The sequence below is a fragment of the Microtetraspora malaysiensis genome (assembly GCF_001528665.1).
In the GTDB taxonomy this organism is placed as follows: domain Bacteria; phylum Actinomycetota; class Actinomycetes; order Streptosporangiales; family Streptosporangiaceae; genus Microtetraspora_A; species Microtetraspora_A malaysiensis.
In genome coordinates this window covers 456,169-512,580 of sequence record NZ_BBYJ01000006.1, presented here as the reverse complement: position 1 = coordinate 512,580, position 56,412 = coordinate 456,169, and the positions used below count along the sequence as shown (strand labels likewise).

Sequence of the window (56,412 nt, the reverse complement as noted above, 5' to 3'; positions counted from 1 at the left end):
CGGGCAGCGTCGCCATGTGCGCGGCGATGTCACGGACCTTGCTGTTGCGGAAGGCGATCAACGCCGCCATGGACTCGTACATCTGCTCGCCGGCCACGTCGTCCACGAAGTAGGTCACCGGAACGCCGAAGAACTTCGCAATCGCGGTGAGATGGCGGAGAGACGGCTCCTCGGTGACATCCCTCTCGATCTTGGAGAGCGAGGCGGCGCTGAGCGTCACCTCGCCGCGCGACGCCGCACGAATGCCGGCGGAGATCTCCTGAAGGCTGTAGGGCCTGCCGCCCTCCTTCAATTTCGTCTCACGCAGCCGGACGAGTTTCTGCCCGTACGTGGGGCGCGACACAGGGTGCCTCCAGCATGACATCGGCGCGCATCGAACATGTTGCGCGCCTTTGCTCCAAAGGTTGACAAACAGATCATCCCATTGGCAAGGTCTTGCCGATCATCCGTTAACTCAGCTTCGGGCCTCATCGACCGAAAGCGCGCCCCGGTTAACGACCTGGTGCCGGAGGGCGTGCCGCACGGCCACGCCAAGTCGATTGGACGCCGGAGTTGCCCGATCACGAAACAGCGGACATTCCGCAATGCGATCACCGCCATTCCGGCCGGCCGGATCGCGATCACCCCGCGTTCGCCGACGCCTGCCGCTCCGCGGAGCGGTTCATACGGCATTGGTCGCGCGCGGACTGCCCTCTCGGCCAGCCGGCACGCGACGGAACCGCGGGCTGAGATGCATCGCGGTCGCCTTGCGCCGGGAAATCGAGGCGTGCCGTCCCGCGCGACCGGGCAGGCGTAAAGGAGACGGCCCCCCACACGAGGACGGCGACATGAAGAAGCTCATCAACGATGTCGGCTCCGTGGTCACCGACGCCTTGCGGGGCGTCGCGGCGGCGCACCCCTCGCTCAAGGTGGACGTCGAGCACAAAATCATCTTCAGGGGGGACGCGCCCCGGCCGGGCAAGGTCGGACTAGTCTCCGGAGGCGGCTCGGGCCACGAGCCGCTGCACGGCGGCTACGTCGGATACGGCATGCTCGACGCCGCCTGTCCCGGCGAGATCTTCACCTCGCCTGTCCCCGACCAGATCGTCCGGGCGACGACCGGCGTGGACGGCGGCGCCGGCGTGCTGCACATCGTGAAGAACTACACCGGCGACGTGCTCAACTTCGAGATGGCGGCCGAGCTCAGCGGCGACGAGGGCGTGGAGGTGACCCGGGTCCTGGTCGACGACGACGTGGCCGTGCGGGACTCGCTCTACACGGCCGGCCGCAGGGGCACCGGCGCCGCCGTCTTCGTGGAGAAGATCGCCGGTGCGCTGGCGGAGGCCGGGGCCCCGCTGGCCGAGGTGGCCCGAGCCGGCAGGGAGGTGAACGACCGCAGCCGCTCCTTCGGCGTCGCGCTGAGCGCCTGCACCACCCCCGCCGCCGGGAGGCCCACGTTCGAGCTGGGCGAGACGGAGATCGAGCTGGGCATCGGCATCCACGGCGAGCCGGGCCGCACCCGCGCCGCGCTCCGGGAGGCGCGCGAGCTCGTCCGCATCGCGATGGACGCGATCGACGATGACCTCCCGCTCTCCGGTGAGACCCTGGTCATGGTCAACGGGATGGGCGGCACGCCGCTCATGGAGCTGTACATCGTCTTCGCCGAGGTGGCCGCATACCTGGAGGAGAGGGGCGCGACCGCCGCGCGCCGCCTGGTCGGCAACCACGTCACCAGCCTCGACATGCAGGGCTTCTCGGTGACCACGTGCGCGCTGACCGACGAGCTCACCCGGCTGTGGGACGCTCCGGTGGAGACACCGGCGCTGCGCTGGGGCCGCTGACCGACACCCGACCCTCAGGAGTCCCCCTTGGACACGCGGTTCTTCGTCATCTGGATGGAGGAGATCACGGCCGCCGTACGGGCCGGTCGCGACCATCTCACCCGGCTGGACGCCGCCATCGGCGACGCCGACCACGGGACCAACCTCGACCGGGGCTTCGCCGCCGTCGCCGAGGCGCTGGCCGCCCGCCCGCCGGATACGCCGGGCGGCGTGCTCGTCCTAGCCGGGTCCACGCTGATCCGCAAGGTCGGCGGAGCCTCCGGCCCCCTGTACGGCACCGCCTTCCGTGAGATGGGCAAGGCGCTCGGCGACGCCGCCGACGTGTCGGCCGCCGATCTCGCGTCCGCGTTGGAGGCGGGGGTCGCGGGCGTACGCAGGCTGGGCGGCGCGGAGGAGGGCGACAAGACGATGGTGGACGCGCTGGCCCCGGCCGCGCGGGCGATGGCGCGCGGCGTGGGCGGGGGCGGCGATCCGGAGGTGGCGTTCGCGGCGGCCGCGGCGGCGGCCGAGGAGGGCGCGAAGGCGACGGTCCCGCTCGTGGCGCGCAAGGGGCGGGCCAGCTATCTCGGGGCACGCAGCACCGGGCACGAGGACCCGGGGGCGGCTTCGACGGCGCTCATCGTCGGCGCGCTCAGGGCCGTCGCGGCCCGCCGCTCGCCGCGCCCGAAGAGCCGCCCCTGAACGGGAGAGCACGACCGTGGGGCAGACCCACGGGAACGCGGAAGGAGCGCACAGGAGACTGCGATGGTGGGCATCGTTCTCATTTCACACAGCCACGGTCTGGCCTCGGAGGCGGCCGAGCTGGCCAGGAGCGTCTGCGGCGTGGACGTGCCGGTGGCGGCGGCGGGAGGCGCGGACGACGGCGGGGTCGGCACGAGCGTGGACAAGGTCGCGGCGGCCGTCGACGAGGTGGACCAGGGGGACGGCGTGGTCCTGATCCCGGATCTCGGCAGCTCGGTGCTGACCGCGCGGCTCCTGGAGAGCCCCGGTTCCGTGGTGATCGCGGACGTGCCGTTCGTCGAGGGGGCCATCTCGGCGGCGGTCGCGGCCGCGGGCGGCGCCTCGCTTGAGGGCGTGCTCGCCGCCGCGGCCGAGGCCCGTTCCTTCCGAAAGCTGTGACCCCGGGCCTACCGGCCCCCGCCGCGAGCGGTTTCAACGGGCGGACCATGCCTCCGCGCGGTCACCGGCCGGGCACATTCGGCGTGGAGCCGGCTCAGCCGACCTTCTCGGCGACAACCACCGCGATCTTGGCCGCGGTGTCCTCACCGACGTCACCCGAGGTCACGACGAGGGCCGAGACGTCCCCCTTGCTCGCGACGCAGACCGTCGCGGCATCCGTGCCACGGGCGCACTGGGCGCCGTTGACGTTCTTCGGCTCTGCCCCACCACCGGCGGCGGAGAGCATCGAGGACCCGGTGATGTCGAAGGCCTCGCCCTTGCCCGCGAGGGCCATGGCGAACCCACTGCCCTCCTCCGCGACGTAGCAGTACGAACCGATCTTGCCGTCCCCGGAAACGTCGTTCATGGCGCCCCCTCCGAGGCTGCACGCGAACCCGGTCACGCCACCCTTGCTGAGTTTGAGACCGTCGATCGTCTGCGGCAGCTTGTCGGATCCGGGCGACCCCTGACCCGCGACGTCGTTGACCTTCTTCGCCAAGAACAGGCCACCGGCGACGGCGCCACCGATAACCAGGACCGCGATGACTCCGGCCACCGCGAGCGCGATCAGGCAGCCCCTGGACAGGCCGCTTTTCGGCCTCGCCGCCGGTGGCGGCCCCCAGGCGGGCTGGGCAGGCCCCGGCTGGCCCGGCTGTTGACCCCAGGCGGGCTGGGCAGGACCCGGCTGGCCCGGCTGCTGTCCCCAGATGGGCTGGGCAGGTCCCGGCTGCTGACCCCAGGCAGGAGGCGGACCGCTGTCCGGACCGTCCGACCGACCTGTCGGTTGCTCGCTCATCCGTCTCTCCGCCTTTCGCGTAAAGGAAAGGCCGCCCCCTCGGCACGGCCGAGTATGGCAAGACGCCCGCACGGTGAGCAATATCGCCGATCCCCGCTGCGAGCTGACCGAGCTGACCGGGCTGGCCTGGCGTCCCGGACGCGGGGCTCCCGCCGGGCCCCGCCAGGCCCCGTCGTGGACAGCCGGGACCCGGGCGGTCCCCTCGGCGCGGACCTGGGGCGGACCTGGCGCGGATCAGCCGACCGCGCGGCGGCCGGGCACCGTACCCCCGAGCCCGCCGAGCCCGCCGAGCCCGCCGAGGCAAGGGTTACGCCTGGTAGACGCCTCGTGCGCTCATTTCCACTGGAAGTACACGAACAGCCGGCCGTGGTTCTTCGCGTCCTTGTCGATGCGGTGATAGAGCGCCTTGATCTCTTTCTGCTCCAGGAACCGCAGCACCTTCTTCTTGAGCTGGCCCGATCCCTTTCCGGGGATGATCTCTACCTGTGTCGCCTTGATCCGTACCGCCTCCTGGATCACTCCGTGCAGCGCCCGGTCGATCTCGCGGCTGTTGTTGTAGATGTCATGGAGATCAAGTTTGAGCTTCACGAGATCGAGTGTACGACTTGGCAACTTCCACCCAAGGAGCCACATAAAGTCGGCATAAATAGTGATCTATACCTATTTTTGATCTCTAGTTAGACTCCCAGTCAGGCCCAGCCGCCTTGCGGGGCGGCTGGCCGCTTGTCGCCCGAGGGGGAGGGTCGTGCGCCTTCCCGCGCGTTCAGGGCGGCGGTGCACGACACCCACCTCACGGGCGGCGATCAGCGCAGCGCCCTCATGGGAGGTGTTCGTGCCAAGGAAGACTTCGTCCACCTACTTACGCCTGGCCGCCGTCGCGAGCGGTCTCACACTCGTCGCGGCCACGGTTCCCGCGGCGTCCGCGACGGCGGATCCCACCCCCGACCCCACCGGATCCTGGTCGGCCACCGCGCTCACCGCGGGTGATCACGTCCAGGGGGCCAAGTCGCCGAGCGGGCGGCTGGCCAAGAGCGACGCGCAACTGCTGACGTCGCGCTCGTCGGCGCCGGTGAGCGTCGTCGTGAAGCTGGACTACGACTCGCTCGCCGCGTACCAGGGTGACCTGCCGGGCCTGCCCGGCACCAGCCCGTCGGTCACCGGAAAGTCCCTCGATCTCAAGAGCGCCGACGCGGCCAAGTACGGCAAGCACATCGAGGAGGTCGAGAACGCCTTCCTCGGCGAGCTGTCCAAGAAGATCCCCGACGCCAAGGTGGGCCAGCGGCTCCGCACTGTGTACGGCGGCGTGGCCCTCACCCTGCCCGGCGAGAAGGCCGCCGAGCTGGTGAAGCTCCCCGGGGTCGCGGCGGTGCAGCAGGACAGGCTGGAGCAGCCGCTCACCGACTCCAGCGCCTCGTTCATGGGCGCCGACGCGATATACAACCGGCTCGGCGGGACGAAATCGTCCGGCAAGGGCGTGATCGTCGGCATCCTCGACTCGGGCGTCTGGCCCGAGCACCCGTCGTTCGCCGACCCGGGCAACCTGCCCGCTCCCCCGCCCAAGGCCGACGGCACCCCGCGTACCTGCTCCTTCGGGGACAACCCGCTGACCCCGACAGCGGACGTCTTCGTCTGCAACAACAAGCTGATCTCCGGCCAGCCCTTCCTCGCGACGTACAACGCGCAGGTGGGCGGCGAGGTCTACCCCGACAGCGCCCGTGACTCCAACGGCCACGGGACGCACACCGCCACCACCTCGGCCGGCGGCCCGGTCGAGCACGCGGACCCGCTCGGCATCGACCGCGGCGCGATCCACGGTGTGGCGCCCGCCGCCCACGTCGCGGCGTACAAGGTGTGCGGCGCCGAGGGCTGCTACCAGTCCGACTCCGCGGCCGCGGTGGCCCAGGCGATCGCGGACGGCGTCCGCGTGATCAACTTCTCGATCTCCGGCGGGTCGGACCCCTACAGCGACGCGGTCGAGCTGGCGTTCCTCGACGCGTACGCGGCGGGCGTCTTCGTGTCCGCCTCGGCCGGGAACTCCGGCCCGGGCGCGAACACGACCGACCACCGCAGCCCGTGGGTCACGACGGTGGCCGCCTCGACCCAGTCGCGCACCTTCCAGTCGACGATCACCCTCGCCGGCGACGGCGCGACCGCCACGATCAAGGGCGCGTCGATCACGTCGGGCGCGGGGACGCCGCTGCCGATCGTGCTCGCCTCGGCCCCGCCGTACAGCGACGCGCTGTGCGTGCGGACGCCTCCGGCCGGGCTGTTCACCGGAAAGATCGTCGCCTGTGAGCGGGGGCCGAACCGGGTGCTCAAGGGCGCCGCGGTCAAGAAGGGCGGCGCCGCGGGGATGATCCTTTACAACTCCTCGCCGCTCGACGTGATGACGGACAACCACTGGGTGCCCACCGTTCACATCGACAAGCCGGAGACCGACGCGCTGCTCGCCTTCGTCGCCGCCCACGCGGGCGCGACGGCGACCTTCACGCAGGGCGAGAAGGCGACGTGGCAGGGCGACGCCATGACCACGTTCTCCTCGCGCGGCCCCGGCGGCGACTTCCTCAAGCCGGACGTGACCGCGCCCGGCCTGCACATCCTCGCCGGCAACACCCCGACACCGGAATCAGAGCTTGAAGGTCCGCCCGGCAACCTGTACCAGGTCATCGCCGGCACATCGATGTCGTCGCCGCACGTGGCGGGCGCCGGGGCGCTGATGGCGGCCCTGCACCCGGGCTGGACGCCCGGCCAGATCAAGTCGGCGCTGGAGACGACGGCCACGACGAAGGTCACCAAGCAGGACCGGACCACGCCCGCCGACCCGTTCGACTACGGCGGCGGCCGGGTCGACCTGTCCAAGGCCGCCGACACCGGGCTGACCCTTGACGAGACCGCGGCCAACTACGCGGCCTCGGCGACCGACCCGATGGGCCGGATCGACCTCAACCTGCCCTCGGTGAACGCGCCGATCATGCCCGGTGTGATCACCGCGAAGCGCACGCTCGTCAACACGACGAACAAGACGGTCGTCTACCGCGCGAGCGGCAGCACGGTCAGCGGGGCGAGCATCACGGTGTCCCCGTCGGTGTTCAACGTCAAGCCCGGCAAGAGCGCCACGATCACCATCGTCATCGCCGCGCCGGACCTGCCCGAGGGGCAGTACTTCGGCCAGGTGGACCTCAAGCAGGTCAACGGCGACCGGGCGCAGCACCTGCCGGTCGCGTTCTACCGTCAGCAGGGCGCGGTGCCGATCGACCAGACCTGCGCGCCCGACACGATCGTGAAGAACACCGGCGTCTCCACCTGCACCGTGTCCGTACAGAACAACACCCTGCAGAACACCGAGGTCACCGCGGTCAGCACGCTCAGCACGAAGCTGAAGGTCACAGGGGCCACCGGCGCGACCCTGACCGGGAACCGCGTCGTCACGGCGAAGACCACCCTCGCGGGGCGGCAGCCCGACCGGCCGGGCATCGCTCCGGGGGCCAACCCGGCGGGCGGCTGGCTCCCGCTGGCGAGCCTCGGCCTCACGCCGACGCCGATCGGCGACGAGGAGGCGATCAACTTCACCGTCCCGGCCTTCGTCTACGCCGGCAAGACGTACACGCGGATCGGGGTCGTCTCGAACGGCTACACCGTCGCGGGCGGCACGACCGGTTCGGCGGACATCGCGTACGCTCCGCAGACGCTGCCCGACCCGACCCCGCCCAACAACGTGCTCGCGCCGTACTGGACCGACCTGGACGGCCGCGGGGCGCCGGGCGTGTACGCGGGGACGCTGACGGACGGCGTCCACCGCTGGCTGGTCATCGAGTGGCAGGTCCGCCTGTACGGGGACAGCGCCGTACGGGTCTTCCAGCAGTGGATCGGGGTCAACGGCACCGAGGACATCAGCTTCGCCTACAACCCGGCCGCGCGTCCGCCCTACCCGGGTGACGACTACGGCCTGACCGTCGGCGCGGAGAACGCCGACGGCACGGCGGGCGGCCAGATCACCGGCGCGCCCACCAGCGACTACCGGATCACCAGCACGCCGGGCGCGCCCGGCGGGGCCCTGACCTACTCGTTCACGGTCACGGGCTCGTCCGCCGGCACCGGCGAGGTGACGACGGCGACCTCGACCCCGCAGGTACGCGGCGTCACCGTGGAGGTGGACAAGATCACCGTCAAATGAGGTGTCTCGCGGTCCGGCCGCCCGGCCGGACCGCGAGACCGGACCCGGATCCCGTCCGGCGAGACGAGGAGGGGCCCGGCGCGCGCCGGGCCCCTCCCCTTTCCGATCGGGCCGGGTCAGCCGCGGATGTAGCCGACCAGGGCCTCGTTCTCCGTCTCCAGATCGTCGATGGAGCTTTTGACGACGTCGCCGATGCTGACGATGCCGGCGAGCCGCCCCTCGCGGACGACCGGGACGTGCCGGACGCGGTGGTTCGTCATGGTGCGGCGGAGCTCGTCCACGTTCGCCTCGGGGGTGCAGGTGTGGACCTCGGTCGTCATGATCGCGGACACGGGGAGGTCGAAGACCGCGGCGCCGCGGTCGGCCAGCCGGCGGACGACGTCGCGTTCGGAGACGATGCCGGTGATGGCCAGGCCGTCCTCCGAGACGACCACCGCCCCGATGTTCCGCTCCGCCAGGACGGCCAGCAGTTCGGTGACCGTGGCGTCCGGCGGCACGGTCACCACGTCCGTACCCTTGCGCCGCAGAACAGTTCTGATCAGCATCGGCACCACCTCGGCTCCGGCCCGGCATGTTTTCCCTGACCATTGCCCTCGACACCCTCCCCCTATGCGCGTTGCGGATCAGTGACGCCCGGCCGCGGCGGGACCGAGCCCCCGCCGGAGAGCGGTCCGGTCTCGATGGAGGACAATCGGGTGACCAGCGCCCAAGCAGTAATGTGTGAAATACCACCATTGCCCGCCACCCGGAGACAACGATGACGGACAAGCTCAACACCGGAAGCCACGACCTTCCGATCACCGAGGCCCTCGCGGAGTTCATGGCGACCGGCTGGGCCGACACCAGCCGGACCGACGCGCATCCGCTGCCCCTCGCCGCGTACACCGCCAAGCGGCGGGTCGCGCTCGCCTCGCGCTTTCCCGGGGAGCGGCTGGTCATCCCCTCCGGGACGCTCAAGGTCCGCAGCAACGACGACGACTACCGGTTCCGGGCGCACAGCGCGTTCACGTACCTGACGGGGGCTCAGGAGCCGGACAACGTGCTGGTGGTCGAGCCGTCCGGCGCGGCGCGCCTCTTCATGCGGCCGCGCTCGCCCCGCTCCGCGGGGCAGGAGTTCTACCGCGACCGCCGGTACGGCGAGTTCTGGGTGGGCCGCCGCCCCGACCTCGCCGAGGCCGAGGAGCTCCACCAGATCGAGTGCGTCCACATCGACCGCCTGCCCGACGCGCTCTCCGGGCCCGCACGGGTGCTGCGCGGCGTGGACGGCTCGATCGACGCCCTGGTGTCGCCCGGGGAGGGCGACGGCGAGTTCGCCACGTTCCTGGCGGAGATGCGGCTCGTCAAGGACGAGTGGGAGGTCGCGGAGCTGCAGCATGCGGTGGACGCCACCGCCCGCGGCTTCGAGGACGTGGTCCGGGCGCTGCCCGCGGCGATCGCCCACCCGCGCGGCGAGCGGTACATCGAAGGGATCTTCGGGCTGCGCTCCCGGTTGGAGGGCAACGCGGTCGGCTACCAGTCGATCGTGGCCTCGGGCGCGCACGCCTGCGTGCTGCACTGGATCCGCAACGACGGGCGGTTGAACCCCGACGAGCTGCTGCTCCTGGACGCGGGCGTGGAGAGCGACAACCTCTACACCGCCGACATCACCCGCACGCTGCCGCTGTCCGGCCGGTTCAGCCCGCTGCAGCGGCAGGTGTACGACCTCGTCCTGGCGGCGCAGGACGCGGCGATCGCGACCCTGCGTCCGGGCGCCCGGTTCCGCGAGTTCCACCTGACCGCGATGCGGGTGATCGCCGAGGGCCTGCACGACTGGGGCGTGCTGTCCAACCCCGACCTGGAGAGCGGCCTCTACCGCCGCTACACCCTCTGCAGCAGCGGGCACATGCTCGGCCTGGACGTCCACGACTGCGCGGGGGCGCGGGCCGGCACCTACCTCGACGGCGTGCTGGAGGAGGGCCAGGTGCTCACCGTCGAGCCCGGCCTCTACCTGCAGCCCGACGACCTCACGCTGCCGCCCGAGCTGCGCGGCATCGGCGTGCGCATCGAGGACGACCTGGTCATCACCGCGGACGGGGCGCGTCTCATGTCGGCGGGCCTGCCCAGGCGCGCGGACGAGATCGAGGCGTGGATGGCCGGGCTGCTCGGCTGACCCCCGGCCCGGCCGAACAGGACGCCCGCGATTTACGCGTTGGTCACCATGCTCGAATAAGGTGAGGCCGTGCGCTCCCCCCTGATCTTCGCCGGCCACACCGACGAGGTCCTCGACATGGTCGGGGGGACGCTCACGGACGCCGAGCGGGCCCGCGCCGACCGCTTCAACCGCGAGCAGGACCGGCTCGACTTCGTCGCCGCCCACCTTCTCGTACGGCACTGCGCGGCCGAGTTCCTCGGCACCCGCGCCTGCCTGCTCACGCTGGTGCAGCGCTGCGAGCAGTGCGGCGGGCCGCACGGCCGGCCGGAGTTCGCGGAGGAACCGGACCTGTCCGTGAGCATGTCCCACACCAGGGGGTATGTGTGCGCCGCGGTGGGGCACGGCCGGGTCGGCGTGGACGCCGAGCACGCCACGGAGGGTCCGGCCGACCAGAGCCTGGCCGCCGTCGCGCTCAGCCCGGCCGAGGCCCACCTGGTGGGACGGGACAACCGCAAGCTCATCCGGCAGTGGGTGCGCAAGGAGGCCCTGGTGAAGCGGGGCGAGCTCACCCTCGACCAGCTGCGGGAGACCGACCTGTCCGGCCTGCCGTTCGACGACGACGCCGCCACCCTGGAGTGGGAGGGCAGGCACCTGCTCGAGTGGACGGCGGGCAGCGTCATCGCGGGCGCGATCACCGACAGCCCCGGCCGGCTGCGGCTCCTCGGCGGCCGGGCCGCAGCCCGGGTGTGACCCGACCCCTCGGGTCGTGCCGCGTGCGCCCTCGCCGCGGGACACGGGGCGGCATGATCTTATGCTGGTCGGCATGGACGACCCTCGCTGGCTCACCCCTCAGGAGCAGCGGGCCTGGCGCACGCACCTGACCGTTCACCGGCTGCTGTCCCACCAGCTCGACCGCGAGCTCCACGAGGCCGGTCTGTCGCTGAACGACTACGAGATCCTGGTCAACCTCTCGGAGAGCCCCGGGCGCCGGATGCGCATGAGCGACCTCGCCGACGCCACCGTGCAGTCGCGCAGCAGGCTCTCCCACCAGATATCCCGCATGGAGGCGGCCGGGCTGGTAACGAGGGAGCACTGCGAGGACGACCGGCGCGGCACGTTCGCCGTGCTCACCACCCTGGGCTGGGAGACCATCCAGCGGGTCGCGCTGAACCACGTGGCGGGCGTGCGCCACCACTTCATCGACCGGCTCACCGCCGACCAAGTCACCGCCCTTGAGACGATCTACGCCCCGATCGTGGCCCACCTCCAGCGGGTCCGCTCCGGAAAGGCCTCCTGACCGTCGCCGCCCGGCGACCTGGGTACGCCAGCGTTGGCCGTATGCCGGATATGCCGGCCGCAGTCGGGCATGGTGCCAAACCGATACGTCGCGACCCCGCGCCGGGCGCGGCCCCGATCGCTACGATCCGCGTGTGACAAGACTCCTGACACGACGCCTGGCAGGCACCGTCTGGCTCGTCCTCGCCGTCCTCCTGGTGCCGGCCTGCGGCGGGTCGGCGGAGGCCGGCCTGCCCGCCGGGCCCGACCTGATGAAGAAGGCCGCCACGGCGATGGCGGCGGTCGAGACGGTCGCGTTCACCATCGAGACCGAGGGCAATCCGTCCGTGACGGTCAAGCACGCCGAGGGCAGCCTCACCAAGGAGGGCGACGCGAAGGGCACCCTCCAGATCGACATCATGGGCTCACTCCAGGAGCTGGAGTTCGTCCTGCTCGGGGACGCGGTCCACTTCAAGGGCCCGACCGGCGGCTTCCAGCGGATGACCCGCGAGGAGCTCGCCGCGCTCTACGACCCCTCCGCGGTGCTGACCGGGCTGCCCGCGCTGCTGTCCGGCGCCGTCGACGCGCGGACCGAGGCCGTCGAGAAGGTCGCGGGCACGGACGCCTACCGCGTCCCGGTCACGCTCTCCCAGCAGATCCTGGCCAAGCTGATCCCCGGCATCGCGCAGGGCGTCAACGGCACCGTCTGGCTCGACAAGGCCACCGGACGGCTGCTCAAGATGGACCTCCCGCTCACCGGAGGCAAGGTCGTCGTGAACCTCTCCGACTACGACGCGCCGGTGACGATCACGCCGCCGGCGTCCTGACCGCATGACCGCCTCCCCCTCGCCGGACGCCATGCCCGCCGCCGCCCCCGCGCCCGCCGCCCGCAGGATCGCGCTCGGCGTCGGCGGCACCGCCGTACTGCTCGCCGCGCTCGACGCGTACGTCGTGGTCACCGTGCTCATCGACGTCGCCAGGGACGCCGGGGTCCCGCTGAACCACCTGGAGCGGGCCACGCCGATCGTGACGGGGTTCCTGCTCGGCTACGTCGCCGCGATGCCGCTGCTCGGCGGGCTGTCCGACCGGTACGGCAGGCGTCCCCTCATCCACGCCTGCCTGGCCGGGTTCGCCGCCGGCTCGCTGGTCACCGCGCTGGCCGGGGACGTGCCCATGCTGGTCGTGGGCCGCGCGCTCCAGGGCGTCGCGGGCGGCGCGCTACTCCCGATCACGATGGCGCTCATCGGCGACCTGTGGGAGGAGCGCTCCCGCCCCGCGGCGCTGGGCGCGGTGGGCGCCGCGCAGGAGCTCGGCAGCGTCCTCGGCCCCCTGTACGGCGTGGCCCTCGCCTCCCTGATCCCCGCCGGTACGGCCTGGCTGGGCCTGCCGACCGGCGGGTGGCGGCTCATCTTCTGGGTCAACATCCCGCTGGCCGCCCTCGCCGCGGTGGCCGTCCAGCGCGGCGTTCCCGGCGGGCGGGCGCCGTACGGCGGAGCCAGGGTCGACGTCATCGGCGGCCTGCTCCTCGCCGCGGCCCTCGGGCTGCTCGTCGCCGGCCTGTACAACCCCTCGCCAGACAGCGGCGTGCTCCCGCCGTGGGGCGTGCCGTGCGTGGTGGCCGGGCTGGTCGCGGCTGTGGCGTTCGCCGTCTGGGAGGCCCGCTCGCCGGTCCGGCTGCTCGACCTGTCGGGGACGGCGCGGCGACCGGTGATCGCGACTCTCGGCGTGAGTTTCCTCGCCGGCGCCGCGTTGCTGGTCACGCTGGTGGACGTGCAGTTCACCGCGCAGACCCTGCTCGGCCTGGACACGGTGGGCGGCGCGCTCGTCCTGACCCGGTTCCTCGTCGCGCTGGCCGTGGCCGCGCTGCTCGGCGGCCTGCTGGCGGGGAGGTTCGGCGAGCGCGCGGTCGCCGCGTGCGGCCTGGCCGTCGCTTCCGTCGGCTATGTGCGGATCTCCCAGTGGCCGCTGGATCTCGCCTCGGCGGGCTCGCGCATGGACGTCGACCTGGTCGTCGCGGGGCTCGGGCTCGGCCTGGTCGTCGCGCCGGTGTCCTCCGCGGTGCTGCGGGCCGTACCGGCCGCGCGGCACGGCGTCGCCTCGGCGGCGGTCGTGGTGGCCCGGATGATGGGCATGCTGCTGGGGGTGGCCGCGCTGTCCGCGTGGGGCTTCCACCGGTTCCAGTCGCTCACCGCCCACCTCGACACGCCGCTCCCGATCGGGGTGGAAGCCGCCGAGTACGCCCGGAGGCTCGCCGAGTACACGGCCAAGGTGCACTCGGCGCTGCACGCGGAGTACACCGAGATCTTCCTGATCACCGCGGTGCTGTGCGCCGCGGGCGCACTGTGGGCCCTGCTCCTCCCCCGCCGGGCCGCCAGGCGGCCGTAGCCGGCCCCGGACGATCCCGGGACGGCCCGGAATCCCTCCCGGGCCGGAGGGACGTCGCACCCGTGCGGACGGGACACGGCGCAGCGCAGGATGAGCGCGATCGCCCCGTCCGCACGAACCCCCGGGGCCCCGTTCCACTCATCCGAGGAGCCCCATGCGCAAGGTCTACTACGGCTGCACGGTGATCCAGTTGGTCACCGTGCTCGTCCTCTTCTACCTCGTCACGTTCGGCGCGTTCGAGCGGCCGGCGCCGCTGCCGGGATCGGCCGGCGCGTTGATCGATTACCACATCATCGTCGGCGAGCTGGTCATCCCGCTGCTGTCGCTGCTGACCACGATCGTCGCGGCGATCGCCCGGGCCGGCGCCCGGCTGGTCACCCTGTCGATCACGCCGTTCGCGCTGGTCGCGATCCAGCTCTTCGTCGTCTTCTCACTCGCCGAGATGGCCGGACACACCGACGAACGGAGCACCACGGGCGGGCTGATCGTCCTCGGGTTCCACTCCCTCGTGGGGGTCGCCGTCCTCGGCGTCACCGCCGTCCTGGTCCACCGGGCGCGGGCGCTCGCAAGGGGAGCCGTCGCCGCCACGCCCGCGGCCGCACGCGCCTGACGGCGGCTCAGGAGCGCAGGTAGGCCAGCACCGCCAGGACACGGCGGTGCTGGTCGGTGTCCTCGGCGTACAGGCCGAGCTTCTGGAAGATGCCGCGCACGTGCTTCTCGACCGCGCCCTCGGTGACCACGAGCTGGCGGCTGATCGCCGGGTTGGACCTGCCCTCCGCCATCAGGCCGAGCACCTCGCGCTCACGCGGGGTGAGCGAGGCCAGGGGGTCGTCCCTGCGGCGGCGCACCATGAGCTGGGAGACCACCTGCGGGTCGAAGACGGTGCCGCCCCCGGCGACCCGGCGCAGCCCCTCCATGAACTCCTCGACGTCGACGACCCGGTCCTTCAGCAGGTAGCCGACCGCGCCCCGGGCGTCGGCCAGCAGGTCGTCGGCGTAGGAGACCTCGACGTACTGGGAGAGGATCAGCACCGGCGTGCCGGGCACCTTCTGCCGGACCTCGACGGCGGCCCGCAGCCCCTCGTCGGTGAAGGACGGCGGCATCCGCACGTCCACGACGGAGACGTCCGGCCGCAGCTCGACGACGGCCCGCACGAGATCCTCGCCCGAGCCGACCGCCGCCACCACCTCGCAGCCGAACTCCTCGAGGAGGCGGACCAGGCCCGCCCGGATCAGGACGGCGTCATCCGCCACGACTACGCGCACGGCACCTCCGCGACGATCATCGTCGGCCCACCGGCCGGCGAGTTTACGGTCAGTTCACCCTCGACCACGCGGACCCGGTCGGCCAGCCCGGCCAGGCCGTGCCCCTTGGCGACGTGCGCGCCGCCGACCCCGTCGTCGCCGATGGTGAGCAGCAGCGAGTCCCCGACCCTCATGAGGGACACCGCGCAGGTGGTGGCCCGGCTGTGCTTGGCCACGTTGGTGAGCGCCTCGGCGGTCAGGAAGTACACGGTGTTCTCCACCAGCGCCGGGAAACGCTCCTCGACCTGCACGTCCAGCTCCACCGGTACGGTGCACCGGCTGGCCAGGGCGGCCAGCGCGGGGGCCAGCCCCCGGTCGGCGAGGATCGGCGGGGCGATGCCGCGGGAGAGCGCCCGCAGCTCGTCGAGGGTGTCCCGGGTCGCGGTGATCGCCTGGCCGATGGTCTCGTGCGCCGCGGACGCGTCCCGCTGCAGCTCCCGCTGCGCCCGGGACAGCTCCATCGCCAGGTGCACCAGGCGCTGCTGCGGCCCGTCGTGGATGTCGCGCTCCAGCCGGCGCAGCGCGTCCGCCTCCGCGTGAACGGCCGCGTTGCGGCCCTCGGTCAGCCCCTCGATGCGCTCCTGCAGCTCCGCCACCCCGCTCAGCAGCGTCCGGCCCAGCGACGCCTGCAGTACGGCACAGCCCCGCATGACCGGGGCGAGGGTGATCGCGAAGATGAGCCCGATGATGATGTAGAAGACGCTGTCGGTGACGTATCCCGTCCCGAGCCCGAGCAGTTCGGGGAGCTGATGGTTGCCCGGGATGTTGGAGGTGATCCCGCCGTAGAGGGGGTACAGCAGGCCGACAAGCGCCAACGCCCACCAGACGATGGTCAGGACGAACGTCCCGATCGCCACGGGGAAGATCAGGAGCGCGTGCAGCGCGTCCAGCCAGGACTGCCCGCTCAGGACCGGATTGGCCGTACGGCGCAGCCAGCCGGCGCCCGCGGGCGCCTCCGGGTAACGCGGCCGGGACACCGGCTTTCCGAGCACGCCGCTGATCCGCACCCGCTCGATGTCACCGAAGGTGCGGACCCCGAGCAGGGTGGCGGCGAGCACCGGGATGCCGAGCAGCGTCACCGCCGTCCCCAGGCCGGCCGAGATTCCGACGATGAGCACGCAGAAAACGGCGACCGCGAGGGGGAAACCGATCAGCAGGTAGGCGGTGTCGGCGGTGAGCCGGCGCAGAGTACGTCGCATGTCAATCAAACTAGGATTTTCCGGACCGGCGGACGAGCCTGCCCACCGGCGTCCGGTTGGTAGGGCCAGCCCTACCAACCGGCTCGGCGCCCCCGCCGGTGTCGGCGGCGGGGCGCACCGAAGGGGTCACTTGCCCTTGCGCTTCTCCCGGATCTTCATCGTGACCTCGATCGGAGACCCGGCGAAGCCGAACTCCTCGCGGATCCGGCGCTCGATGAACCGGCGGTAGGTCTCCTCCAGGAAGCCGGAGGTGAACAGCACGAACTTCGGCGGCTCGCTGGACGCCTGGGTCGCGAACAGGATCTTGGGCTGCTTGCCGCCGCGCACCGGGGGCGGCGTCGCCTGCACCAGCTCGGTGAGGAACTGGTTGAGCCGCGCGGTGGGCACCCGCGTCCCCCAGGAGTCGAGGGCGCGCTCGATGGCCGGGGTCAGCTTCTCGACGTGCCGGCCCGTCTTCGCGGAGATGTTGACCCGCAGCGCCCACGGCGTGCGGACGAGCTGCCGGTCGATCTCCTTCTCCAGGTAGTAGCGCCGGTCCTCGTCGACCAGGTCCCACTTGTTGAACGCGACGACCATGCAGCGGCCGGACTCGATCACCAGGCTGATGATGCGCAGGTCCTGCTCGGTCAGCGTGTCAGAGGCGTCGATCAGCACGACCGCGACCTCCGACCGCTCCAGGGCGGCCCGCGTGCGCATCGCCGCGTAGAAGTCGGCGCCCTTGAGCTCGCGGTCGCGGCGGCGGATGCCGGCCGTGTCGACGAAGCGGTACGTCCGGCCGCCCAGCTCGACCAGTTCGTCCACCGGGTCGCGGGTCGTGCCGGCCATCGGGTCCACGAGGACCCGCTCCTCGCCCGCCACCTTGTTCAGCAGGGACGACTTGCCGACGTTGGGCTTGCCCAGCAGGGCGACCCGGCGCGGGCCGCTCTGCGCGCCGAACGTCTGCGGCGGCGTCTCGGGCAGCGCGTCGAGCACCACGTCGAGCAGGTCGCCGCTGGACCGGCCGTGCAGCGCCGACACCGGTTGCGGCTCGCCCAGGCCGAGCGACCACAGCCCGGCCGCCTCCAGCTCCATGAGCTGGTTGTCCACCTTGTTGGCGGCCAGCACGACGGGCTTGCCGGCCCGCCGCAGCACGGCGCCGACCGCCTCGTCGGAGTCGGTCACGCCGACACTGGCGTCCACCACGAACAGGATCACGTCGGCCAGCTCGGCCGCGATCTGCGCCTGCTCGGCGATGCGGAGCGCCATGCCCGTGGCGTCCGGGTCCCAGCCGCCCGTGTCGACCAGGGTGAACCGGCGCCCCCGCCAGGTCGCCTCATAGGTGACCCGGTCCCGGGTGACACCCGGCACATCCTCGACGACCGCCTCGCGGCGGCCGATGATCCGGTTGACCAGCGTGGACTTGCCCACGTTGGGCCGGCCGACCACGGCCACGACCGGCAGCGGCCCGGTGTCGGGCGCCTCCTCGGCCTCGTCTGCGGCGAGATCGGCGAGCTCGGCCTCGATCCAGCCGGCCTCGTCTCCGTATTCCCCCGTCACGTCCCTGCTCATCGCTTCCTCTCCCGATCCGGAGAGGATCAGGTTCGCTTCGTGCCCTCCTGCCCGTCAGGGCCGGGGATCCCGGCCCTTTCGGCGATCAGGCTCGTTCCTTGACCAGTCGCAGCACCTCGGCGATCACCTCGTCGAGGTCCAGCGGCGTCGTGTCCAGTTCGACGGCGTCCGCCGCCTTGGCCAGCGGGTCCGCCCGCCGGGTTGAGTCCAGTCTGTCCCGCCGCGCCATCTCGACCTTCTGCGCCGCCACCGTGGTGCCGTTCAGCTCGGCCGTGCGGCGGGCGGCGCGGGCCTCGGCGCTGGCGGTCAGGAAGACCTTGACCGCGGCGTCCGGGGCCACCACCGTGCCGATGTCGCGCCCCTCCACGACAATGCCGCCGGAGGCGAGCGCCCCGGCGATGATCTCGCGCTGCAGCGCGACCAGCCGGGCGCGCACCTCGGGGACGGCGCTCACCGCGGAGACCGCCCCGGTGACCGCGGCCTCGCGGATCGGACCGTTCACGTCGACGCCGTCCACCGTGACGCCCGGGGCGTCCGGGTCGGTGCTCATGACCAGCCGCGGGTCGCCCGCCCGGCCCGCCATCGCGTCCGCGTCCGCCAGGTCGACCCCCTGCTGGAGCATCCACCAGGTGACCGCGCGGTACATCGCGCCGGTGTCGAGGTAACGCAGCCCCAGCGCCCGCGCGACGCCGCGCGACGCGCTCGACTTACCCGACCCGGAAGGCCCGTCCATCGCGACGACCAGACCCGACACGATCGCTCCTCTGCCTCAAGAGCGCGTCAAGATGCACTCTGCCGTTGTCCGCCCCCGAGAGTACCGGCACTCGCCGATCCCCCGCGCATCGGCGGCGAGCGCCGACGATCACGGGACGGCCACGGCGCCAGAAGCCGGCCCCGCGTCAGGGCACCTGCCAGCCGCGGGCGCGCAGCGCCTTGGCCAGCCCGGCCGCCGCCTCCGGCTGGACGTACAGCTCGGCGGCGCCGAGAGGCAGCCCCGGCGCGTGCTCCAGCCGGATGTCCTCGATGTTGACCCCGGTCTCACCCGCGGCCTGCACCAGCCGGGCCAGCTCGCCCGGCCGGTCGCCGATCACGACCTGGACGACCGTATAAGTACGGGCCGGGCCGCCGTGCTTGCCGGGGATCCGCCCGGTGCCCACCACGCCGCGGGTCAGCAGGTCGGTCACCTCGGAGACGGCCGTGCCCTCCCCCGCGTGGCCGCGCAGCGAGCGCGCGGCGGCGGCGAGGTCGGCCGCCACGCGTTCGAGCACCTCGGCCACCGGTACGGCGTTGCCGGACAGGATGCCGGTCCACAGCCCGGGGTCGCCCGCCGCGATGCGGGTGACGTCGCGCACGCCCTGCCCGGACAGCCCGAGCGCCGTCTCCGACGCCTCGGCCAGCCGCGCCGCCACGGCCGCCGCGGTCACGTGCGGGGCGTGGGAGATGACGGCCACCGCCCGGTCGTGCTCGGCGGCGTTCACCGTGACGGCGTTCCCGCCGCACAGCGCCACCAGCTCCCGCACGGTCCGTACGGCGGCCGCCGACGTGCCGGAATTGGGGCACAGCGCCCAGGGACGGCCCAGGAACAGGTCGGCCCGGGCGGCGGCGGGTCCCGACCGCTCACGCCCGGCCAGCGGATGGCCCGGCACGAACGTGGCCAGGTCGCACCCGAGCTCCTCCGCCTCGCTCACCGGGAGCGCCTTGACGCTCGCCACGTCGGTGTAGCAGCGGGCGGCGCCGTTCTTCTGCAGGTCGAGCAGTTGCGCGGCGACGAACTGGGGCGGCACGGCGATGACCGCGAGGTCGGCGGTGACGCCGGGCGTCCACTCCTCACCCGCGCCAAGCTCCCGCGCCAGCCGTACGGCGGCGGGGTCGCGGTCGGCGAGGTAGACCCGCACGTCGCGCTCGCGCAGCGCCAGCGCGACGGAGGTGCCGATCAAACCGGTGCCGACAACGACAACGCTGCCGATCGTGCCGTCCTGGATGGGAGTCATGATGCTGCCCTACCGTGCCGTGTCGTGAGGGCCCCGGCTCGCGGGAGGCCCTCCAATCCCTGTCGCCAGGCTCCGTCGTACCCGAGGCGTTCCGTGCCGCCCTCTCCGGCTGCGATACCTGGCCCAACTTATGGTGCTCGCTTCACCCGAGCGGCGTGCCCGCCTCCCGGGGGCCCGGGCCGGCCTCGTCGGCTCCGCCGGGCGATCTACTGGGCGATGTCGACCCTGAGGGCGACCGCGCCCCGGAGATAGACGTGCTGGATCTCCTGCCGCGGCCGGTCGGTGGCCACGTGGGCCATCAACCGGACCACGCGCGGCAGGGCGCCCGGCACGTCGATCTCGCTCGCGCACAGCAGCGGCACGTCGTGGAAGCCCAGCTTCCGCGCGGCCAGCGCGGGGAACTCCGCCGTCAGGTCCGGCGTGGCCGTGAAGATCACGCTGATGACGTCGTCGGTGGTGAGCTTGTTGCGCGCCATCACCTCGGTCACCAGCTCGGTCGTCCCGGCCAGGATCGACTCGCGATCGTTGCCGTCGACCTGGATGGCTCCCCGGATCGCCCGCACCATGTCATCCCCTTCTCGTTCCACCGCGCTCCCGCTCCGCCGCTCTTTCCGCCGCTCGGGGGCGCCGCCGTCTGTCGTCCGGTCAGGCTACAGGCCGACCGCCGCGTAGAGGTCGCCGACCTCCTGCAGGGTGAGCGCGCGGACCGTGCCCGGCTTCAGCCGGCCCAGCTTGACCGGGCCGAACTCGATGCGGGCCAGGTCGAGCACCCGGTGGCCGGTCTCCTCCAGCAGGCGGCGGACGATGTGCTTGCGCCCCTCGTGCAGGACCACCTCGACCAGCGCCTGCTGGCCGTGCTCCTGAATGATGTGGAACTCGTCCACCTTGGCCAGGCCGTCCTCCAGCTCGATGCCCTTGCGCAGCACCCGGTGCAGGTCGCGCGGGATCGGACCCGGAACCTTCGCCCAGTACTTCTTCTTCACGCCGTAGCTGGGGTGGGTGAGCCGGTGGGCGAGCTCGCCGTCGTTGGTGAACAGCAGCAGGCCCTCGGTCTCGGTGTCCAGCCGGCCGACGTGGAAGAGACGCGGGGCGAGATCCTGCACGAAGTCCTGCAGGCACGGCCGTCCCTCGGGGTCCTCCATCGTGCTCACCACGCCGATCGGCTTGTTGAGCGCGAAGTAGACGAGGTCGGACGCGGTCGGGATGCGCTTGCCGTCCACGTGGATGACCTGCTTGGACGGATCGACCCGCGCGCCGAAGCGGCGGACGACCTGCCCGTCGACGGTGACGCGGCCGTCGCCGATCATCTCCTCGCAGGCGCGGCGGCTGGCCACGCCCGCCTGGGCGAGGACCTTCTGCAGCCGGTCGCCGCCGGGCACCTCGGTGGTGTCGCGCTCGTCGGTGTAGCCGGGCTCGTAGAAGTCCGGGTCCCGGAGCGGCTGCCGGGCGCTCTTGAACGGGTTCCCGCCCGCGGCGGCCCCGCGGCCGCCGGGCCGCCCAGCCGCCGGCTTGGCCCGGAAGTCGGGGCGCCCGCCCTCGCGCAGCTCACGGCGCGAGCTGTCCTTGCCGAAGCGGCCGCGGGAGCCGCCCCGCTCCCCGCCGCCGGTCCGGCCGATGGTCTGCACGTCGTCGCGGCGCTCACGGCGGTCGCGGCGCTCGCCCTCGGGGCGGCCGTACCGCCCGCGCGATCCGGACGGGCGACCGTCGCGCTCGCGGTCGTCGCGCCGGACGTCCCGCGGCTCACGGTCGCGGACGTCCCGGTCGCGGCTGTCCCGGTCACGGGCGTCACGCCGGCCGAAGTCGCGGTCACGTGAACCACGATCGCGGTCGCGGTCCCGGAAGTCACGGTCGCGATCGCGGGAGTCGCGGGAGTCGCGGGAGTCGCGGGAGTCGCGAGAATCCCGATCGCGGACGTCACGGTCACGGTCGCCGGCCGACCGGCCGAACCGCCCCGCGCGGAAGGAGTCCCGCTCGCCCCGGCCGGCCCCGGCGGGGCCGCGGTCGCGGGAGAACCCGCGGGAGTCGTCGCGCTCGCCGCCCCGACCGGGCTGGCGGTCGCCCGCGCGGAAGGACCCGCCGCGGTCGTCGTCGTTCCGGCGCTCACGGTCGCCGTATCTGTCAGAACGGGGTGCCTGGGAACGGAACCCGCCACCGCGTCCGGCGCGGAACCCGCCCTGGGATCCGCCTCGCGTGCTGCCGTCGCGCCCGCCGGTGCTCCGGCTCCGACCGCGTCCATCACCGGACGGGGTACGCCTGCTGTCCACTACTTCTGCTCCTCTAGGGTTTCCACATCGTCGGGGAGGAAGGGGGCGAGCTCCGGCAGTTCGCCGAGGTCCCGCAGGCCCAACCTCTCCAGGAAGTAACTCGTTGTCCGGTAGAGCACGGCCTGGCTCTCCGGATCGGTGCCGGCCTCCTCCACGAGGCCGCGCGCCACCAGGGTGCGCATGACCCCGTCGCTGTTGACGCCGCGGACCGCCGCCACCCTGGCCCGGCTGACCGGCTGGCGGTAGGCGACCACGGCTAGGGTCTCCAGCGCGGCCTGCGTCAGCCGCGCCTGCTGGCCGTCCCGGACGAAGCGCTCCACCACGGGGGCGTAATCGGCCCGAGTGTAGAAGCGCCAGCCTCCGCCGACCTCCCGCAGGTCGAAACCCCGCCCGGCCGCGGTGTATTCCGCGGCGAGATCGCGCAGGACGGCCGCGACCTCTACGGTCGGGCGCTCCAGGACCTGCGCAAGCGTCACCTCGGCGACCGGCTCGTCCACGACGAGGAGGATGGCCTCGATCGCCGATCGGAGGGGGCCTGGCTCGGCCGGAGCCGTCGCGTCCTCGACGCGCTCGGACTCACTCGGACTCATCGTCGGCCCTCTTGCCCTCTTCGTAGTCGTCGCCGACGGTCACGTCCCCGTCGGCGGCGCCGGTCCAGGTCACGTAGAGCTCGCCGAGGGGCTCCAGCTGCTCGAAGGAGACAGCGGCCTCCCTGAACAGCTCCAGGACGGCCAGGAAACGCGCGACGACCTCGTACGTGCCCGCGCAGTCGGCGGTCAGCGACCGGAAGGTGGCCGTGCGGGCCAGCCTGAGCCGCTCGACAAGGATAGCGGCCTGTTCGCGGACGCTGGCGAGCGGTTGGTACATGTGGGTCACGGAAACCGACGGCGGAGTCTTCGGCGTGAAGACCTTGACGGCGATCTTGGCCAGCCGTTCCGGGCCGATGCCGAGGATCAGCTCGGGCAGCAGGCTGGCGAACCGCTGCTCCATCGGGACGATCCGGGGGAAGCGCAGCGCCTCCTCGGCCATCCGGGCCGAGAAGATCTTCGCGACCTCCTTGTACGCCCGGTACTGCAGAAGCCGGGCGAACAGCAGGTCACGCGCCTCCAGCAGGGCGAGGTCCTCCTCGTCCTCGACCTCGCCGGTGGGCAGCAGCCGGGCGGCCTTGAGGTCCAGGAGGGTCGCCGCGACGAGCAGGAAGTGGCTCGTCTGGTCGAGGTCCCACTCCGGCCCCCGGGAGCGGATGTAGGAGATGAACTCGTCCGTGACCTTGTGCAGGGACACCTCGGTGATGTCCAGCTTGTGCTTGGAGATCAGCCCGAGCAGCAGGTCGAAGGGGCCCTCGAAGACGTCCAGATGCACCTGGAACGCGGTTGCGGGCTGCTCGGTCACGTCGCCCATTGTCCCGTACGGCGTCGCTCCCCGGGGACGGATCGGCCCGCCGGGCCGGGGTTTCGGGACGGGGTCAGACGCGGGCGGGCCAGCGCGCGAGCAGCTCGCGCGCCAGCTCCCGGTACGCGGTGGCGCCCATGGAGCCGGGGTCGAACTGGGTGATCGGCTCGCCCGCCAGGGTCGCATCCGGGAAGCGGACGGTGCGGTTGATGACGGTGTGGAAGACCTTGTCACCGAAGCCCTGCATGATCGTCTGGAGCACTTCCCGGGCGTGCAGCGTGCGCGGGTCGTACATGGTGGCGAGCAGGCCGTCGATCTCCAGGTTCTTGTTGAGCCGCTCCTGGACCTTGCCGATGGACTCCATCAGCAGGGCGACGCCGCGCAGCGCGAAGAACTCGCACTCCAGCGGGATCATCACGCTGTGCGCGCAGGTCAGCGCGTTGACGGTGAGCAGGCCGAGCGACGGCTGGCAGTCGATCAGGCAGATGTCGTAGTGCGGCAGCAGCGGCTCGAGCGACCGCTGCAGGGCGTACTCCCTGGCGACCTCGTTGACGAGCCTGATCTCCGCGCCGGACAGGAAGATGTTGCTCGGCAACAGGTCCATGCCCTCGACCGTGGTGTTGAGCAGGACGTCCTCGGTGGTGACGTCGGGCTCCTCCATGAGCAGGTCGTAGATCGTCGCCTCGAGCGGTCGCGGGTCGATGCCGAGGCCGACCGACAGAGCGCCCTGCGGGTCGAAGTCGACGAGGAGGACCCGCTGTCCGACCTCGGCGAGCGCGGCGCCCAGGTTGATCGTGGTGGTGGTCTTGCCGACACCACCCTTCTGGTTCACCATCGCGACGATGCGCGCCGGGCCGTGGGTCTCCGGCGGACTGGGCGTGGGGAAGACCGGACGCACCCGGCCGGTGGGTCCGATCTCACGGCCGGGGGGTCCCGCGGTCCACGTCGCATCGGTGGTCGCAGTCACCTTGATGAACCTCCCTGACGGTCACGAACTCGACCGAATTTAAAGGCTTGGCACGTATGCGGCAAGGCGCCGCGCCCTTGGACGCGATATTCGGCCGCATTTCAGCGCAGGGCACGCGGGTGGGCGGCCGCGTAGACCTCGCGGAGCTTGTCGACCGTGACCAAGGTGTACACCTGGGTGGTGGTCACCGAGGCGTGCCCGAGCAACTCCTGCACCACCCTAACGTCAGCCCCTCCGTCAAGGAGATGGGTTGCGAACGAATGTCGCAACATATGCGGTGAAACGCCGGAAAGACCGGCGCGCTCGGCGGCCTGTTGCAGGACCTCCCAGGCTCCCTGGCGGGTCAACCGGCCACCCCTGGCGTTCAGGAACAGGCCCGAGGTCCCCCGGCCGTGCGCGGCGATCTGAGGCCGCGCCCTGACGATGTACGCGTCGAGCGCCTGGCGGGCGAACCGCCCGAGAGGGACGATCCGGGTGCGCCCCCCTTTGCCGCGCAGCCGGACCTGGTCCTCCGCCCCGACGCCGAGCGACACGTCGTCCACGGCGAGGCCGACCGCCTCGGAGATGCGCGCGCCGGTGCCGTACAGCACCTCCAGGAGGGCGCGGTTGCGGAGGGCGAGCGGCGAGTCCTCGGGGCCGGAGGCGGCGATGAGCCGCTCCACCTCGGCGACCGTGATCGCCTTGGGCAGCCTGCGGAGCTGGCGCGGCGGGCGGACCTCGTGCGCCGGGTCGTGGCCGGCCACCCCCTCACGCAGCGCGAAGCGGTGCAGGCCGCGCACGGCGGACACGGCCCGCGCGGCCGAGCTGGCGACCAGCGCGGGGTGCTCGTCGTCGCCCTCCCGCAGCGCTGCCAGGAAGGCGACGACGTCGGACTCGCCCACGTCGGCGAACGTGTCGAGCCCACGCGACCGGAGATGGTCCACGTAACGCCGCAGGTCACGCCGATAGGAGGCGAGCGTGTTGGCGGCCAGGCCCCGCTCCACCGCCAGATGGGCGAGGTAGCTGGACAGCACGGCCTCCGTCTCGCTCAGGACGTCCCCCTACGGACTCAGGCCTCCGGCGCGTCGGCGGGGCGGAGCCCCTTGAACCCGTCGGCGGAGGCGGCGTACGCGGCGAGGATACCGGCGATGGCGGGGGAATTGTGGATCATTCCCGTCATCGCCTTCTCCACCGCCTCCCCCAGGGGAACCCACTCCACCGGCATGCCGATCTCCTCGTGCCGGTGGACGTAGTCGTTCTCCTCCTCGGGGATCGGCGACAGGTCGCGGGCGAGGAAGATCCGGATGCGCTCGTCGCACATGCCGGGCGAGGTGTAGATGTCGACCAGCGTGTGCCAGGTGCGCGCCCGGTAGCCCGCCTCCTCGGCCAGCTCGCGGGCGGCGCACTCCACCAGCGGCTCGCCCGGCACGTCCCTGATCCCGGCGGGCAGCTCCCAGAGCAGACGCCGCACCGGGTGGCGGTACTGGCGGATCATCAGCACCCGGTCGTCCTCGTCGACGGCGAGCACCGCCACCGAGCCCGGGTGCACGACATAGTCACGATCGGCCGTCTCGTCGCCCGGCATGCGGACCGTGTCGGTCCGTACGGAGATCACCCGGGCGGCGAAGCGCTCCTTGGAGTCCGTGATCTCCCACGACTCCGGGACATCCTCGATCTTCACTTGCTCCGGCCCGCCTTCACCGTGGTCCCACGCGCGTCGGCGTACGCGAGCGCGGCGCCGACCAGCCCCTTGAACAGCGGGTGCGGACGGGTGGGCCGCGACCGGAACTCGGGGTGGGCCTGGGTGCCGATGAAGAACGGGTGCTGGTCGTTGGCGAGCTCGGCGTACTCGACGAGGCGGCCGTCCGGCGAGAGGCCGGAGAACACCATGCCGACCTTCTCCAGGCGCTCGCGGAAGGAGTTGTTCACCTCGTAGCGGTGGCGGTGCCGCTCCTCCACCTTGGCCTTGCCGTAGAGCTGGCGGGCGAGCGAGCCCTCGGCCAGCTTGGCCGGGTAGAGGCCGAGCCGCATCGTGCCGCCCATGTCGCGCTCGCCGGAGACGACGTCCTCCTGGTCGGCCATGGTGGAGATCACCGGGGCGGCGGCCTCCGGGTCGAACTCGGTGCTGCCCGCGCCCTCGACGCCGGCCAGGTTGCGCGCCGCCTCGATCACCATGCACTGCATGCCGAGGCAGATGCCGAGCAGCGGGACGGCGTTCTCGCGGGCGTGCCGGATCGCGCCGACCTTGCCCTCGATGCCGCGCACCCCGAACCCGCCCGGGATCAGCAGGCCGTCGACGCCGTCGAGCTCGCGCGCCGCCCCCTCCGGGGACTCGCAGTCGTCGCTCTTGACCCAGCGGATGTTGACCCGCGCGTCGTTGGCGAAGCCGCCGGCCCGCAGCGCCTCGGTGACCGAGAGGTAGGCGTCGGGCAGGTCGATGTACTTGCCGACCAGGGCGATCGTGACCTCCTTGGCCGGGCGGTGCACCCGGCGCAGGAGCTGGTCCCACTGCGTCCAGTCCACGTCGCGGAACGGCAGGCCGAGCCGGCGCACGACGTACGCGTCGAGCCCCTCGGCGTGCAGCACCTTGGGGATGTCGTAGATCGAGGCGGCGTCCACGGCGGAGACGACGGCGTCCTCGTCCACGTCGCACATCAGGCTGATCTTGCGCTTGAGGCTCGTCGTGATCGGCCGGTCGGAGCGGCAGACGATCGCGTCGGGCTGGATGCCGATGCTGCGCAGCGCGGCCACGGAGTGCTGGGTCGGCTTGGTCTTCAGCTCGCCGCTCGGGCCGATGTACGGCAGCAGCGAGACGTGGAGGAAGAAGACGTTGTCGCGGCCCACCTCGTGGCGGACCTGCCGGACGGCCTCGAGGAAGGGGAGCGACTCGATGTCCCCGACCGTGCCGCCGACCTCGGTGATGACGACGTCGACGTCCGGGCCGGCCATGCCGCGGATGCGGTCCTTGATCTCGTTCGTGATGTGCGGGATGACCTGGACGGTGTCGCCGAGGTATTCGCCGCGCCGCTCCTTGGCGATCACGTTCGAGTAGACCTGGCCGGTGGTGACGTTGGCCGAGCCGTGCAGCTCGGTGTCGAGGAAGCGCTCGTAGTGGCCGACGTCGAGGTCGGTCTCGGCTCCGTCGTCTGTGACGAACACCTCACCGTGCTGGAACGGGTTCATCGTGCCCGGGTCAACGTTGAGGTAGGGGTCGAGCTTCTGCATGGTGACCCGCAGGCCCCGGAGTTTCAGCAGGCGTCCGAGGCTCGAGGCGGTGAGCCCTTTGCCAAGACTGGAGGCGACGCCGCCGGTGACGAACAGATGCTTGGTGTGTGCGGCGCTGCGCAAAGTGGCTCCCGTGGTCGTTGTGATCCCCAGCCGTCCAGATGGACGGCCGTCATGCCCACGGGCTCTCAGAATAACAAACCTTGTCCACTACGTGCACGAACCCGCCATAGCCCGCACTTCGACCGAGGAGTAACTTGTCCCGTTATGTCGATCGTGAAGCGCGCCGTGGGCCGTTTGCTCCACCGCGGCTGGGCATACGCGAAGGCGGCGGGGGCCGTCAGCCCGCTCTCTCCCGCGGACTATCGGTTCCGCCGCCTCGGTGATGGAGCGTGCCTGTCCTTCCCCGTCGGCGCGATCTTCGGCGAGGCGTGGATCGAGATCGGAGACCACACGCTCGTCGGGGAGCGCGTGTCGATCTCGGCGGGCATGGGACCGGGTGTCGACCTCGGCCCCGACTCCATCGTCAGGATCGGCCGCGGCTGCTCGATCGGCAGGGGCAGCCACATCGTCGGCCACCAGTCGATCGACATCGGCGACGACGTCTTCACCGGGCCGTACGTGTACATCACCGACCAGAACCACGTCTACGACGACCCCGAGACGCCGATCGGGCGGCAGTGGCCGCGCAACAACCCCGTCTCCATCGGCTCGGGCTCCTGGCTCGGCACGGGAGCGATCATCCTGCCCGGCACCCGGCTCGGCCGCCAGTCGGTGGTCGCCGGAGGCGCCGTGGTACGCGGTGAGTTCCCCGACCACTCCGTCGTGGCCGGGGTTCCCGCCAAGCTCGTCCGGACGTACACGCCGGAGGAGGGCTGGCACTCCCCGCGCCCCGGCGGCGGCCCGGAGGCGGCGCGGGACGAACCGTCGGTGCGCCTCCTGGCCTCGAACGAGTGACCGGCCCCAGGACGCCCGTACGACGGCCCTGAGCCGCCCTTCCCGGGCTCGCCGGCGCCCGGGGTCCGATCGCCTTTCCGGCGGTGCCGGCAGGACGTCCGGGCCATCGAGCGGCCCGGACGTCCACCGCGGCTCGTCCTCTTGATCGAGATCGGCCTCGCCGAGGTCAGCGCGTGCGCGGCAGGACCTGGATCGTGTCGCCGACGGCACGCTCACCGGCCGCGTCGGAGGGACGGTTGACCAGCTCGCCGTTCACCGCCATCGCGGTGGAGCCGCCGCCGTCCAGGTTCAGCGCCTGCTCCGCGCCCAGGGACTTCATGAAGGCCGCCGCCTCGGCGATGGTGAAGCCCTCGCTGCCGCCGCTGAGCCGGCCGTCCACGGTGACCAGCAGCAGGCGGCCCTGCCGGTCGAGGCCCGCCATCGTGCGCGGCTGGCGGGTGTTCGACCAGGCGTACCCGAAGGACAGGTCGGCCGGGTCGACGATGCCCTCGGCGGCGGCGTCGATGTTGATCTTGCCGTTCTCCACCAGGGTCGGGGCGCCGCTGACGATGGTGTCGCCCGCGCCGAGCTTGGTCTGCCGGCCGTGGGTGTCGCGGACGACCTCCTTCACGGAGATCTTCCCGCCCGTCACGGCGTGGCCGCCCAGCCAGTCGGCCGCCTGGCCGATGCCCTGGAGCACGGTCTGTCCGGGGGCGACGACGCCGCCCCGGTCGCCGACCGCCACCACACGGTCCTTGGCGTCCAGCGTCACCTGCCTGCCGGGACCGGCCGGCAGGCTGCGGCCGTACTCGGAGGTGAACTCGACCAGGTCGTCGGCCATGGTGCAGGTGACGTCCTGGCGCGCCTCGGCGGTGGGGCTCCCGCCGTCCTGACCGCAGTCCCGTACGAGTCCGGGGGTGCGGTTGATGCCCCGGACGGCGTAGGTCGAGCCGCCGGCCCGGGCGGTGACGGTGGTGGTCAGGTCGGCGATCCGGCTGTGCCGTCCGCCGCCGGTGAGGATCAGCGCGGCGCGCGACCCCACCGCCATCGACGCCAGCCTCCCGTCGTGGGCGCTGATGCCCGCCTGGATGCCCTGCGCCCCGTCCGCGTCGGAGGTGACGAAGAAGCCCCCGTTGACCCCCACCAGCGACCCGAGCTTGGCGGCCACCGAGGAGGTCGTCTCCCGCTGGGCGACGTTGCCGTCGTGGGTGGCGGTGACCGAGCCGTCGAAGGCACGCGGGTCGATGACCGCGACGTGGATGTTCTCCCGGTCGGCCGGCTGGTCCGCGTCGTAGCCGGTCCACTCGACCGCGGTGCGGAAACCGGCGGCGGTGACCTTCGCCGCCGCGCTCGCCGCCTCACCCTGGGTCGGGTAGGTGCCGACCCGGACGCGTACGCCCATCAGGCCGTGCGGCGTGTCGGTGTAGTCCGGCCAGTCGATCCCCGTCAGGTTCGGCTCGAACCCCGCGGCGCGCAGTTTGTCGGAGGTCTGCGCGGCCCACGTCTCCGTGCCGACCGCGGCCCATGCCTGAGCGCCGGTGAACCGGGCCGTGACGGGCGCCTGCACCGTGACGGCCCAGCTGGGCGCGGCGGTGGGGTCGGTGATGACGCCGGTACGCACCTCCACCCCCGGCGCGACGGTACGCGTCGTCCACTGCGCGGTGGGCGCGGCCTTCTCGGCCGAGGTGGAGGGGGCGTCCGCGGCGGCGACCGTGGTCATCGACAGCGGTGCCGTGGCGGCCGCCATGGCCGCGACGGCGAGGGTAAGCCGTGCTCGGCGGTTGTTCATTGCACATCCTTGTGACTCGATGAACGGCCGAAGGACCAGAAATATGGGGGCTTCCGACCGAAATGACCAAGTCGGGAGTCCAACGTGGCTGGGCGAACGACAGGATCTGATCACGGATGCGCACGTGGACGAATGGATGAACGCTTGGTGCCGGCGACGATCCGCCCGCCCTCCACAACCGCCGGCCCTGGACCGAACATCGTTCTGGGCGTAGGTTCGCGGCATGCGCACCAGGCTCACCGAGCGCTTCGGCGTGGAGTTCCCGCTGTTCGCCTTCAGCCATTGCCGCGACGTCGTGGCCGCGGTGACCAACGCGGGCGGGTTCGGCGTCCTCGGCGCCGTCGCCTACTCGGCCGAGCGGCTGGACGAGGAGCTGACCTGGATCGACGCCCAGGTCGGCGGCCGGCCGTACGGCGTGGACGTGCTGGTCCCCGGGAAGATCGACGCCGCGGCCGCCGCACCGGGCGCGCGCCTGCCCGACCTCATCCCGGAGGCGCACCGCGACTTCGTGGACCACCTGTTCCGCAAGTACGGCGTCGGCGCCCACAACGGTCCCGGCGAGATCGGCGCCGCCGGGGCCGGCAGCCCCGGGGACGCGGACGACGTAGGCCGGAGGGTCACCCACGAAGGCGCGACCAGGCTCATCGACGTCGCGCTCAAGCACCCCATCGGACTGATCGCCAGCGCGCTCGGGCCGCCGCCACCGGAGATGGTCGAGCGGGCACGGGCGGCCGGAGTCCCGGTCGCCGCGCTGGTCGGCACGGTCGAGCACGCGGCGCGGCAGGTGGCGGCGGGCGTGGACATCATCGTCGCCCAGGGCGCCGAGGCGGGCGGGCACACCGGCGAGGTCTCCACGATGGTCCTGGTCCCCCAGGTCGTGGACGCCGTCGCGCCGGTCCCCGTCCTCGCCGCCGGCGGCATCGCCGACGGCCGCCAGGTCGCCGCCGCGCTCGCCCTCGGCGCGGAGGGCGTGTGGTGCGGCTCCGTGTGGCTCACCACGGACGAGGCCGAGACGCCCCCGGCGGTGAAGCGCAAGATGCTCGCCGCGACATCGCGTGACACCGTCAGGTCGCGCTCGCGCACCGGCAAGCCCGCCCGGCAGCTCAGGTCCGCCTGGACGGAGGAATGGGACGGCGCCCCGGACAGCCCCGGGCCCCTCGGCATGCCGCTCCAGCTGCTCCTCGCCGAGGAGGCGATGGCCCGGGTGGGACGCGCCGCCGAAGCGGGGGTTCCGGGAGCGCGCGAGCTGGCGAACTACTTCGTCGGACAGGTCGTCGGCCAGATGAACCAGGTCAAACCGGCCCGCCAGGTGGTCTACGAGATGATCGAGGGGTACGCCGACGCGGTCGAACGGCTCCGCGCCGTCACCGACTCCTGACCGCCCGCGGCCTGCGGTTCGTCATCGACGTACCGGCCCACGTCCGTCAGATCCAGCCGGACTCGGCGGCGATCCGCACCGCGTCGGTCCGGTTGCGTGCGCCGGCCTTGGTGATCACGGCGGAGATGTAGTTGCGCACGGTCGCGGCCGACAGGCAGAGCTGTCCGGCGATCTCGGCGGTGGACGCGCCCGAGGCGACGGCGGACAGCACGGCCGCCTCGCGCTCGGTGAGCGGACTGACCCGGCTGCTCACGGCCGCGGCCGCCAACCCGGAGTCGATGGCCTGCTCCCCCGCCGCGACCCTGCGGATGCTCTCGGCCAGCCGTTCCGTGGGCGCGTCCTTGAGCATGAACCCGGACGCCCCCGCGTCGAGGGCGCGCCTGAGGTGGCCGGTCTGCGCCATGCCGGTGAGGATCAGCACCCGGCACTCGGGCAGGGCGCTCCTGAGTCGCATGGTGGCGCCGATGCCGTCGAGGCCCGGCATCTCGATGTCGATGACCGCGACGTCCGGCCGCGTCGCGAGCGCCTGGGACACCACCCGGTTGCCTCGCGCGGCCTCGCCGACCACCTTTATGTCGCCGGTGAGGTTCAGCAGGGCGACGAGCGCGCCCCGGACGACGCCGTGGTCCTCAGCCAGCAGTACGCGAATCACCGACGGCTGTCCTCTCCGATCCCTGTTCCGCCGGCAGGGCGACTCTCACCGAGAAGCCGCCCGCCCCGTCCCCGCCCGCGACGAGTTCCCCACCCATCCGCTCCACCCGTTTCCTCAGTCCGTGAAGCCCGCTTCCCCGTCCCGGCCCGGAGCCGCCCTCCGGGGGCACGCCGTCATTGGACAGCCGCAGGAGTATCAGGCCGTTCACCTCGGCCAGCTCGATGCCGCAGACCCGCGCCGAGCTGTGTCGCACGATGTTGGTGGCCGCTTCCCTGACGACCCGGGCCAGTACGGCGCCGATCTCGGAGTCGACCTCGCTGATCCCGGTATGGAGCGCGCACCGCGCGCCGGACAGCTCCAGCAGGGCGACCGCCGCGGACAGCTCCGCCCCGAGGTCGAGGTTCGACCGCGCGTCCACCACGCCCTTCACCTCGGTCCGCGCGTCGCGGGTGATCTCCATCATCGCCTCGAGCTCCGGGCGGACCCGGCTGCGGTCCACGTCCACCAGCGTGAGCGCCAGCTCCAACTTCAGCGTGATCGAGGTCAGAGTCTGCCCGAGCAGGTCGTGCAGCTCCCGCGCCACGCGAAGCCGGTCCTGGCAGAGCGCCGCCTCGGCGAGCGAGTTCCGCAGTTCACGCAGTTCCCGTACAAACCTGGCGTAGTGAACGACCCCGAACTGGACGACAGCCGTGGCGAGCACGTTGACCGTGCCGAAGAGCACCTCGGACGGCCCCTTTCCCAGCAGCGTCAAGCCGATGACCTGCGCCAACGTCACCACCATGAGCATGGCGGCGGCGCCGCGGACCGGCAGCATCAGCATCGCCGCGGCCCCGGCTATGCTCGGCATGTAGATCCACATCTCCGTGAAGACCGGCCAGAGGCCGTAGACGACGGCCACGATCGCCCAGAGAGACCACACCCGCGCCCGCCCCTGGGGCACCCCCGCGACGTGGCGATGGACGGCCCGGCCGTAGAGCACCAGCAGACCGGACAGGATCGCGCCGGCGGCCAAGGCGGGCAGCCCCCCGCCGGCGAGCAGGTAGGTGACGGGCACGGTGCTCCACAGGACCGCGGTGACCGCGATCACCACCCCCGTCAGCCGCCTGATCTGCGCATCGTTCGCGGAGGCGGGCCGCTGTTCCTCTGCCACAGAAGTCTCCGGACGTCCGGGTAGGCCACGACGTATCCCCAATCGTGACAAAGCCCGCCTTCTCGATCAACCGCCCGCGCCGAGGGGGCCGGCCGCGGTCAGCCGCGCCGGGGCTCCCACCTGAACCACCTCTTCCCGGCCCACAGCGCGGCGATCAGCCACGCGGCCAGCACCAGCCAGCCGGACCCCATGACCTGGAATCCCTCCAGCACGCCAACCTCGGGTGGGACGGCCGAGCCTGTCTGGTGCACGAAGTCCCGGCCAACGTAGGCGGTGCGTATCCCCTGCGCGATCGGCGTGATCGGCAGGACGGCGGCGACCGCGCGCAGCCAGCCGGGGAACTCCGAGACCGGGTACGCGAACCCGGAGAAGCCGATCGTGAGGAGCAGAACCGGCATGCTCACCATTACGGTCGTCCCCTGTCCGGGGACGCGGCCGCTCGCGGCGACGGCCAGCGCGGCGAACACCGCCAGCCCGGCGATCAGGGTGACCACGAGCAGGGCGGGATCGGCCGGCAGATCGATGCCGTGCAGCAGCTTCGCCATGGCGATGAGCAGCACCAGCTGAAGGAGGCCGACCGCGATCACCGTGAGGATCTCCCCGCCGAAGATGGCCAGGTCGGGCAGCTCAGTGCCGCGCAGCCGCTTGAGTATCAGCGCCTGCCGCCTGCTGACGAGCGCCTCCACCAGATTCAGGAACCCGGTCATCGCCACCACCATCACGATGACTCCGGTGACCATGTAGACACTCATCGTCGCGCCGCCCACCTCGCCATCCGGCATGATGAGCGGCATCAACCCCCCGAACAGCAGCGGCAGGCCGAACGCGACGACGACGGAGGCCGGGGTCCGCCAGAAGATCTTCTGGCGGAGCAGGAACTGGGAGAGCGTGTACGCCTTCACTGCCGTGCCTCCCGTCGGGCCGGATCGGCGATGTCGAGGAAGACCTCTTCCAGGGTGGCCTGGCGGACGTCCAGGCCGGTGATCTTGACGCCGTGCGCATGGGCCCAGGCGAGCACGGTGTGCGCCACGGCCTCCGGGTCGGGCGTGACGACCACGCAGCGCCGTCCCTGGCTCGTCAGGGTGGCCTCCAGACCGAGGGACAGGCCGTCCGGCCGCACGCCCTCGGGCAACTCGAAGCCGACCCGCCCCGTGCCTCGGCCGAGCACCTCGGCCATCGTTCCGTAGGCCACGATCCGGCCCTTGTCCATGATCGCCACCCTGGCGGCGAGGTCCTGCGCCTCCTCCAGATAGTGCGTGGTCAGCAGCACGCCGGTCCCGCCCGCGGCGAGGTCGGCGACGAGGTCGCGTACCCGGTGGCGGGCCTCGGCGTCGAGGCCCGAAGTCGGTTCGTCGAGGAACAGCAGCTCCGGACGGCCCAGGACGGCGAGGGCGATGTCCAGCTTGCGCCTCTCGCCGCCGGACATGTCTTTGACCCTGGTACGCGACCGATCGGTGAGCCCCACCATGTCGAGCGCCTCGTCAGTGCTCCGCGCACCGGAGGTGAACCGGCGCCAGGCGTTCACCGTCTCCGCCGCCGACAGCTCTCCGAACAGACCGGACTCCTGCAGGACCAGGCCGGTCCTGGCGCGCAGCGCCCGGCGGTCGGACGGGTCGTGGCCGAGAACCGTGGCGGTCCCGCCGGATGGCTTGAGGTACCCCTCGAGTATCTCGATCGTGGTCGTCTTGCCCGCGCCGTTCGTGCCGAGCAGCGCGAACACCTCGCCCCTCATCACCTCGAACGAGATCCCGTCGACGGCGGTGAAGTCGCCGTAGCGCTTCCGCAGCCCGGCGACCTCGATCACCGTCTCGCCCATACTCACCTCCGGGTTCGCGCGGCGCCGCCTGCGGCTTCGCCGTCAGGAGCCGCCGGATCCCACGGTCCACGCGGTGAGCGCCGACCCCGCGCGAGGTGACGATGATCAAGACGTCAGGCTCCGCCGCCCCGCTGCCCCTTGCGTGACCAGATTCGCGCTATCTGGCAATTACCACCAGAAGCAACTAACACTCATATGTCGTGATATTCATCATTTCGGATAATCGTCCGTTCCCGATTCCGACATTTGCTCCCGATGCGCGAAATCCCGCATCTCCCGCTGCACATCACGGGCCAGGGTCAACATGCCGGAGAGTTCCTCGCGCAGCCGCTCGGGATCGCCGTCCACCTGGGCCAGCGCCCGGGCACCGCGGGTGCCGATGTCGTCCAGCCGCTCCCCCAGCAGCGCCTGGAGCTCGCCGGCGATCCTGACGCGCTGGCCGTCCACCTCGGCCGCGACCAGCTCCGCCCTGGTCTCGTACAGCGTCCGCGCGGTCTCCGCGAAACGCGTGAGCCCGTAGAGGGGCAACGCGACCACCACGACCAGGAGAGCCGTGTAGAGGGCGGCGGGCGGAGCGTCGCCCAGGAGCAGCGCCACAGGGAACTCCGCGACGATCACCGCGGCGAACACCACGAAGGAGTACGGCCGGCGGAGCAACCCCAGGGCCATCGAGGCCAGGAAGGGCACCACGGTCGTCCACCACGCGCCGAGGAAGGCAGCGGGCAGTAGGCGAGCACGGCCATGGCACCGACCGCCCACCTGGTCGGCACCATGGTGGCGGCCAGGACGTACAGCGTGATGACGGCCACACAGAGCGCGAGGCCGATGATCCGCTGCGCCGGCGGCCCCTGGGAGACCAGAACGAGCATGGATCGCGAGAAGATGAAAATCACCAGGATCAAAATGGCGATGCGACTCAGCCGTAATTCCAATGGCGCGCCCGGCGCGGGACGTTCCCGCCCACCGATATCCGCCATCGATCCGATTCCAGCCTTCTACGCCTATCCTGTCGGAGAGCATTGCAACCCGATCCCGTGAGCGCAATACGTGCGGCGTTCGCATTTCCGACCGCCGGCCATTACGGGTCGCCCCGGGCGGCGCCCACGCGGCACCCGCTTCCGCTGCCCGCCGGGTCAGGAATCTCCTTGGCGTGATCGCGTACCGAGTCCGGCCTGGCGGGCACGGACGATGGCCTCGGCCCGGTCGGCGACCCGCAGCTTGGCGAAGATCGCCGAGATGTGGTTGCTGACGGTCTTGACGCTGATGACGAGGTGCCGCGCGATCGCGGAGTTCGAGTGGCCCGCGGCGATCAGGTCGAGGACCTCGCGCTCGCGCGCGGTCAGCTCGGGGAAGGGCTCGGCGGCCGGCGCCGGCCGTGGCGCGCCGGCGAAGAAGTCGATGATCCGGCGCGCGACGCTCGGGCCGAAGACGGCCTGCCCCGCGGCGACGGAGCGGATCGCGCGGACGATCTCCTCCTGCCGCGCCCCCTTGACCAGATATCCGGAGGCGCCGGCCCGCATGGCCCCGAAGACCGACTCGTCGTCCTCGAACATGGTCAGCACCAGGATCCGGGTCGCGGGCGCGCTCCGCAGGATCGCCCTGGTCGCCTCCACCCCGTTGGTCCCGGGCATGTGCAGGTCCATGACCACGACGTCGGGGGCGGCGAGCAGGGCTTCACGCCGGGCGGCCGCACCGTCTCCGGCCTCGCCGACCACGTCGATGTCGGGCAGGGAGGCGACCAGGGCGCGCAGCCCCTCACGCATCAGCGGGTGATCGTCCACAACGACGATGCGGATCGTGCCGTCCGCGGTCATACGCCCTCCAATGGCAGCAGGGCGTGGACGAGTCCCCCCTGGTTGGTCGGTCCGGCGGTGAGCGTGCCGCCCAGCTCCGCGGCGCGCTCGCGCATCGAGCGCAGGCCCACGCCGTGGGACCACGCGCCGGAGGCGTCGGCGCCGTTGTCGCGGATCTCCAGGTGCAGCGCGCCGTCGGCGCGCAGCGAGACTTCGCAGGTGTTCGCCCGGCTGTGGCGCAGGGCGTTCGTGACCGCCTCGGTGGCGATCCGGTACGCGGCGACCTCGACGGCGGCGGGCAGCGACGGCAGGTCGTCGGGGATGTCCACGGTGACCACGAACCCGGCCTGGTCGCGACGCCAGGACTGCTGGGCGCGCTGCCGCAGCGCTCCGGCGAGCCCCAACTCGTCCAGATCGGGCGGGCGCAGGTCGTAGACCAGCCTCCGGATGTCCGCGATCGCGTCGGCGAGGTCGTCGCGCAGGTCGAGCAGCAGCCGTCCGCAGTGCTCCGGATCGCTCCGCAACAGGTTGTGCGCGGCGTCGGCCTTCAGGGTGACCGCGGCCAGCGCGCTGCCCAGGCCGTCGTGCAGGTCCCGGCGCAGCCGCCGCCGCTCCTCCTCCCTGGCCGCCACGATGTGCCTGCGGGACTCGCGCAGGCGTTCCGACAGGCGTACGGCCTGAAGAGCGAGGCCGACCGGCGCGGCCAGCAGGTCGAGAGCGCGCCGGTCGACGGTGGACAACCGTGCCTCGCCCGCCCGGAGGCCGACGAGCAGGTCGGCCTTCTCTCCTTCGGCCACCTCGAGGGCCACCACGTGCCAGGCCGGCGTGGGGCTGCCGCACGCCGCGATCAGGCGACCGTCCGACCTGACGGCGGCGTAGGGCAGCCGCAGCGCCTCGCAGACCGCGTTGAGTACGCCGTCCAGCCCCGTCGCCAGGCGCGCCCCCACCCGCGCGGCCGCCTCGGCCGGGTCGCGCCGCCGCCCGTACATGAGCCGGTCCACGAAGGACTGCAGGGCGGACCTCGCCGGCGCGAACGTCACCGCGATCACGCCGGTCGCCACCAACGGGCTGGCCGACAGCCACTCTCGGGCCAGCGGGGCCAGGCCCGCGACGATGCCGAGGTACGCCCCCACCACGCCCACGGTGAGCAGGCCGTACACCAGGGAGCGGTTGACGATCAGCCGGATGTCGTAGAGCTGGTGGCGCACGATCGCCACCGTGGCCGCCGCCGGGACGAGCGGCAGGGTGAGCAGGAACAGGACCGGACCGTCGGTGGTGACGATGCGCTGCAGGTTCAGCACCACGAACAGCACCACCGCCCACAGCAGCCACATCACCTGCAGCCGCTCCGCGCCGCCCGACCGCCGGGCGCGCAGCCCGAGCGCGACGAGGCTGCCCAGCAGCACCAGAGCCGCGGCGGCGACGAACACGGGCACCAGGGCCTCCGCCACCCGCCCCACGGCCGCGGGCAGCAGCGGGCTGTGATCGGCCGTCGGGTCGCCCGCGTCGCCGCCCGGCCGCAGCGTCACCGCCGGGGCGAGCAGGGCCAGCGCGAGCGTCACCGCCGCCAGCGGGCGCCACCGGGGGGACAGCGGGTGACCGTCGGGGAAGAGCTGCAGGATCAGGGGCAGGCAGACCACCGGCGCCGGGATCCACACGGTGATGCCGACGAGGTCGACGGCCCGCTCCCACCCGGGCGACAGCGCGAAGACTCCCGACAGCAGGCCCAGGCAGGCCACGCTCACGGTGTAGCAGGCGCCGTAGGCCACGAAGAGCAGCCCGATCCGATGCCGCGGCCGGTGGGCCAGCACCAGCGCGCCGAAGGCGGTGAACGTCACCGACATGGCGGTGTTGGTCAGCAGGTACGCCCCCGCCGCGTCGGCCACGCTGAGACCGCCCGCGAACCACGCCCCCCAGCTCGCGGCGTCCAGGAGACCCGTGACCGCGACCGCCGCGACAGGTCCGGCTCGTTTCACCGCCATGCGCCAATCATCGGGGCCGTCCGCCCCGATGACCATGGGTGTGTACTCCCATCTCGTCCGGGAGCATCTGGGACCGATCCGGGGGCCGACGCCCACGACGGCGGGGGCGAGCGCCCGCCAAGCTCCGAAGCGCAGGGAACCGCAGGACGAACGACACCCCTCGGAGGACACCATGCACCCCGGCACCCGGCCCGACCCGGCGACGACGAGCGACCGCACGTCGCCCACCGCGCGGCCGCGCGATGTGCGCGGCTTCTGGCGCGTCCTGCTCGCGGTGATCGCGCCACTGCCCATGCTCGCGCAGGCCGTGTACTACCTGCTCAACCCGATCGACGGAGGAGCCTCCTTCGCCGAGACGGTGACGGCCTACACGGCCGATCAGCAGCTCCTGGACGTCCTCAGGTTGGCCGGCGCCGTCTTCGTCGTCGGACTCCCGGCCGCCACGTTCGCGGTCATCTGGGCGGCCCGTCGCGGCGCCCCGAGGCTCACCTCGTTCGGTGCCTTCATCTCGCTGCTGGGCTCCTTCTCCGGGATCGCGCTGATCATCGGTGGCGACCCGCTCGCGTATCACACCGTCCGGTCGGGACTCGACGTGGGCGTCATGACCAAGCTCTCCGACGACGTGCTGGAGAACGATCCGGTGCAGATGGTGGCGGGCCTGCTGTTCATCGTGGGCATCGTCATCGGCCTGCTTCTGCTGGGTCTCGCGCTGTGGCGCAGCCGCGTCGCCCCGGCCTGGACAGGATTCGCCCTGGCGGTGGGCGGCTTCACCCACCCGTTCCTCCCCGGCCACGTGGCCCAGGGCGTCGGCCTGCTGGTCGCCGCGGCCGGCTTCGCCGGGGCCTCGTACGCGCTGCTGCGGATGCGGAACGACGACTTCGACCTTCCCCCTTTGCGTCCCGCCACAAGCAGGTGAGGCCCGCTTCGCATCCCGCCACGAGCCGGTGAGGCCGCTTCGCATCGCGCCACGAGCAGATGAGGCGCCCGCCAACCGCTACGGCCGCCGGCCTCGTGCCGGCGGCCGCGCCGGGTTGTGCGCGAACCGGGGATGATGGACCCCTGCCGGACTTCCGCGCCGCACCAGGCACCGGCACGCGGACACGTTCGTTGGAGGGGTGATGTTCGCCGCACTCACCGGGCTCGGCCTGTCTACCGCCGCGGGGCTGAATGCCTATATCCCGCTGCTCGTCGTCGGGCTGGCCGCCCACTTCACCGACGCCGTACGGCTGCCGCAGGGCTACGAGTGGCTCTCCAACGGCTGGGTCCTGCTGATCGTCGCCGTTCTCCTGGTCGCGGAGATCGTGCTCGACAAGGTGCCGGTCGTCGATCACGTCAACGACATCATCCAGACCGCCGTACGGCCCGCGTCCGGCGGAGTGGTCTTCAGTGCCACGGCGGCCGCCGCCGAGCTGGACAACTCGGCCTGGATGGCGGAGCATCCCGCCGTCGGGTGGGTCCTCGGCATCGCCGTCGCCCTCGTCGTCCACGCGGTCAAGGCGAGTGCCCGCCCGGTGGTGAACGTCACCACGGCCGGCGTGGGCGCGCCGGTGATCAGCACGGTCGAGGACGCGGGCGCGCTGGGCATGAGCCTCATCGCGATCTTCCTGCCGGTGCTGGTCATCGTTGCGGTCGCGGTGCTCGCCTTCGTCGGCTGGCGCCTGGTCCGCCGGGTGCGCCGCCATCGCGCCTCCCGCCGGGCCGCCCGTACGGCGCAGCCCACCTGAGGCCGCCCCACACCGAACCAGCCGCACCCCGTCGCGGTACGGCACCGCCCCGCTCGCAGCGCTCGCCCCGGTCGCCCCCCAGGGCAACGCCGTGACCGGTCGCGGGCGGCCGGTCACCCCTGGCAACGCCGTGGACTGCCGTCCACGGCCGGTCGCACACTCGCAGCCCATCTCGGTGGGGCACCCGCCGGGAGCCATGGCCGGCCGCCCGGCGGGGCGGCGTGCCGGAGCGGTTACTTCACCCCGGCCTCGCGCATGTCACGGAGCTCGCGCTTGAGCTCCTTGATCTCGTCACGCAGCCGCGCGGCCACCTCGAACTGCAGGTCGGCCGCGGCCGTGTGCATCTGCTCGGTGAGCGACTCGACCAGGGACTCCAACTGGGCCCGGGGCATCTCCCCGGCGATCGCCTTGGCGTGCTGCCCCGCCGGACGCGACGCGAGCCCGGGCACCGGAGCCTTGCCGCGCGACTGCTGGCGCCCTCCGCCGCCGAGCAGCTGGGCGGTGTCCGCGTCCTCCCTGGCCAGGCTGTCCAGGATGTCGGCGATCTTCTTGCGCAGCGGCTGGGGATCGATCCCGTTCGCCTCGTTGTAGGCCATCTGCTTGGCCCGCCGCCGGTTGGTCTCCTCGATGGCCCGCTCCATGCTGGGCGTGACCTTGTCGGCGTACATGTGGACCTGGCCGGAGACGTTCCGCGCGGCGCGGCCGATCGTCTGGATCAGCGAGGTCTCCGAGCGCAGGAAGCCCTCCTTGTCGGCGTCCAGGATGGCCACCAACGACACCTCGGGCAGGTCGAGGCCCTCACGGAGCAGGTTGATGCCGACCAGCACGTCGAACTCGCCCATGCGCAGCTCGCGCAGCAGCTCGATCCGCCGGAGGGTGTCCACCTCGCTGTGCAGGTAGCGCACGCGGATGCCGTTCTCCAGGAGATAGTCGGTGAGGTCCTCGGCCATCTTCTTGGTCAGCGTGGTGACCAGGACGCGCTCATTCTTCTCGGTGCGCACCCGGATCTCGTGCATCAGATCGTCGATCTGCCCCTTGGTCGGCTTGACGACGACCTCCGGGTCGACCAGCCCGGTCGGGCGGATGACCTGCTCGACCACGTCGCCCTTGCACCGGCCCAGCTCGTACGGCCCCGGCGTGGCCGACAGGTAGACCGTCTGGTCGATCCGCTCCAGGAACTCCTCCCACTTGAGCGGACGGTTGTCCATCGCCGACGGCAGCCGGAACCCGTGCTCGACCAGCGTGCGCTTGCGCGAGGCGTCCCCCTCGTACATCGCACCGATCTGCGGCACGGTCTGGTGCGACTCGTCCAGGACGAGCAGGAAGTCCTCGGGGAAGTAGTCGAGCAGCGTGTTCGGCGCGCTGCCCTGCTCCCGGCCGTCGATGTGGCGGGAGTAGTTCTCGATGCCGGAGCAGGTGCCGATCTGGCGCATCATCTCGATGTCGTATGTGGTGCGCATGCGCAGCCGCTGCGCCTCCAGCAGCTTGCCCTGCTGCTCCATCCGGCTGAGTGACTCGGTCAGCTCCGCCTCGATGTCGCGGATCGCCCGCTCCATCCGCTCCGGCCCGGCGACGTAGTGCGAGGCCGGGAAGATGTACAGCTCCTCGTCCTCGGTGATGACCTCGCCGGTCAGCGGGTGCAGCGTGGCGAGCTTCTCGATCTCGTCGCCGAACATCTCGATCCGGACGGCGAGCTCCTCGTACTGCGGGATGATCTCGATCGTGTCGCCGCGCACCCGGAAGGTGCCCCTGGTGAAGGACAGGTCGTTGCGCGCGTACTGCATGTCGACGAGCCTGCGCAGGAGCTGGTCGCGCTCGACCTCCTGGCCGACCTTGAGCCGGACCATGCGATCGACGTACTCCTGCGGGGTGCCGAGACCGTAGATGCAGGACACCGACGCCACCACGACCGTGTCGCGGCGGGTCAGCAGCGAGTTGGTCGCGGAGTGGCGCAGCCGCTCGACCTCCTCGTTGATCGAGGAGTCCTTCTCGATGTAAGTGTCGCTCTGCGGAACGTACGCCTCGGGCTGGTAGTAGTCGTAGTACGACACGAAATATTCGACAGCGTTGTTCGGCAGCATCTCGCGCAGCTCGTTCGCGAACTGTGCGGCGAGCGTCTTGTTCGGCTGCATGACGAGCGTCGGTCGCTGCAGGCGCTCGATCAGCCAGGCGACGGTCGCGGTCTTGCCGGTGCCGGTGGCGCCGAGGAGGACATTGTCCTTGGCTTTCCCCTTAACCCGGCGCTCCAGCTCCGCGATCGCGGAGGGCTGGTCGCCGGACGGCGTCATCTCGGTGATCACCTCGAAGGGTGCCACTTTACGCTGCAGGTCGGTTACGGGCCTCACGTCTGCATAACCTACGCCGGGCCACCGACATTTCTCGCCTCGGGCCCGCCCCACCGCCCGCACGACGATGGCCCCGCCCCGAGCCGACGGCGCGCAGCCCAGGCGTGGGCCTGTTCCGCGCTCCCGCGCCCCCGGGGTCCGCGGGTCAGGCGGCCCTGGCGCGCAGGTCCTCCCACAGCTCGGCGACCCGGGCGTCGAGGTCCTCCAGCGGCCCCTCGTTGGCGATCACCACGTCGGCGACCTTCAGGCGGTCCTCCCGCGTGGCCTGCGCGGCGATGCGCGCCCGCGCGTCCGGCTCGGACATGCCCCGCATCCGCGTCAGCCGCTCCAGGCGGGTCTCATCCGACGCGTCCACGACGACGACGAGGTCGTACATCGGCGCGAGCCCGTTCTCCGCGAGCAGCGGGACGTCGTACACCACGATCGCGTCCCGCGGCGCGGCGTCCTGGAGCTCCTGCACCCGCGCGCCGACCTTCGGATGGACGATCCCGTTCAGCACGGCCAGTTGGCCGGCGTCGGTGAAGACGATGGCGCCGAGCCGCTCCCGATCGAGGCTGCCGTCCGGGCGGAGCACGTCCTCGCCGAACGCCTCGACGATCTCCTTGAGCCCCTCGGTGCCGGGCTCCACCACCTCGCGGGCGACCTTGTCGGCGTCGATGACGATCGCCCCATGCTCCGCGAGGCGCCGGGAGACCTCGCTCTTACCCGACCCGATGCCGCCCGTGAGACCCACCTTCATCACGCCCGCAGCCTATCGGGACCCCGCCATATCCGGCAGGCGCCCCATATCGACCGCCGGGCCACACGTCGGACGCGCGGGCGCCGGACGGTCAGCGCGGCGACGCCGCACGCCGCATGTGGATCAGCGTGAGGTGGTCCTGCACCCGTTCCCGGCGTGTCTCGCGGTATCCCAGGCGGCGGTACAGCCGCAGGTTGCCCTCCGAGAGGTGCCCGGTGAACAGGTCGAAGGCGACCGCCTCCGGGACCGCCTCGTGCAGCGCCTCTAGCAGCGCGGTGCCGATGCCGCCGCCCTGCCGGTCGGGGGCGACGACGAGGCGGGCCACGAGGCACGTGGGGCCGGATGAGGGCGCCTCGCGCCGTCCGGTCCGTGCCTGGACACCCTCCTGCCCAAGGGGGTCCGGCAGCCTGCCGCGCACCGACCCGACGACGCGGGCGCCTTCGACGGCCTTGAGCACCACGCCGGTCTCGATCGCCCGGCGAAGCTGCTCCTGCGACTCGACGAGAGGGGTGATGAAGGGGTCGCCGTACATCTGAGCCTCGGTCACGTACGCCGCGCGCTGCAAGGTGAGGATCTCGCCCGCGTCCTCGGGCGACGCCCTCTCTATGTCCGTCACGGGGGCACCCTATCGGCCCCGCTCCCGCGGCATCGGGGTGAGGGCTGAGGCGGACCGGCCGGGCCACCGGCGCCGGGCATGCGGACACGAAGCTCGGACGCGAGGAGCGCAGACGCGAAAAGGCCCCGCCGAAGCGGGGCCTTTCGTGTGCTTACCTCACGTCCTGAGCGGTCAGCTCTGGCCTCCGGCCAGCTTCTCGCGCAGGGCGGCGAGCGCCTCGTCCGAGGCGAGCGCGCCACCGGTCTGGGCCGCGCCCGTGGTCTCACCGGAGTAGGTCGACGGGGCGGCCTCGCTGGCCTCCGCCTCCTCCGCGCGGGCCTTCTCGACCTGCGACTTGTGGGCCTCGAAGCGGGCCTGGGCCTCGGCGTACTGCCGCTCCCACTCCTCGCGCTGCTTGTCGAAGCCCTCGAGCCACTCGCCGGTCTCGGCGTCGAAGCCCTCCGGGTAGATGTAGTTGCCCTGGTCGTCGTAGGTCGCCGCCATGCCGTACAGCGTGGGGTCGAACTCGACGTCGGCGCCCAGCGCGCCCTCGTTCGCCTGCTTCAGCGAGAGGGAGATGCGACGACGGTCCAGGTCGATGTCGATGATCTTGACGAAGATCTCGTCGCCGACCTGAACGACCTGCTCCGGGATCTCCACGTGGCGCTCGGCCAGCTCGGAGATGTGGACCAGGCCCTCGATGCCCTCCTCGACCCGGACGAACGCACCGAACGGCACCAGCTTGGTGACGCGGCCCGGCACGACCTGGCCGATCTGGTGGGTGCGGGCGAACTGCTGCCACGGGTCTTCCTGCGTCGCCTTGAGCGAGAGGGAGACGCGCTCGCGCTCCATGTCGACGTCGAGAACCTCGACGGTGACCTCCTGGCCGACCTCGACAACCTCGGACGGGTGGTCGATGTGCTTCCAGGAAAGCTCGGAGACGTGGACCAGTCCGTCGACGCCGCCGAGGTCCACGAACGCACCGAAGTTGACGATCGAGGAGACGACGCCCTTGCGGACCTGACCCTTCTGCAGGGTGTTGAGGAAGGTCTGGCGGACCTCCGACTGGGTCTGCTCCAGCCAGGCGCGGCGGGAAAGAACCACGTTGTTGCGGTTCTTGTCCAGCTCTATGATCTTGGCCTCGAGCTCGCGGCCGACGTACGGCTGCAGGTCGCGGACGCGACGCATCTCGACCAGGGACGCCGGCAGGAAGCCACGGAGGCCGATGTCGAGGATGAGACCACCCTTGACGACCTCGATGACGGTGCCGGTGACAATGCCGTCCTCGTCCTTGATCTTCTCGATCGTGCCCCAGGCCCGCTCGTACTGCGCGCGCTTCTTGGACAGGATGAGGCGGCCTTCCTTGTCCTCCTTCTGGAGGACAAGGGCCTCGACGTGCTCGCCGACTTCGACGACGTCGGCAGGATCGACATCGTGCTTGATCGAGAGCTCACGCGAAGGGATGACACCCTCGGTCTTGTAGCCGATGTCGAGCAAGACCTCGTCTCGATCGACCTTGACGACGGTGCCTTCAACGATGTCGCCGTCGTTGAAGTACTTGATGGTCTCGTCGATCGCGGCGAGGAAGGCCTCCTCGGAACCGATGTCGTTGACCGCTACCTGCGGGGTGCTCGAGGTGGCCTCAGTGCTGCTCGTCATGTGTGGAATTGCTCCGAACCGGACAGATGTCGTTGTGACCAAGGCGCGGTGGGCTTTTTTTCCGTTCAACCATGGCGATGGATGATCGAGTGTGAGCCCGCTCCGTCCGAGGCGCACGCGAACCCACAGCGCAGCGATCAGCATATGAGACGACGCGTCCCAGGTCAATCCGGCCGCAGCACTAGTAAGCGATGACCTTTTTCGCCGCCTTTGAAATGATATTACCTCGAAGCCTCTTCGGTATGGAGATGTGCTCAGGATCCCCATCCGATGTGTAGCGCTCCTTGGGGTGTTCGTTCAGCCACTCCAGCCAGTAGGCCGAGCACCAGCGGCGGCATTCTCCCTGCTTGCCGTTGGACTGGATGCGCCAGATCGCGGTGCTGTCGAAGCTCTTCGCGTACGGCGGAACCGACGGTTCGGCCCCGGCGAGGAAGACGCCGTCGAAGCGGTAACGCGTGCCGTCCCACTTCCCCTCGCGGGCGATCTTCGCCTTGCGCGGGCGGGAGCCGTACGGCAGGGCCATCGTGGTGGACGGCGGGGCGCCCAGCTTCTTCAGCAGCCGCTCCTGCCTGACGATCTGCTCGGCCGCCCCCTTGGTGGACAGCCGGCGCAGGTCAGGATGCGTATAGGTATGGTTGGCCACTTCGAAACCGTGGTCCACCAGCCACTTCACCGCCGCCTCCTGCTGCGCCCGGTCCGGCAGCCCGAACGGCGCGCGGTTCACCCAGAAGGTCGCGACGGGACGGAAGTCCGGGTACTTCTCCGCGACCTCGTAGATGACCCCGACCGCGGTGTCGCGCTTGGGCCGGCCGTCGGCGTCCAGCGCGAAGTGCGAGGGGTGCCCGTCGTCGAAGGTGAGCACGACCGGGTGTGCTCCGGCCGGGATGTCGATCCTGCCGCTGACGAACTCCGCCGCCGTGACCGGCACGTAGCCCGCCTTGGCCAGCTTCACCAGCTCGGCCCGGAGCTGGGCGGGCGTCCGGTCGATAGACGCGATCCGCTTCTTCAGCAGCCGGTGATACATGATCACCGGCACCAGTCCGAGCTCGTTCGCACCGACCGCGCGGGCCGACTCCACGGTCGCGATGACCGGCGGAGGCGGGTCGGGTTCACTCGCCGGCGCAGGGGCCGCCCTGGCCGGGATCCTCCTCTCCCCGGACTCGTCATCTCCTGCGGGGGGCAGCAGCATCAGCGCCACCAGCCCCACCGCGATCACCGCCGCGTTGGCGACCACTGTCACCCGAGCAAGTTTCCGCACAATGATTTGACCATACTGCGGCAAAATCGCAGAAGGTCATCTCTGTCCGAATTCCGGGTGAATCGCAGGCAATCTCAGGCCGCGAGGAGCCTGTTCAGTGACCGGCGTCCTCCCAGGTCGGGCCGACGCCCACGGACACGTCGAGCGGGACGCGGAACTGGAATGCGCCGCACATCTGTTCGACCACGACGCGCTTGAGCTCCTCCAGCTCGCCGGGGGCGACCTCGAAGACGAGCTCGTCGTGCACCTGGAGCAGCATCCGCGAGCGCATGCCCTCGATCGCCCGCTGCACGTCGAGCATCGCCACCTTGATGACGTCCGCCGCGGAGCCCTGGATCGGCGCGTTCAGCGCCATCCGCTCCGCCATCTCGCGGCGCTGCCGGTTGTCGCTGGTCAGGTCCGGCAGATAACGGCGCCGCCCGAGGATGGTCTCGGTGTACCCGTCCGTGCGGGCCCGGGAGACGACCTCCTCCAGGTAGTCGCGGACCCCGCCGAACTCCTGGAAGTACTCGTCCTTGAGCGCGCGCGCCTCCGCGACCGGGATGCCGAGCTGGCCGGACAGCCCGAAGTCGGACAGGCCGTAGGCCAGGCCGTAGTTCATCGCCTTGATCCGGGCGCGCAGGTCGGCGTCCACCTGCTCGGGCGGGAGGTCGAAGACCCGCGCCGCGGTCGCCTGGTGGAAGTCGTGGCCGGACTCGAAGGCCGCGATCAGCGACTCGTCACCGGACAGATGCGCCATGATCCGCAACTCGATCTGGCTGTAGTCGGCGGTGAGCAGCGTCTCGTAGCCCGCCCCCACGACGAAGCCCTTGCGGATCCGGCGGCCCTCGGCGGTGCGGATCGGCACGTTCTGCAGGTTGGGCTTCTCCGAGCTGAGCCGCCCGGTCGCCGCCTTGATCTGGTTGAACGTGGTGTGGATGCGCTCGTCGTCGCCGATCTCCTTGATCAGGCCCTCGACGGTGATGCGCAGCTTCATCTGGTCGCGGTGCCGCAGCATGATCGTCGGCAGCTCGTGGTCGGTCTGGCCCGCCAGCCAGGTCAGCGCGTCGGCGTCGGTGGTGTAGCCGGTCTTGGTCTTCTTCGTCTTGGGCAGGTTCAGCCGGACGAAGAGGATCTCCTGGAGCTGCTTGGGCGACCCGAGGTTGAACTGCTCGCCCACCGAGGCGTGCGCCGCCTCCACCGCCTGCTTGACCGCCGCGCCGAACTCGGCTTCGAGCGCGGCGAAGTACTGCCCGTCGGCCGCGATGCCGGCCCGCTCCATCGAGGCGAGCACCCGCATCAGGGGCAGCTCGACCTCGGTGATCAGGCGGGTGCCGCCCCGGCTCGACAGGCGCGCCTCCAGCTCGTCGGCGAGGTCGCGTACGGCGTGGGCCCGCAGCGCCAGCTCGGCCGCGGCCGCGTCGTCCTCCTCGAAGAGGCTGGTCTGGCCGTTGGTCTCGGTCTCGCTGCGCAGCTCGCGGTGCAGGTAACGCAGGACGAGGTCGTTGAGCGGGAACGAGCTCTGCCCCGGCAGCGCCAGGTAGGCGGCGACGGCCGTGTCGCAGGTCAGCCCGCGCAGGTCCATGCCGAGCTCCCACAGCGCGAGCAGCGGGCCCTTGGCGTCGTGCACGGCCTTCGGCCGGGACTCGTCGGCGAGCCACGCGCTGAGGGCCGCCTCGTCCTCCGGCGTGAGCTGGGTGGGGTCGATGTAAGCGGCGCCCGTCCCGTCCGCGATGGCGATGCCGTCCAGCCGCCCGGTGCCGCTGCCGTAGGAGCCGCGGAACTCCAGGCCGGCCCGGCCCTCCGGCAGCGCGGCCAGCCACCCGCCGACCTCGCCGGGGCCGAGCACGGTGACCTCGACCTCGAAGCCCTCGCTCGTCTCGGGTTCGGCCGTGCCGAGGGTCTTGAAGAGCCGATCACGCAGCTCGCCGCGGATCTGCAGCGAGTCGAGCAGCTTGTTGATCTCTTCGCGGTCCCACTCGCCCATGGTGAGCGCGTCCGGGGTGGCGTCGAGGGGGACGTCGCGCCGCAGCTCGGTCAGCATCCGGTTGTGGATCACCTGGCCGAGGTGGTCGCGGAGCTTCTCGCCGACCTTGCCCTTGACCTCGTCGGCCCGGCGGACCAGCTCGTCGAGCGAGCCGTACTCGGAGATCCACTTGGTGGCGGTCTTCTCCCCCACGCTGGGGATGCTCGGCAGGTTGTCGCTCGGGTCGCCGCGCAGCGCGGCGAAGTCGGGGTACTGCGCCGGAGTCAGACCGTACTTGTCCACCACGGCCTCGGGGGTGAACCGGGTCATGTCGCTGATGCCGCGCCGCGTCATCAGCACCGTCACCTTGTCGTTGACAAGCTGCAGCGCGTCGCGGTCACCGGTGACGATCAGTACATTCATCCCCGCGCCGGACGCCTGGGTGGCGAGCGTCGCGATCAGGTCGTCCGCCTCGAAGCCCGCCAGCGACAGGTGCGGGACGCGCAGCGCGTCGAGCAACTCGAAGATGAGCTGCACCTGACCGCGGAAGTCCTCCGGCGTCTCGGACCGGTTCGCCTTGTACGCCTCGAACGCCTCGTGCCGGAAGGTCGGCTCGCTCCGGTCGAAACAGACCGCGACGTGACTCGGCCGCTCATCGCGCAGGACGTTGGTCAACATCGAGGTGAAGCCGTACACCGCTTCCGTGTGCTGACCGTCCGTCGTCATCAGATTCGCGTCCTTCAGGGCGTAGAAGGCGCGGTAGGCAAGGGAATGACCGTCCAGGAGCAACAGGCACGGACGGTCGGGGGTCGCTTCGGTGTTCGGCACATCCGCAGCCTAGTCTCCATCTACGACAGAAACCGCAGGCTCTTGCGTACAGGAGGCATCCCCTTGACCCTGACCAATCCCGACGACTCCGTGACTTTCCTCAACCAGATCAGCCGCGGGCACCTTCCGGAGCGGATGGGCATCGAGCTCCTGGAGGCGACCGCCGAGAAGGTCATCGGGCGGATGCCCGTGGAGGGCAACACCCAGCCGTACGGCCTGCTCCACGGGGGCGCCTCCTGCGTGCTGGCCGAGTCGGTCGGCTCGATGGGGGCGGCGCTGCACGCGGGGCCCGGACGGGTCGCGGTCGGCATCGAGATCAACGCCACGCACCACCGCTCGGCCACGTCGGGCCACGTCACGGCGGTGGCCACCCGGGTCCACGGAGGACGCAGCCTCGCCACCTACGACATCGAGATCAGCGATGACGAGGGCCGCCGCGTCTGCACCGCGCGACTCACCTGCATGCTGCGCGACGCCGGCTGACCGACGGCCGTCCCCGATCCGATCGGAACGGATCGCGCCGTTTCTTTGCACGACGGGCGGTGCCGTCGCTAGCCTGGTCCGGCTCGGAGCCCGTGGCGAGCTGAGTAGACAACGTGCGGAGCCGGGGAAGCTGCGCACGGTCCCAAAGGCCGCCACGGGCTCGACGAGACGAAGCGGCGCCGCCCCGCCCTCCCCCGCCCGCGACTCCGGAGACGCCCGGGTCGCGCCGAGGAAACGATCCGGATACGCCTGATCACATGCCGGTGCGCCGACGCCGGGCGTGGATCTATCGTGCGGTAATGCCGTGGTTTGCCCGGGCCGGACTGCTCGCGGTCGTCGCCGTGACCACAGCCGCCCTCACGACCGGATGCTCGGATCCGCCGGCGAAACCAGCCGCGACCCCGCACACCTACTCACTCCCGGCCGAGACCGCCCGCCCCGGCGAGAGCGTGCTCCGCCCCTCCCTCGTGACAGACGGCGCCACCCGCTTCTGGCTCATCGGCTTCCAGGACGGCATGTCGAGCCTGATCGGCAGCCACGCGGAGTGGAACGCCAAAGGGCAGTTCGCCAGCGCCAGGATCGTCGTGCAGAACGTCGACCGGACCAATCAGAAGTTCGAGGCCAAGCGCCAGCTCCTCGTCGCCTCCGACGGCCGCGTCTTCCACGTCGACTCCTTCACGCAGGCGATGAAGCGGCAGCCCGACGAGATGATGATGGGCAGCTTCGTCCGCACGGAGTTCGACCTGTGGTTCGACGTGCCGAAGGACGCGCGGATCACGAAGGTCCGGCTCTTCGGCGCGCCGCCGTTCGGCTCGGTCACGCCGTCCGAGGGCGTCGAGCTGCCGGTCCGCTGAGCGCGCGCACGCGTAGGGCCGGCCGGGTGAGCGTCCCCCGGCCGGCCCGCGCCGCGTCGCGTCGTCAGTGCTGCCCGAGCGCCCCGCCCAGGTACGCCTCGCGCACCTGCGGGTCGTCCAGGAGCTCGGCGGCCGGGGCGGACTTGACCACCCTGCCGGTCTCCAGGACGTACGCCCGGTGGGCGAGCTGGAGCGCCTGCTGCGCGTTCTGCTCGACCAGCAGGACCGTGGTCCCCCGCGTGTTGATCTCCTTGATGATCGAGAAGATCTGGGCGACCAGCATCGGCGCCAGTCCCATCGACGGCTCGTCGAGCAGGAGCACCTTGGGCTTGCTCATCAACGCCCGTCCGATGGCGACCATCTGCTGCTCGCCACCCGACATCGTGCCGCCGGCCTGGTCCTTGCGCTCGGCCAGGCGCGGGAACAGCTCGAACACCTCGGCCAGGTCCTTGGAGAAGTCGCCGCGCCGGGCGTACGCGCCCATGAGGAGGTTCTCGGTGACCGTCATGCCGGGGAAGACGCCCCGGCCCTCCGGGGACTGGCCGATGCCGACGAGTACCCGCTTGTGCCCGGGCAGGCGGCTGATGTCCTTGCCGTCGAACGTGATGCTGCCGGACGACAGCCCGCGCAGGCCCGAGATGGTCTTGAGCGTGGTGGTCTTGCCCGCGCCGTTGGCGCCGATCAGGGTGACGATCTCACCCTCGTCGACCTCCAGCGAAACGCCCTTGAGAGCCTCGATCTTGCCGTAATGGACGTGAATGTCCTTGATCTCAAGAAGCATCTGCGGGAGCTCCCAAGTACGCCTCGATGACCCGCGGGTCGTTCTGCACCTCGGCCGGGAGGCCGTCAGCGATCTTCTGCCCGAAGTCCAGCACCGCGATGCGGTCGCTGATGCCCATGATTAGGGCCATGTCGTGCTCGATCAGCAGGATCGTGCGGCCCGCGTCGCGGATGGCCTTGATGAGCGTCTGCAGCTCGATCTTCTCCGCCGGGTTCATGCCGGCGGCGGGCTCGTCGAGCAGCAGGAGCTGGGGCTCGGTCGCGAGCGCCCGGACGATCTCCAGCCTGCGCTGGTCGCCGTAGGGCAGGTTCTTGGCCGTCTCGTCGGCGCGGTGGGCGATGCCGGCGAACTCGAGCAGTTCCATCGCCCGCTCGCGCCCGCGCTTCTCTTCGCGGCGGTGCCAGGGCAGCCCGAGCGCCGCGCCGACCGCACCCGTCCGGTGATGCGCGTCCGCGCCCACCAGGACGTTCTCCAGGGCCGACATGTTGTGGAACAGCCGGATGTTCTGGAACGTGCGGGCGACACCGCGCTTGGTCACCTTGAACCGCTTCATGCCGCTGATCTTCTGGCCGTCGAAGACGACCTCGCCCGAGGTCGGCCGGTAGACGCCGGTGATCGTGTTGAAGACCGTGGTCTTGCCGGCGCCGTTCGGGCCGATGAGCGCGAAGATCTCCCCTTCCTTGACGGCGAGGTCGACTCCGCCGAGCGCCTGCACGCCACCGAAGCGCATGGTGACCTGGCGGAGCTCCAGGAGCGTCTTCGCCGGCGAGCTCGCGTTTTCCGGCAGGCTCACTTGGCCACCTCCTCGGCGGGCCGGTCGTCGCCGGCCTCGTCACCGCCCGCGGGGGGCGTCTCGGGCTTCGTGACGGATCCGCTGATGGAGCGGCGACGGCGGGGCGGCAGCAGGCCCTCCGGGCGCAGCGCCATCGTCAGCACGAGCGCCGCGCCGAAGATGAGGATCCGGTAGTCGGCGAAGCCCCGGAAGCGCTCGGGCAGCCAGGCGATCAGGAACGCGCCGATCATCACGCCCGGCAGGTTGCCCGAGCCACCGAGCACCACGGCGGCCAGGATCGTGGCCGACAGGATGAACGGGAAGTTGGGCGGCTGGATCGCGATGACCTTGCTGGCCCAGATGACGCCGGTGAGTCCGCCGATCATGGCCCCGATGAAGAAGGCCAGCAGCTTGAACTTGAACGTCGGCACGCCCATCAGCTCGGCGGCGTCCTCGTCCTCGCGGATGGCCTCCCAGGCTCGGCCGACCCGGCTCCGTTCCAGCCGTTTCGCGAAGATGACCACAAGGATGATCGCCGCGAGCAGCAGGTAGTAGTACGGGAGCGGGTCGAGGAAGAACTCCACGCCGAAGATGGGCTCCGGGTGCGGGATGTTCGTGATGCCGCGCGAGCCGCCGATGGACTCGGTGTTCTGCGCCGTGACCCGGACGATCTCGCCGAATCCGAGCGTGACGATCGCCAGGTAGTCACCGCGCAGCCGCAGCGTCGGCGAGCCCAGGATGATGCCCGACACCGCCGTCATGAAGATGCCGACCACGAGCACCGGCCAGAAGTTCCAGCCGTACTTGGTGCCGAAGATCGCCATGGTGTAGGCGCCGATGGCGTAGAAGGCGACGAATCCGAGGTCCAGCAGGCCGGCCTGCCCGACCACCACGTTCAGGCCCACCGCCAGCAGGACGTACGTCCCGATCGGGCTGAACAGCAGCGACGCCCAGTGCGAGTGCGGGGACATGAACGACCCGATGGCGTCGCTGGGCGCGACGATCGCGAGCGCGATCAGCAGGGCGTACACAGTCCAGCGGGCCCAGCGGGGGGCCGTCGCCCACCAGTCGCGCACGCCGTCGGTGTAGCCGCCGACGGTCCGCCTGAGGGCCGTCAGCGGGTTTCCTGATCGGACGTTGGAGTTAGCGTTCATGCGCGCGCTCGCTGGAGGGATTCACCGAGGATGCCGGTGGGACGGAACAGGAGGACGAGGACGAGGACGGAGAAGGCGATGACGTCCTTCCACTCGGAGCCGAAGAAGATCGAGCCCCAGTTCTCGATGAGACCGAGCATGAGCCCGCCGAGGAGCGCCCCACGTAGGTTGCCGATGCCGCCCAGCACCGCCGCGGTGAACGCCTTGACGCCGAGCAGGAAGCCCACGTTGAAGCGGAGGTTCTCGAACTCCATGGCGTAGAGCAGCGAGGCCACGCCGGCCATGGCGCCGCCGACCAGGAAGGTGGTGCGGATGATGCTGTCGATGTTCACGCCCATGAGCACGGCGGTCTCGGGGTCCTGGGAGGTCGCCCGGATGCCGCGGCCGATCCTGGTGCGGTTCACGAAGATGTCGAGCAGGACCATCATCACCACGGCGGCGACGATGATGAACAGGTGGTCGTTCCTGATGTCGGTGTTGCCGATCGAGAAGACCGTCTCACGGTCGAAGAGCCGCGGGACGGGGACCTGGTTGCGGCCCTGGGAGGGGCGGTCGAACACCTCGGGGATGATCACCAGGGCGAAGAGCTCCTGGAGGAAGATCGAGGCGCCGATCGCGGAGATGAGCGCCGCGAGCCTGGAGGCGCCGCGCCTGCGCAGCGGCCGGTAGGCCACCCGCTCCAGCACGACGGCCGCGCCGCCCGAGGCGGCCATGGAGGCCAGCAGGAGCAGGAGCATCGTCCCGACCAGCGCGATCCCGCTGAGCGGGCCCGTGATCCCCATCAGGTTGATCACGAAAAGCGCCGCGAAGGAGCCGATCATGAAGATTTCGGAGTGGGCGAAATTGATGAGGCGCAGCACGCCGTACACCATCGTGTAGCCGAGGGCGATCAAGGCGTAAATGGCGCCGCTGGCCAGACCTCCGACGGTGGACGGCCCGACCTGGCTGATGAAGTCGTTGAGCACGGTGGTCGCTTTCGAACTGGGGCAACCGGGGTCGCCGGGCAGTGAGGAGCGGGAGCCGGGGGTCGCTCCCGCTCCTCAGCGTTCTCAGGTCGCTACTCGTCGCCTCAGCTCAGCTGAGCCTTCGAGGTGTCGCCCAGCCAGGTCACCTTGCCGTCCTTCACCTCGTAGATGTGAATGACGCTCGCGGCGATCTCACCGTTCGGGTTGAACTTGATCTGCTTGGAGACACCCGGGAAGTCGATCGTCGAGAGGTACTCGTTGATCTTCTCGGAGGTGGTGTTGCCCGCCTCGATCGCCTTCAGGAAGGCCGACATCGCGTCATAGCCCTCGGTGGCGTAGATCAGCGGGTCGGTGCCGAACTTCGCCTTGTAGTTGTCGCTGAAGGTCTTCAGCTCCGGCACGTCCGAGCCGAACGGGATGAGGCAGGGGCAGCCGAGGACCGCGCCCTCGGCGGCGTCCTTGCCCGCGCCCTCGACGAGCGCCTGGTCGACCGAGCCGTCGCCGGAGGAGACGACCGCGGTCACGCCGCCGTCGCGGAGCTGCTTGAGCAGCCGGCCGAGCGGAGCGTAGTAGCCGCCGAAGAAGATGACGTCCGGCGCGGACGCCTTCACCTTGGTGACGGTCGAGGAGTAGTCCGAGCCCTGGGGGTCGATCTTGTCGCGCTCGACCTTGACGCCCTGGGACTCGAAGGCCTTGGCCACCACGTCACCGAGGCCGGCGCCGTACTCCTGAGCGTCGTCGATGACGAAGGCCTTCTTGGCCGACTTGGCCTTGACCAGGAACTCGGCGATGGCCGGGCCCTGGACGCCGTCGTTGGCGACGACGCGGTGCCAGAACTTCCACTCGTTCTCGGCCAGCCCGGGGTTGGTCGCCGAGGCCGAGATGCTCGGGATCTTGGCCTGCTCCAGGATGGGGCCGACGTTGCGCGACTCGCCGGAGAAACCGGGGCCGACGAGGGCGGTGATCTTGTCCTGAGTGAGGGCCTGCTGCGTCTGGGTCACGGCCTGGTCGGGGTTGCCCTGGCTGTCGTACTTCACCATCTCGACCTTGACCTTGGTCGACTTGGCGTTGAACTCGTCGACAGCGAGCTGCGCGCCCTGGGACGGCGGGATCATGAGCGCGGAGTCCTGCCCGGTCAGGTCACCCATGAACCCGATCTTGAGGGTGGTGACAGCGTCACCGTTCTGAGCACCGGTCGGCGAAGCC

The 56,412-nt window shown here is 71.2% G+C and carries 53 protein-coding genes (2 of these 53 cut by a window edge); 17 read left to right on the top strand and 36 right to left on the bottom strand.

What is annotated here, in order from left to right; all coding sequences use genetic code 11:
• Positions 1-343: the 5' portion of a helix-turn-helix domain-containing protein gene (locus AWQ71_RS07705; RefSeq protein WP_067128742.1), read on the bottom strand. 98 nt of this gene lie to the left of the window's left edge; 343 of the gene's 441 nt are visible here — the first part of the coding sequence; the start codon lies at positions 341-343; its stop codon lies beyond the left edge, outside the window.
• 484 nt (positions 344-827) lie between these two features.
• On the opposite strand from AWQ71_RS07705, the gene dhaK reads away from it, so the two are divergent.
• From dhaK to AWQ71_RS07690, 3 genes are all read left to right on the top strand, one after another.
• Positions 828-1,820, top strand: coding sequence for a dihydroxyacetone kinase subunit DhaK (gene dhaK / locus AWQ71_RS07700; RefSeq protein ID WP_067128739.1), 993 nt, complete (start codon positions 828-830; stop codon positions 1,818-1,820).
• A 27-nt stretch (positions 1,821-1,847) separates the two neighbouring features.
• Positions 1,848-2,501 (top strand): dihydroxyacetone kinase subunit DhaL, encoded by a 654-nt coding sequence (gene dhaL, locus AWQ71_RS07695; protein WP_245658160.1) that lies wholly within the window; start codon positions 1,848-1,850, stop codon positions 2,499-2,501.
• Positions 2,502-2,564: 63 nt separating this feature from the next.
• Entirely contained in the window at positions 2,565-2,939 is a 375-nt protein-coding gene (locus AWQ71_RS07690) for a PTS-dependent dihydroxyacetone kinase phosphotransferase subunit DhaM (protein WP_067128736.1), read from the top strand.
• Positions 2,940-3,033: 94 nt separating this feature from the next.
• Here AWQ71_RS07690 and AWQ71_RS07685 read toward each other — a convergent pair whose 3' ends face one another.
• Both AWQ71_RS07685 and AWQ71_RS07680 read right to left on the bottom strand, forming a co-directional pair.
• Positions 3,034-3,534, bottom strand: coding sequence for a hypothetical protein (locus tag AWQ71_RS07685; RefSeq protein ID WP_067128733.1), 501 nt, complete (start codon positions 3,532-3,534; stop codon positions 3,034-3,036).
• A gap of 573 nt (positions 3,535-4,107) precedes the next feature.
• On the bottom strand, positions 4,108-4,362 hold the full coding sequence (locus AWQ71_RS07680) for a Smr/MutS family protein (RefSeq protein WP_067128731.1): 255 nt from the start codon (positions 4,360-4,362) through the stop codon (positions 4,108-4,110).
• Between the two features lie 244 nt (positions 4,363-4,606).
• Between AWQ71_RS07680 and AWQ71_RS07675 the strand changes: the two genes are divergently transcribed.
• Positions 4,607-7,948 carry a S8 family serine peptidase gene (locus AWQ71_RS07675; RefSeq protein ID WP_245658159.1) on the top strand — a complete coding sequence of 1,114 codons (3,342 nt, stop codon included), beginning with the start codon at positions 4,607-4,609 and terminating at the stop codon, positions 7,946-7,948.
• A 116-nt stretch (positions 7,949-8,064) separates the two neighbouring features.
• On the opposite strand, the gene AWQ71_RS07670 is transcribed toward AWQ71_RS07675, so the two are convergent.
• Positions 8,065-8,493 carry a CBS domain-containing protein gene (locus tag AWQ71_RS07670; protein WP_067129066.1) on the bottom strand — a complete coding sequence of 143 codons (429 nt, stop codon included), beginning with the start codon at positions 8,491-8,493 and terminating at the stop codon, positions 8,065-8,067.
• A gap of 212 nt (positions 8,494-8,705) precedes the next feature.
• On the opposite strand from AWQ71_RS07670, the gene AWQ71_RS07665 reads away from it, so the two are divergent.
• The 6 genes from AWQ71_RS07665 (at position 8,706) to AWQ71_RS07640 (ending at position 14,349) form a co-directional block, all read left to right on the top strand.
• The gene (locus AWQ71_RS07665; protein WP_067128729.1) at positions 8,706-10,097 is read left to right on the top strand and encodes an aminopeptidase P family protein; all 1,392 of its coding nucleotides are present in this window, start codon (positions 8,706-8,708) and stop codon (positions 10,095-10,097) included.
• Between the two features lie 69 nt (positions 10,098-10,166).
• Entirely contained in the window at positions 10,167-10,829 is a 663-nt protein-coding gene (locus tag AWQ71_RS07660; RefSeq protein WP_067128726.1) for a 4'-phosphopantetheinyl transferase family protein, read from the top strand.
• A 73-nt stretch (positions 10,830-10,902) separates the two neighbouring features.
• Positions 10,903-11,376 carry a MarR family winged helix-turn-helix transcriptional regulator gene (locus tag AWQ71_RS07655; protein ID WP_067129063.1) on the top strand — a complete coding sequence of 158 codons (474 nt, stop codon included), beginning with the start codon at positions 10,903-10,905 and terminating at the stop codon, positions 11,374-11,376.
• A 133-nt stretch (positions 11,377-11,509) separates the two neighbouring features.
• A complete protein-coding gene (locus tag AWQ71_RS07650; protein ID WP_245658158.1) occupies positions 11,510-12,181 on the top strand; it encodes an LppX_LprAFG lipoprotein in 672 nt (223 codons plus the stop codon).
• Positions 12,182-12,185: 4 nt separating this feature from the next.
• Positions 12,186-13,739, top strand: coding sequence for an MFS transporter (locus AWQ71_RS07645; protein WP_245658157.1), 1,554 nt, complete (start codon positions 12,186-12,188; stop codon positions 13,737-13,739).
• Between the two features lie 154 nt (positions 13,740-13,893).
• Complete coding sequence (locus tag AWQ71_RS07640) at positions 13,894-14,349, top strand: DUF6220 domain-containing protein (RefSeq protein ID WP_067128722.1); 456 nt, start codon at positions 13,894-13,896, stop codon at positions 14,347-14,349.
• Positions 14,350-14,356: 7 nt separating this feature from the next.
• Here the strand turns inward: AWQ71_RS07640 and AWQ71_RS07635 are convergent, their stop codons facing one another.
• The 13 genes from AWQ71_RS07635 to pyrG form a co-directional block, all read right to left on the bottom strand.
• Complete coding sequence (locus AWQ71_RS07635) at positions 14,357-15,004, bottom strand: response regulator (RefSeq protein WP_067128719.1); 648 nt, start codon at positions 15,002-15,004, stop codon at positions 14,357-14,359.
• Positions 14,995-16,242 carry a sensor histidine kinase gene (locus AWQ71_RS07630; protein WP_067128716.1) on the bottom strand — a complete coding sequence of 416 codons (1,248 nt, stop codon included), beginning with the start codon at positions 16,240-16,242 and terminating at the stop codon, positions 14,995-14,997. Before AWQ71_RS07630 ends, AWQ71_RS07635 begins: the two co-directional genes overlap by 10 nt.
• 126 nt (positions 16,243-16,368) lie before the next feature.
• On the bottom strand, positions 16,369-17,790 hold the full coding sequence (gene der / locus AWQ71_RS07625) for a ribosome biogenesis GTPase Der (protein ID WP_067128714.1): 1,422 nt from the start codon (positions 17,788-17,790) through the stop codon (positions 16,369-16,371).
• An 85-nt stretch (positions 17,791-17,875) separates the two neighbouring features.
• The gene (gene cmk / locus AWQ71_RS07620; RefSeq protein ID WP_067129052.1) at positions 17,876-18,523 is read right to left on the bottom strand and encodes a (d)CMP kinase; all 648 of its coding nucleotides are present in this window, start codon (positions 18,521-18,523) and stop codon (positions 17,876-17,878) included.
• Between the two features lie 166 nt (positions 18,524-18,689).
• Complete coding sequence (locus AWQ71_RS07615) at positions 18,690-19,781, bottom strand: prephenate dehydrogenase (protein ID WP_067128711.1); 1,092 nt, start codon at positions 19,779-19,781, stop codon at positions 18,690-18,692.
• 206 nt (positions 19,782-19,987) lie between these two features.
• Positions 19,988-20,347: a chorismate mutase gene (gene aroH / locus AWQ71_RS07610; RefSeq protein WP_066946862.1), complete on the bottom strand. Its 360-nt coding sequence runs from the start codon at positions 20,345-20,347 to the stop codon at positions 19,988-19,990.
• An 84-nt stretch (positions 20,348-20,431) separates the two neighbouring features.
• Positions 20,432-22,045, bottom strand: a complete 1,614-nt coding sequence (locus AWQ71_RS39955) for a pseudouridine synthase (RefSeq protein ID WP_084258670.1) — start codon at positions 22,043-22,045, stop codon at positions 20,432-20,434.
• Positions 22,045-22,635, bottom strand: a complete 591-nt coding sequence (scpB, locus tag AWQ71_RS07600) for an SMC-Scp complex subunit ScpB (RefSeq protein ID WP_067128708.1) — start codon at positions 22,633-22,635, stop codon at positions 22,045-22,047. Before scpB ends, AWQ71_RS39955 begins: the two co-directional genes overlap by 1 nt.
• Entirely contained in the window at positions 22,622-23,446 is an 825-nt protein-coding gene (locus AWQ71_RS07595; RefSeq protein WP_067128705.1) for a segregation and condensation protein A, read from the bottom strand. Before AWQ71_RS07595 ends, scpB begins: the two co-directional genes overlap by 14 nt.
• Before the next feature lie 64 nt (positions 23,447-23,510).
• Positions 23,511-24,353 (bottom strand): ParA family protein, encoded by an 843-nt coding sequence (locus AWQ71_RS07590; RefSeq protein WP_305071596.1) that lies wholly within the window; start codon positions 24,351-24,353, stop codon positions 23,511-23,513.
• 152 nt (positions 24,354-24,505) lie between these two features.
• On the bottom strand, positions 24,506-25,417 hold the full coding sequence (gene xerD, locus AWQ71_RS07585) for a site-specific tyrosine recombinase XerD (RefSeq protein ID WP_245658155.1): 912 nt from the start codon (positions 25,415-25,417) through the stop codon (positions 24,506-24,508).
• Between the two features lie 35 nt (positions 25,418-25,452).
• Positions 25,453-26,064, bottom strand: a complete 612-nt coding sequence (locus AWQ71_RS07580; protein WP_067128697.1) for an NUDIX domain-containing protein — start codon at positions 26,062-26,064, stop codon at positions 25,453-25,455.
• On the bottom strand, positions 26,061-27,731 hold the full coding sequence (pyrG, locus tag AWQ71_RS07575; protein ID WP_067128694.1) for a CTP synthase: 1,671 nt from the start codon (positions 27,729-27,731) through the stop codon (positions 26,061-26,063). Before pyrG ends, AWQ71_RS07580 begins: the two co-directional genes overlap by 4 nt.
• 144 nt (positions 27,732-27,875) lie before the next feature.
• Between pyrG and AWQ71_RS07570 the strand changes: the two genes are divergently transcribed.
• The gene (locus tag AWQ71_RS07570) at positions 27,876-28,565 is read left to right on the top strand and encodes an acyltransferase (RefSeq protein ID WP_084258669.1); all 690 of its coding nucleotides are present in this window, start codon (positions 27,876-27,878) and stop codon (positions 28,563-28,565) included.
• 166 nt (positions 28,566-28,731) lie between these two features.
• Here the strand turns inward: AWQ71_RS07570 and AWQ71_RS07565 are convergent, their stop codons facing one another.
• Positions 28,732-30,333 (bottom strand): phosphodiester glycosidase family protein, encoded by a 1,602-nt coding sequence (locus AWQ71_RS07565; RefSeq protein ID WP_067128691.1) that lies wholly within the window; start codon positions 30,331-30,333, stop codon positions 28,732-28,734.
• A 223-nt stretch (positions 30,334-30,556) separates the two neighbouring features.
• Between AWQ71_RS07565 and AWQ71_RS07560 the strand changes: the two genes are divergently transcribed.
• On the top strand, positions 30,557-31,711 hold the full coding sequence (locus tag AWQ71_RS07560; protein ID WP_067128688.1) for an NAD(P)H-dependent flavin oxidoreductase: 1,155 nt from the start codon (positions 30,557-30,559) through the stop codon (positions 31,709-31,711).
• A 46-nt stretch (positions 31,712-31,757) separates the two neighbouring features.
• On the opposite strand, the gene AWQ71_RS07555 is transcribed toward AWQ71_RS07560, so the two are convergent.
• The 5 genes from AWQ71_RS07555 to AWQ71_RS07535 all read right to left on the bottom strand — a co-directional run bounded on the left by AWQ71_RS07555 (position 31,758) and on the right by AWQ71_RS07535 (position 36,019).
• Positions 31,758-32,363 (bottom strand): response regulator transcription factor, encoded by a 606-nt coding sequence (locus AWQ71_RS07555; RefSeq protein ID WP_067128685.1) that lies wholly within the window; start codon positions 32,361-32,363, stop codon positions 31,758-31,760.
• The gene (locus AWQ71_RS07550; protein ID WP_067128682.1) at positions 32,341-33,513 is read right to left on the bottom strand and encodes a sensor histidine kinase; all 1,173 of its coding nucleotides are present in this window, start codon (positions 33,511-33,513) and stop codon (positions 32,341-32,343) included. Before AWQ71_RS07550 ends, AWQ71_RS07555 begins: the two co-directional genes overlap by 23 nt.
• A gap of 98 nt (positions 33,514-33,611) precedes the next feature.
• Positions 33,612-34,415, bottom strand: coding sequence for an ABC transporter permease (locus tag AWQ71_RS07545; protein ID WP_067128678.1), 804 nt, complete (start codon positions 34,413-34,415; stop codon positions 33,612-33,614).
• The gene (locus AWQ71_RS07540) at positions 34,412-35,329 is read right to left on the bottom strand and encodes an ABC transporter ATP-binding protein (protein ID WP_067128675.1); all 918 of its coding nucleotides are present in this window, start codon (positions 35,327-35,329) and stop codon (positions 34,412-34,414) included. Before AWQ71_RS07540 ends, AWQ71_RS07545 begins: the two co-directional genes overlap by 4 nt.
• Before the next feature lie 210 nt (positions 35,330-35,539).
• Positions 35,540-36,019: a sensor histidine kinase gene (locus AWQ71_RS07535; RefSeq protein ID WP_157570226.1), complete on the bottom strand. Its 480-nt coding sequence runs from the start codon at positions 36,017-36,019 to the stop codon at positions 35,540-35,542.
• A gap of 51 nt (positions 36,020-36,070) precedes the next feature.
• Here AWQ71_RS07535 and AWQ71_RS07530 point away from each other — a divergent pair, with 51 nt between their 5' ends.
• A complete protein-coding gene (locus tag AWQ71_RS07530; RefSeq protein ID WP_067128669.1) occupies positions 36,071-36,367 on the top strand; it encodes a hypothetical protein in 297 nt (98 codons plus the stop codon).
• 95 nt (positions 36,368-36,462) lie between these two features.
• Here AWQ71_RS07530 and AWQ71_RS07525 read toward each other — a convergent pair whose 3' ends face one another.
• Together AWQ71_RS07525 and AWQ71_RS07520 are read right to left on the bottom strand one after the other, a co-directional pair.
• On the bottom strand, positions 36,463-37,143 hold the full coding sequence (locus AWQ71_RS07525) for a response regulator (protein WP_174550682.1): 681 nt from the start codon (positions 37,141-37,143) through the stop codon (positions 36,463-36,465).
• Complete coding sequence (locus AWQ71_RS07520; RefSeq protein WP_067128666.1) at positions 37,140-39,104, bottom strand: sensor histidine kinase; 1,965 nt, start codon at positions 39,102-39,104, stop codon at positions 37,140-37,142. The genes AWQ71_RS07525 and AWQ71_RS07520 overlap by 4 nt, the downstream gene beginning before the upstream one ends.
• On the opposite strand from AWQ71_RS07520, the gene AWQ71_RS07515 reads away from it, so the two are divergent.
• Positions 39,103-40,020: a hypothetical protein gene (locus AWQ71_RS07515; RefSeq protein WP_157570225.1), complete on the top strand. Its 918-nt coding sequence runs from the start codon at positions 39,103-39,105 to the stop codon at positions 40,018-40,020. The genes AWQ71_RS07520 and AWQ71_RS07515 overlap by 2 nt on opposite strands.
• Positions 40,021-40,222: 202 nt before the next feature.
• Entirely contained in the window at positions 40,223-40,828 is a 606-nt protein-coding gene (locus AWQ71_RS07510) for a DUF4126 domain-containing protein (protein ID WP_067128659.1), read from the top strand.
• Between the two features lie 233 nt (positions 40,829-41,061).
• Here the strand turns inward: AWQ71_RS07510 and uvrB are convergent, their stop codons facing one another.
• The 6 genes from uvrB to polA all read right to left on the bottom strand — a co-directional run bounded on the left by uvrB (position 41,062) and on the right by polA (position 50,197).
• Positions 41,062-43,173, bottom strand: a complete 2,112-nt coding sequence (uvrB, locus tag AWQ71_RS07505; protein WP_067128657.1) for an excinuclease ABC subunit UvrB — start codon at positions 43,171-43,173, stop codon at positions 41,062-41,064.
• A gap of 145 nt (positions 43,174-43,318) precedes the next feature.
• Positions 43,319-43,915 carry a dephospho-CoA kinase gene (coaE, locus tag AWQ71_RS07500; protein WP_067128653.1) on the bottom strand — a complete coding sequence of 199 codons (597 nt, stop codon included), beginning with the start codon at positions 43,913-43,915 and terminating at the stop codon, positions 43,319-43,321.
• An 88-nt stretch (positions 43,916-44,003) separates the two neighbouring features.
• A complete protein-coding gene (locus tag AWQ71_RS07495; protein WP_067128650.1) occupies positions 44,004-44,528 on the bottom strand; it encodes a GNAT family N-acetyltransferase in 525 nt (174 codons plus the stop codon).
• A gap of 171 nt (positions 44,529-44,699) precedes the next feature.
• Positions 44,700-46,166, bottom strand: a complete 1,467-nt coding sequence (gene rpsA, locus AWQ71_RS07490) for a 30S ribosomal protein S1 (protein ID WP_067128647.1) — start codon at positions 46,164-46,166, stop codon at positions 44,700-44,702.
• 181 nt (positions 46,167-46,347) lie between these two features.
• On the bottom strand, positions 46,348-47,406 hold the full coding sequence (locus AWQ71_RS07485; RefSeq protein WP_245658154.1) for a polysaccharide deacetylase family protein: 1,059 nt from the start codon (positions 47,404-47,406) through the stop codon (positions 46,348-46,350).
• 112 nt (positions 47,407-47,518) lie between these two features.
• Entirely contained in the window at positions 47,519-50,197 is a 2,679-nt protein-coding gene (gene polA / locus AWQ71_RS07480) for a DNA polymerase I (protein WP_067128642.1), read from the bottom strand.
• Positions 50,198-50,260: 63 nt separating this feature from the next.
• Between polA and AWQ71_RS41435 the strand changes: the two genes are divergently transcribed.
• Together AWQ71_RS41435 and AWQ71_RS07470 are read left to right on the top strand one after the other, a co-directional pair.
• Positions 50,261-50,680: a PaaI family thioesterase gene (locus AWQ71_RS41435; protein WP_067128639.1), complete on the top strand. Its 420-nt coding sequence runs from the start codon at positions 50,261-50,263 to the stop codon at positions 50,678-50,680.
• A 299-nt stretch (positions 50,681-50,979) separates the two neighbouring features.
• Positions 50,980-51,534 (top strand): hypothetical protein, encoded by a 555-nt coding sequence (locus tag AWQ71_RS07470; RefSeq protein WP_067128636.1) that lies wholly within the window; start codon positions 50,980-50,982, stop codon positions 51,532-51,534.
• A 64-nt stretch (positions 51,535-51,598) separates the two neighbouring features.
• Here the strand turns inward: AWQ71_RS07470 and AWQ71_RS07465 are convergent, their stop codons facing one another.
• From AWQ71_RS07465 to AWQ71_RS07445, 5 genes are all read right to left on the bottom strand, one after another.
• Positions 51,599-52,315 carry an ABC transporter ATP-binding protein gene (locus AWQ71_RS07465; protein ID WP_067128633.1) on the bottom strand — a complete coding sequence of 239 codons (717 nt, stop codon included), beginning with the start codon at positions 52,313-52,315 and terminating at the stop codon, positions 51,599-51,601.
• Entirely contained in the window at positions 52,305-53,045 is a 741-nt protein-coding gene (locus AWQ71_RS07460) for an ABC transporter ATP-binding protein (protein WP_067129044.1), read from the bottom strand. Before AWQ71_RS07460 ends, AWQ71_RS07465 begins: the two co-directional genes overlap by 11 nt.
• 59 nt (positions 53,046-53,104) lie before the next feature.
• Positions 53,105-54,241, bottom strand: a complete 1,137-nt coding sequence (locus AWQ71_RS07455) for a branched-chain amino acid ABC transporter permease (RefSeq protein WP_084258666.1) — start codon at positions 54,239-54,241, stop codon at positions 53,105-53,107.
• Positions 54,238-55,206 carry a branched-chain amino acid ABC transporter permease gene (locus tag AWQ71_RS07450; protein WP_067128630.1) on the bottom strand — a complete coding sequence of 323 codons (969 nt, stop codon included), beginning with the start codon at positions 55,204-55,206 and terminating at the stop codon, positions 54,238-54,240. Before AWQ71_RS07450 ends, AWQ71_RS07455 begins: the two co-directional genes overlap by 4 nt.
• Before the next feature lie 104 nt (positions 55,207-55,310).
• A protein-coding gene (locus tag AWQ71_RS07445; protein WP_281195630.1) for a branched-chain amino acid ABC transporter substrate-binding protein crosses the window boundary here: on the bottom strand, positions 55,311-56,412 show its 3' portion. It continues 122 nt past the right edge of the window; the window shows 1,102 of its 1,224 coding nt (coding positions 123-1,224); its start codon lies beyond the right edge, outside the window — the gene reads right to left on this strand; it ends in the stop codon at positions 55,311-55,313.

Excerpts from the sequence above, each read along its gene's own strand:
- dhaK (WP_067128739.1), top strand. The coding sequence starts at position 828 with ATGAAGAAGCTCATCAACGATGTCGGCTCCGTGGTCACCGACGCCTTG.
- AWQ71_RS07690 (WP_067128736.1), top strand. The coding sequence starts at position 2,565 with ATGGTGGGCATCGTTCTCATTTCACACAGCCACGGTCTGGCCTCGGAG.
- AWQ71_RS07670 (WP_067129066.1), bottom strand. The coding sequence starts at position 8,493 with ATGCTGATCAGAACTGTTCTGCGGCGCAAGGGTACGGACGTGGTGACC.
- AWQ71_RS07665 (WP_067128729.1), top strand. The coding sequence starts at position 8,706 with ATGACGGACAAGCTCAACACCGGAAGCCACGACCTTCCGATCACCGAG.
- AWQ71_RS07655 (WP_067129063.1), top strand. The coding sequence starts at position 10,903 with ATGGACGACCCTCGCTGGCTCACCCCTCAGGAGCAGCGGGCCTGGCGC.
- AWQ71_RS07645 (WP_245658157.1), top strand. The coding sequence starts at position 12,186 with ATGACCGCCTCCCCCTCGCCGGACGCCATGCCCGCCGCCGCCCCCGCG.
- AWQ71_RS07640 (WP_067128722.1), top strand. The coding sequence starts at position 13,894 with ATGCGCAAGGTCTACTACGGCTGCACGGTGATCCAGTTGGTCACCGTG.
- AWQ71_RS07630 (WP_067128716.1), bottom strand. The coding sequence starts at position 16,242 with ATGCGACGTACTCTGCGCCGGCTCACCGCCGACACCGCCTACCTGCTG.
- der (WP_067128714.1), bottom strand. The coding sequence starts at position 17,790 with ATGAGCAGGGACGTGACGGGGGAATACGGAGACGAGGCCGGCTGGATC.
- cmk (WP_067129052.1), bottom strand. The coding sequence starts at position 18,523 with ATGGACGGGCCTTCCGGGTCGGGTAAGTCGAGCGCGTCGCGCGGCGTC.
- AWQ71_RS07615 (WP_067128711.1), bottom strand. The coding sequence starts at position 19,781 with ATGACTCCCATCCAGGACGGCACGATCGGCAGCGTTGTCGTTGTCGGC.
- aroH (WP_066946862.1), bottom strand. The coding sequence starts at position 20,347 with ATGGTGCGGGCGATCCGGGGAGCCATCCAGGTCGACGGCAACGATCGC.
- scpB (WP_067128708.1), bottom strand. The coding sequence starts at position 22,635 with ATGAGTCCGAGTGAGTCCGAGCGCGTCGAGGACGCGACGGCTCCGGCC.
- AWQ71_RS07595 (WP_067128705.1), bottom strand. The coding sequence starts at position 23,446 with ATGGGCGACGTGACCGAGCAGCCCGCAACCGCGTTCCAGGTGCATCTG.
- AWQ71_RS07570 (WP_084258669.1), top strand. The coding sequence starts at position 27,876 with ATGTCGATCGTGAAGCGCGCCGTGGGCCGTTTGCTCCACCGCGGCTGG.
- AWQ71_RS07565 (WP_067128691.1), bottom strand. The coding sequence starts at position 30,333 with ATGAACAACCGCCGAGCACGGCTTACCCTCGCCGTCGCGGCCATGGCG.
- AWQ71_RS07560 (WP_067128688.1), top strand. The coding sequence starts at position 30,557 with ATGCGCACCAGGCTCACCGAGCGCTTCGGCGTGGAGTTCCCGCTGTTC.
- AWQ71_RS07540 (WP_067128675.1), bottom strand. The coding sequence starts at position 35,329 with ATGGGCGAGACGGTGATCGAGGTCGCCGGGCTGCGGAAGCGCTACGGC.
- AWQ71_RS07530 (WP_067128669.1), top strand. The coding sequence starts at position 36,071 with ATGGCACCGACCGCCCACCTGGTCGGCACCATGGTGGCGGCCAGGACG.
- AWQ71_RS07525 (WP_174550682.1), bottom strand. The coding sequence starts at position 37,143 with ATGACCGCGGACGGCACGATCCGCATCGTCGTTGTGGACGATCACCCG.
- AWQ71_RS07515 (WP_157570225.1), top strand. The coding sequence starts at position 39,103 with ATGCGCCAATCATCGGGGCCGTCCGCCCCGATGACCATGGGTGTGTAC.
- AWQ71_RS07520 (WP_067128666.1), bottom strand. The coding sequence starts at position 39,104 with ATGGCGGTGAAACGAGCCGGACCTGTCGCGGCGGTCGCGGTCACGGGT.
- AWQ71_RS07510 (WP_067128659.1), top strand. The coding sequence starts at position 40,223 with ATGTTCGCCGCACTCACCGGGCTCGGCCTGTCTACCGCCGCGGGGCTG.
- rpsA (WP_067128647.1), bottom strand. The coding sequence starts at position 46,166 with ATGACGAGCAGCACTGAGGCCACCTCGAGCACCCCGCAGGTAGCGGTC.
- AWQ71_RS07470 (WP_067128636.1), top strand. The coding sequence starts at position 50,980 with ATGCCGTGGTTTGCCCGGGCCGGACTGCTCGCGGTCGTCGCCGTGACC.
- AWQ71_RS07465 (WP_067128633.1), bottom strand. The coding sequence starts at position 52,315 with ATGCTTCTTGAGATCAAGGACATTCACGTCCATTACGGCAAGATCGAG.
- AWQ71_RS07460 (WP_067129044.1), bottom strand. The coding sequence starts at position 53,045 with ATGCGCTTCGGTGGCGTGCAGGCGCTCGGCGGAGTCGACCTCGCCGTC.
- AWQ71_RS07455 (WP_084258666.1), bottom strand. The coding sequence starts at position 54,241 with ATGAACGCTAACTCCAACGTCCGATCAGGAAACCCGCTGACGGCCCTC.